Origin of the sequence: Citrobacter sp. Cpo103 (assembly GCF_030332605.1) — a bacterium.
Classification (GTDB): Bacteria; Pseudomonadota; Gammaproteobacteria; order Enterobacterales; family Enterobacteriaceae; genus Citrobacter; species Citrobacter portucalensis.
Genome location: NZ_JAOWHO010000020.1, coordinates 288,139 through 345,809 on the forward strand (window position 1 = coordinate 288,139; position 57,671 = coordinate 345,809).

A 57,671-nucleotide genomic window follows, 5' to 3' on the forward strand; every position below is an offset into this window, starting at 1 on the left:
GGAAGGCAATGCCGTCGATGACGCTGATAATGTCGGCGATTTTCTGCGAACTGGACGCGATGTCACGCATGGTTTGCACCACGTTATCCACCACTTTGCCGCCTTTCTGCGCGGTTTCAGAAGCACTCAGCGCCAGATGGCTGGCCTGACGCGCGTTTTCGGCGTTCTGCTTCACGGTCGCCGTCAGCTGTTCCATGCTGGCCGCAGTTTCTTCCAGGGAAGCCGCCTGCTGCTCGGTACGGGAGGAGAGATCGTTGTTGCCCATCGCAATCTCGCTGGCACCGCTGTAAATCGCGTTGGCACCGTTACGCACGTCACCCACGGTATTCATCAGCTCACCCTGCATGTGACGCAGGCTTTCCGCCAGTTGCCCAATCTCGTTGGACCCTTCCACTTCAATACGTTTCACCAGATCACCGCTGGCGATATGACGAATGCTGTCGATCAGACGGTTCATTGGGGAGATAAGGGTCAGCTTGATACCAAACCACACCGCAATAATCGCCGCCAGTACGGTAATCAGCACGCAGATCAGCACCCACATCGCCTGGCTGTAAGAGCTGTTGTTATCTTCCACCGCGATGTCATACAGGCGATCATTCTGCTGCATGTAACTCATGTACTGCTTCTCAAAGCCATCCTGATAGCTCTGCGTCGGTTGATCAAAGAATGCGTTGATCTTCCCGTCACCCAGTAACTGGATCAGCTCCGCCAGCGCACCATGATAGATGTCATAGGTGCGGTTGATCTCCTGGAAAGCGGCTTCGCTTTGGCGCGGATCGCGCGGGAGCGACTCGTAGATCGCCCAGTTTTTTTCCGTCAGCTTCAGCGCCGTACTCGCCACCTGCATCAGCTCGGCAACGGTCGCGCCGCTACCGATATTGCTCTGATCCATCATGTAGCGAATGCCTGCCCGGTTCAGGGTGTTACGCGTTTGCAGCAGCTCAACCCAGGTGGCGTTCAGCGCAGACTGTTGCTGGCGAATGGTTTGCAGAACGGTAAAGTTCTCTTTGTCATTCTTAAGTGAGTTAAAAAACAAGCCGCCCGAGGCGAGCTGTAAAAGGCCAAATAGCGCCAATACCAGCAGTAAGCTGGTAACAATCTTCATTCGTTTTAACATGTTTTCTCTTTCCGCTAGACAGATACTCTGGTTTTCGGCCTGGAAAGAGAAAACTTTATGGTGCCAGCAATTGCCACAAAATTATCGTTTTCACATTAAATACCGTTCCCTATGACAAATTACGCAAAAAATTAGTCGTTCCATTACGTCTTAGGTGTAGGATTCCGTTTTTTGAAGGAAAGGATGCTTCTATGTTAAATCGCGATTTTGATCACCTATCCACCCTCGCACACCACTTTTTTGAACGTGAAGATATTCGCCAAAAGCTCAATATCATCGATCAGTACAACATCTCCGGTTGGGAAGTCTGGATGCAGATAGAATTTGCCAATCTGCTGGCTTCGACGGGTCATGAATGGTGGCGTGAGCAAACTCTTGCTTGCGATCTCCGGAAAAATCCACAGCGTTTGTCTGTACGTGCAGATTTCTTGTTGCGGAAAAAAGGCTGGACGCAGGATAGCTACATTGCGCTTGAACTCAAACAGAACCAGGATCCGACAAGCTGCGTCAGAAATATGATTGCTGATTTGGTTAAAAGCGCAAAAATCAAACGTTCGGAATTAGAGCTGCGTAGCTTCTGGACGCTGGGGGTAACGCCCCGCATAGATAAAGAGCGTCTCGATGAACTCATTGACTACTATCTGGATGAAAAATATTACCTGACTAAATCACGTAAGAAACATGTGTTGCTCAGAGACATCGAACATACGCCTTACTGTTATATCGTAATCTGAGTCTCCCAGTGAGGTGCTTTGTCAGTGGGAAAACACGGCATGTAGGCAGGCAAACGCTATAATGCCGTGATCTCAATCACATAAATTTCCCCGTTCTCCCCGCAGTTTACCGCTCACTGACACTTGGGACCGCTTAAGCTGACATACAACCGCTCACTTATTTACCTTACTTTACGCGCGTAATTCTCTGGCAAGATCCCCCCAACATAGCAGTCAAATAACCTCCTCAAACACAAGATCAAACCCACGCGGCTTCGGCCAATTATTAATAGGTACCCTAGATAATTCGAGTTGTAAGAAGGCGGCAAATGAGGGAATCCTCAGGAGCTTACAAAAGTAAGTGACTGGGGTGAGCGAATGAAGCCAACGCACATACAACTTGAAGTATAACGGGTAAAAAACCAGGTTTTACTATGGATACGAAAAAGATATTCAAGCACATACCCTGGGTGATTCTCGGAATCATCGGTGCATTCTGCCTCTCGGTAGTGGCATTACGTCGGGGTGAACACATTAGTGCCCTGTGGATCGTGGTCGCCTCAGTTTCTGTTTATCTGGTGGCCTATCGTTACTACAGCCTGTACATCGCCCAAAAGGTGATGAAACTTGACCCAACGCGTGCCACGCCGGCGGTCATCAACAATGACGGTCTGAACTACGTTCCAACCAACCGTAACGTCTTGTTTGGTCACCACTTTGCCGCTATCGCAGGTGCAGGTCCGCTGGTTGGGCCGGTACTGGCCGCGCAGATGGGCTACCTGCCCGGTACGCTGTGGCTGCTGGCAGGCGTCGTGCTGGCCGGTGCGGTACAGGACTTCATGGTGCTGTTTATCTCTTCCCGCCGTAACGGCGCATCTCTGGGTGAGATGATCAAAGAAGAGATGGGCCCGATCCCGGGAACCATTGCGCTGTTCGGCTGCTTCTTAATAATGATCATCATCCTCGCAGTACTGGCGTTGATCGTAGTGAAAGCGCTGGCAGAAAGCCCGTGGGGTGTGTTCACCGTCTGCTCAACCGTACCTATCGCGTTGTTCATGGGGATCTACATGCGATTCCTGCGACCGGGACGCGTGGGCGAAGTGTCGGTGATTGGTATTGTGCTGCTGGTAGCTTCTATCTACTTCGGCGGCGTGATTGCGCACGACCCGTATTGGGGCCCGGCGCTGACCTTTAAAGACACCACCATTACCTTTACCCTGATCGGCTACGCATTTATCTCTGCGCTGCTGCCGGTATGGCTGATCCTCGCCCCGCGCGACTATCTGGCTACCTTCCTGAAAATCGGCGTTATCGTCGGTCTGGCGGTGGGGATTGTTATCCTCAACCCGGAACTGAAAATGCCAGCGATGACCCAGTACGTTGATGGTACCGGTCCGCTGTGGAAAGGCGCTCTGTTCCCGTTCCTGTTCATCACCATCGCGTGTGGTGCGGTATCTGGCTTCCACGCGCTGATTGCTTCCGGTACCACACCGAAGCTGCTGGCCTGTGAAACCGATGCGCGCTTTATCGGTTACGGCGCGATGCTGATGGAATCCTTCGTCGCAATTATGGCGCTGGTTGCCGCGTCTATCATCGAACCAGGTCTGTACTTCGCGATGAACACCCCGCCTGCGGGCCTTGGCATCACCATGCCGAACCTGCATGAAATGAGCGGCGAAAACGCACCGCTGATTATGGCGCAGTTGAAAGACGTCACCGCACATGCGGCAGCGACCGTCAGCTCCTGGGGCTTCGTCATTTCGCCTGAGCAGATCCTGCAAACCGCGAAAGACATCGGTGAACCGTCCGTTCTGAACCGAGCAGGTGGCGCACCGACGCTGGCCGTTGGTATCGCTCACGTATTCCACAAAGTGCTGCCGATGGCTGATATGGGCTTCTGGTACCACTTCGGTATTCTGTTTGAAGCGCTGTTCATCCTGACCGCACTGGATGCCGGTACCCGTTCTGGCCGCTTTATGCTGCAGGATTTACTGGGTAACTTCGTGCCGTTCCTGAAGAAAACCGATTCTCTGGTTGCGGGTATCATCGGTACTGCGGGCTGCGTAGGCCTGTGGGGTTACCTGCTGTATCAAGGCGTTGTTGACCCGCTGGGCGGCGTTAAGAGCCTGTGGCCGCTGTTCGGTATCTCTAACCAGATGCTGGCTGCCGTGGCACTGGTTCTCGGCACCGTGGTACTGGTTAAAATGCAGCGCACCAAATACATCTGGGTTACCGTTGTTCCGGCAGTATGGCTGCTTATCTGCACCACATGGGCGCTGGGTCTGAAACTGTTCAGCACCAACCCGCAGATGGAAGGCTTCTTCTTCATGGCGAATCAGTACAAAGAGAAGATTGCTAACGGCGGCGAACTGACCGCTCAGCAGATTGCCAACATGAACCACATCGTCGTCAACAACTACACCAACGCAGGTCTGAGTATTCTGTTCCTGGTGGTGGTGTACAGCATCATTTTCTACGGGTTCCGTACCTGGCAGAAAGCCCGCGCCATCAACGGTCGCTCTGATAAAGAGACGCCGTATGTACCGGTGCCGGAAGGCGGCGTGAAGACCTCTTCACACCACTAACCTGAAGCCGGGTGGCGCACTGCGCTCCCGGCCTACAAAGTAAAGTTAACGTAGGCCGGATCAGGCGCAAGCCGCCATCCGGCTTTATTCATTAACAGGGCGTTCCATGTTTGGTACTTTAGGTCAGGCAAAAAAATATCTCGGTCAGGCGGCGAAAATGCTGATTGGTATTCCGGACTACGACAACTACGTCGAGCACATGAAGACCAACCATCCCGATAAGCCGTACATGACCTACGAAGAATTCTTCCGCGAGCGCCAGGAAGCCCGCTACGGTAGCGGCGGAAGCAGTTGCTGTTAGAAGGAGAAGTGAATGACCCCGATTGCAGTTACCCTACTCACCGGTTTTCTTGGCGCGGGTAAAACCACCCTGCTGCGCCATATTCTCAACGAGCAGCACGGTTACAAGATTGCCGTTATCGAAAACGAATTCGGCGAAGTCTCGGTGGACGATCAGCTGATTGGCGATCGCGCCACGCAGATCAAAACCCTGACCAACGGCTGCATTTGCTGTACCCGCTCCAGTGAGCTGGAAGACGCACTGTTAGACCTGCTCGATAACCTCGACAAAGGCGCCATCAATTTCGACCGTCTGGTGATCGAATGCACCGGCATGGCCGATCCCGGCCCGATCATCCAGACCTTTTTCTCCCATGAAGTGATTTGCGAACGCTACCTGCTGGACGGCGTAATTGCGCTGGTTGACGCGGTACATGCCGACGAGCAGATGAACCAGTTCACCATCGCCCAGTCGCAGGTCGGCTACGCCGACCGGATCCTGCTGACCAAAACCGACGTCGCGGGTGAAAGCGAAAAACTGCGTGAGCGCCTGTCGCGCATCAACGCCCGTGCGCCGATTTACACCGTGACGCATGGCGATATCGACCTCGCGCAATTGTTCGACACCAACGGTTTTATGCTGGAAGAGAACGTGGTCAGCGCCAAACCGCGCTTCCACTTTATCGCCGACAAGCAAAACGATATCTCCTCGATCGTCGTCGCGCTGGATTACCCGGTAAACATCAGCGACGTGTCGCGAGTGATGGAAAACCTGCTGCTGGAATCCGCCGAGAAGCTGCTGCGCTACAAAGGTATGCTGTGGATTGAAGGCGAGCCAAACCGCCTGCTGTTCCAGGGCGTCCAGCGCCTGTACAGCGCCGACTGGGACCGCCCGTGGGGCGACGAACAACCACACAGCCTGCTGGTGTTTATCGGCATTAATTTGCCGGAAGACGAGATCAGAGCGGCATTTGCGGGATTGAAGAAGTAATCTCCTGCTGAATTGCCCGGTGGCGCTACGCTTACCGGGCCTACTAATGGCACTTTCCCGTAGGCCGGATCAGGCGCGGCCGCCATCCGGCACTTGCCCCCACTCATTCGGTAATCACAAACCGCGTCGCGACAAAGCAGTTCAACACCCGGTGTACCAGGAATACCATGGTCAGCGTTGCCACCAGCGCGACGGTGACGGAGGTGATGCGGTACAGATCGCTGAACACCAGGTCCTGATCCGGGTGCAGGTTCTGACCAAACATAATGCCGATAGTAGTGATACTGGCAAAACCCACGCCCGCCCCGACTTTTTCCATTACGTGCAGGCGGGCGCTGAACGCCAGCCCGAGGCCAATCAGCGGCATCATCAGCAGCATATGGTTGCTGAAATCATAGATAAGCAGCTGCACCAGCAGAATATACAGGCAGGCCAGCACCACGCCGACCACGCGCCAAATCGAGCTGATCACCGCGCCGCGGTAGTGCATCGGAAACAGGATCAAAATGCCGGCCATCAGCGCCGACAGCGAATCACTCAAATCGCAGATCTGGAAGACCACAAAAATCATCGTTGCCACCGTACCGGAAAGCAGCGACTCGTGGCGAACCCGGGCGGCATCTTTCTCAATGCGCGGCGGTGGCTGGCGGGGTTCCACGTCCGGGATCAGATAATGCAGCAGCGCGCTCAGCGCCACCGCCATGACGCAGGCTTCCATATTGGAGAACATCAGCGTATGCCAGTTGGTGGTGGGATAGCTCATAAAGTTGAGCATCGTACTCTGGCACACCACGCCCATCGAACCGAGCAGAAACAGCGGTCCTTTGCTCATAAAACGAAAACGCATCACATACAGGCCGAACACCACCAGCGTCATAATCAGCGGCCACTGTGAGAAATAGCCGACGATCAGCACCATTTCGACACAGTTCACCGCCGCGCTGAACACGAACTGTGTTGCCACATGGCGGTTGAACACCGGCACCAGCGACAGCAGCATCAGCGGATAAACCACAAAAAATACGCCGTACTGCACGTTGTAGAATGTCGAGATACTCAGCGCGATTGTCCCGGCAACGGAGATACGCAGGGTCTGGCGAAAATCATTGGCGGTGTAGACAATGTTCCCGTGCGGCGTAAAGACGTGGGCCAGCGTGTTAATAGACATAATGCAGCCAGCTAACGAGATGGATCTGCGCTCCGGCAAAGGTGCGGGCGAACATCCCCTCGCTGTTATACAGCTGTACCGTGGCGCGCGCCCCGGTCGGTAACGGCGTGTCGAGCGGTTCGTTTAGCGCGACGTGAATACGCATACGCTGGGCATCGCGCACCCAGCGGGTAGACTGTTCCGGTTGCGACAACTGGCCGTTAACCTGCTCCTGACCTGCCAGAATACCGGCATCGCTGCTGGTGACGCGGGCAGAGAAGACCTTGCCCGGCATGGCATCGAACACCACGGCGGCATCGGTATTTACCCGAGTGTGGCGCAGGCTTTTCTCGCGAAAGTCGGCCACGATATCGGTCTGATGGCTGACCAGCGCCAGTAGCGGCGTGGCGGCGGTGGCGTAAAGTCCGGGGCTAAGCTGGAGGTTACTCACCGTACCGTCGGTCTGGGCATATACTTTGCTCCAGCCGAGGTTCAGTTGCGCCTCTTCCAGCGCGTTACAGTATTTTTGCAGCGTCACGTTACGCTTGTCATCGCGCTCGCCGCGCTGGATCAGCAGGTTCTGAATACTGGCATTCAGCGCCGCCACCGACTGCTCGCTGGTCTGCCAGGCGGTACGCACCTTGTCGAGATCGGATTGCGACACGTTCTGCATGGCGCTCAGGCGCTGATAGCGATCAAGGGTGGTCTTATCGTTATGGGCGTTGAATTGCGCGGTGCGCAGGTTGGCGCGCGCGGAAGCTATCTGCGCATCCAGCTGTTGATTGCTCAGCTTCGCCTGCTCAAGGGCGATTTGCGCAGCCTCGACCTTATTGATAAACGGCGTCGGATCCAGTTCGTACAGCAAATCGCCCTTCTTCACCTGGCTATTATTGTGTACATGCACCTGCGAGACGTAGCCGGAAACGCGTGAGGAAACGGGCGTTACCACACGCATCACCGTGGAGTCCGGCGTCAGCGGGATCCAGATATCGGCAACGATAAACCAGGCGAATATTACCAGGAAAGCGGCAATACTCACCCTTACCCAACGGGCAAATTTTTGTTCTGGGGTCATCATATTTTTTAGTGTTGATTGTCTTCTTCGCGGATTGTCCGCAAATTGCAGGCGAGTTGATTTAAGGTCGCGCTGAAGGAGGCAAGTTCCGCTTCAGGAATGGTGCAGGTGACGCGATGTTGGTATGTCTCTATCACCCGGTTGAGTTCATCCAGCCTTAAGCGGCCTTGCGCGGTCAGCGTTAACAGGCGGATGCGTTTGTCATAAGGCGATGTGGAACGCAGCAGATAGCCCTGCTTTTCCAGCTGCGAGAGGGTGCGCATCAGCGGCGGCAGTTCGATGCCCTGCATTTGTGCCAGTTCACTGACTGAGACGTTGTCTCCCAGTTGATACAGTTGCATCAGTACCGTCCAGCTTGACTGCGTCAGGCCTGTATCGGTGATGGCAGCATCAATAATGGCCCGCCACTGGCGCACCACCATTGCCATGCGCATCCCCATTGGTCGGCGGGCAAACAGTTCATCTTCAGTCATCTTATTTTCCCCTCATCGCTGAAAAGAAAATAATACTTATCATGGTAAGTATCAAGGAACAGACTATCCAGAAGCATGAATTGATAAATATAGTGAATATAAAAGAGGCCGGGACGATAACCCCCCAGCCTCTGTCGATGAAAGAAAATCACTCCACCTGATCGCGTCGCAGCCCGACGTCCCGCAGCCGCTCATCGCTCATCTGTTGCAATACGCGCCGCGTTTGCGCTCGCAGCCGCCACGCCTTGTATGCCCGCCAGATCAGTACAAACCCAATAAACGGCTGTTTTGCTTTATTCTCGTGAAATTCCATACCTTGCCTCCCCGCCTTGCCAGAGGCTTTATCTTCACGGATCTGGCCTAAAACAATACAGACTCACAAAGTACTTTTATTTAACATACAGATTGGTTAAAAAGAGTTCTGCATCGCTTTTTTCACGCCAATCTGTACTGATTTTTTAATCTGTATGGTACCCATGAGGGATACAGCATGACGCGTTACCAACATCTGGCCAATCTGCTGGCCGAACGCATTGAGCAGGGGCTGTATCGCCATGGCGAAAAACTGCCCTCGGTTCGCAGCCTGAGCCAGGAGCACGGGGTCAGCATCAGCACCGTCCAGCAGGCGTATCAGACGCTGGAACAGCGCCAGCTGATCACGCCCCAGCCACGTTCCGGTTATTTTGTCGCGCCACAAAAAGCGCAGCCACCCGTGCCACCGATGTCGCGTCCGGTACAGCGTCCGGTCGAAATCACCCAGTGGGATCAGGTGCTGGATATGCTAAAGGGCAACGCGGACAAATCGATAATTCCGTTTAGCAGCGGCGTGCCCGACATTGATCAACCGAGCCTGAAGCCGTTGTGGCGCGAGCTCAGTCGCGTGGCGCAGCATAATCTGCGCGCGATACTGGGCTACGATGAAATATCCGGATGCCGTGAACTGCGTCAGCAGATTGCACGGCTGATGCTGGACGGCGGTTCAGTGGTCAATGCAGACGATATTGTGATCACCAGCGGCAGTCAGAGCGGAATGTCGCTGGCGCTGCTGACGGTCTGCCAGCCCGGAGATATTGTCGCCGTTGAATCACCGGCCTACTACGGCACGATGCAGCTACTGCGCGGCTTAGGGATCAAGGTGATTGAGATCCCAACCGATCCGGATACCGGGATCAGCATTGAAGCGCTGGAGCTGGCGCTGGATCAGTGGCCGATCAAAGGTGTGCTGCTGGTTCCCAACTGCAACAACCCTCTCGGATTCATTATGCCGGATGCGCGTAAGCGGGCAGTGCTCGCCCTCGCCCAGCGTCACGACATCGTGATTTTTGAAGACGATGTGTATGGCGAACTGGCCACAGAGTATCCGCGCCCGCGCACGATCCACTCCTGGGACAGCGACGGCCGCGTAATACTCTGCAGTTCATTTACCAAATCCGTCGCCCCCGGGCTGCGCGTGGGTTGGGTGGTGCCAGGTCGCTATTACAACAAGCTGCTGCACATGAAGTATGCCGTCATCGGCACTAACGTTCCCGCTACACAGCTGGCAGCGGCTTCCTTTGTTCGCGAAGGGCATTATCATCGGCATATCCGGCGTATGCGCCAGATTTATCAGCGCAATATGGAGATCTACACCTGCTGGGTACGGGAATACTTCCCCTGCGGGATCTGTGTCACCCGACCGAAAGGCGGCTTTATGCTGTGGGTCGAGCTACCGCTCCAGGTCGATATGGTCTGTGTCGCTAAGCAGCTTTGTCGCCTGAAAATCCAGGTTGCGCCGGGTTCGCTGTTCTCCGCATCGGGGAAGTATCGCAACTGTGTGCGCATCAACTGCGCGTTGCCGCCAAACGAGAAGCATCGGGAAGTAATGCAGAAGCTCGGCGAGGCGGTAAAAACGGCAATAGAGTAAACCGGACCACCCGGTGCTCCCGTGCAGGCGATTGCACGGTTTAAGTCATTTCTAATGGCTTACGCCCTGAATATCTTCAACGGAAAGTCGGGTGATTTTTTGTACCGTGCTGATATCGATGCCATCTGCCAGCATGGTGCGGGCAATACGTAGCGCCTCATCACGTCGTCCCTTTATTAGCCCTTCCTGTTTGCCTTCTTTTTTGCCTTCTTGTTTACCTTCCTGCTTACCTTCAAGCCATCCTTTTTGAAATCCTGCCTCATGCAATCTGTCCGCAATCGTCATCAAATGCTCCTTGTGCTGCGGTGAACGTTCGGCAACCCCGCGAATAAACTCACTGAATCGAGGTGCATCGCCAGTTCGTAAAATATAATTAAACAGTGTCTTTATCTGGCTGTCATTAGTCAGTCCGGTAAGTAGCAGGGAAACAATTTGCTCAACCAATCCCATAAGATCGCGTTGACGGATATGTTTTTGGATTAACTCCAGCAGCGCCATACGTCGATGCTGCACAATTTCGTCATCCGGAATAACCGTAATATCCACCAGCGGAAACGCCGCAGCATACAGCTGACGAGCCAGCTTCGGGTTGGCAAACTCATCCAGCCAGCACAGCGAATAAGGGTACGGGCTTTTAGCGCCGTGATAAAACAGCATCGGCACCACCAGCGGCAACTGCTGATGCCCGGCATCTAAATGTTTCTGCATGGCCGCTACCGCATAGCGCATCAGTCTGAATGCCATATGCGCATCCGGTGTGCTTTGGTGTTCAATCACTACATAAATATATCCATCCCCATCCGTCGTTTTCACCGACCACAGCACATCGGAATAGTACGCACGTAAATTCTCTTCGATAAAACTGTCTGACTCGAGTTTAAGCGTCCGAAGATCGCAAAGCTCGCGCAGCGAAGCGGGAAGATGTATTTGTAGGAAATCCCGTGCAGTCTCAGGGTGACGTAAAAATGTTTTAAAAACCGCATCATGCGGTGTTGAAGCGGAAGCTTTGTTCATGGCGATCCTTCACCTGAAAATAAGATGCCATGACTGTAGCGCCGGAAAACCACATCCTCACCTGCAACTTTCTCTCTTTGCGAGGCGATTTCCGGGATAACAACGCCCTTATGTAACGTCTACATTTGTCTGGAACACGTCACGCAGAATCGCCATCTCAATGCGCATTCCCACTTTTTCACCTCCCGGCCTGTGCTATAACAAACCATCACTTTCAGGGAGGACACGATGTGACGCATACCCGAGATATTCCACAATCGTTCTGGCGTGATGAGCAGTTGCCGTGGCTGGAGCTGCGCAGCACCTGGCAGAGCCAGCAGGCCTATAAGCGGCATCACCACTCTCAGCTCTCGATTGGGGCAATTCTCGAGGGGGAAACGTGCTGTCTGTGCGATGGCGAGGAATACCATCTGCAGGTGGGCGATCTGATTGTGATACCGCCGCTGGCACCTCACAGCTGTAATCCTGTGAACGGACAGTTTCGCAGCTATCATATGCTTTATCTTGATGCCCAGTGGTGTCTTGCTAATCTCCCTGCACAGAACACCAATCAGCGGCTTTGCACGCCTGCTCCCGTTATCCGCGATGCGCAATTATTCCAGCGTTATATGCACCTTGTGACGCTCATGCCGCAACGCCAAACCGCGCAAATAACGGATGCCGCACAAGCATTGCTGCACACGCTGCCGTTGCAGTCGGTCACACAAGACAACCTAAGCGCAACCAGCCAGTATCTGCGCGAACGGTTGCAGTCCAGCCTGCTCGCGCCGCCCTCGCTCGATGAGCTGGCACATGAGTGTCATATGCGTAAAGAGACGCTGATCCGTACCTTTAAGCAAGATACCGGGCTGACGCCAGGAAGTTATCTGAACATCATACGGATTGACTATGCTCGCCAGCGGCTACGGGCCGGGGACGAAATTGCCGATGTCGGATACCAGAGCGGGTTTGCCGACCAGAGCCATTTCCATCGCACCTTTGTTCGCTACACCGCCGCCACACCGCGCCAGTACGCGTTGGGACGATCAATATAAGACAATAATTAGCGCTGCGTCAGGCGTACGGTGCTCTCAGATTCATTCTCTGAGGTCGCTATGTCGCTGCTTTCTGTACTTTTTCCTTCTGCTTTTCCCGCGCTGGCGCTGGCGCATTTCGTCGCATTGCTTAGCCCCGGGCCGGACTTCTTTTTACTGGTCGGTTACGCCGCACGATACCGGATGCGCGGCAGCGCCGGGTTGTGCGTGGGGATCGCTTTCGGCAACGGGCTGTATGTTCTGCTGGCAATTATCGGTTGGGGGATCCTGCGCCAGCTTCCCCTGTTGTTTACGGTTATTGAGCTGCTGGGCGCGCTTTATTTATTGTGGATTGGCAGCCTGCTGGTACGCAGCCGCCCGCAAACGCTGACCGGAACAGACACCCAGTCTACCTGTCCAGGATTTGGCAAACAGCTACTGCTGGGATTGGGTTCGTCACTGCTCAACCCAAAAAATGCGCTGTTCTATCTGGCGCTAATGACCGCCCTGCTCGGCCCGTCGGTGACGCTGCTGCAGCAAACCATGAGCGGGATCTGGATGACCAGCGTAGTGCTGTGCTGGGATCTGCTGATCGTGATGTTCATCGGTTTACCGCAGATCCAGCGACGGTTATCCAGAGGGATATTATGGGTGGAACGTATCGCTGGGGGTGTATTGATTATCTTCGGTTGTGCCATCGCGCTGCGATTTTTGCCGAGCATCGTAGTCTGATTTCCAGGGCGATTTTCTGCACATAAACCGGATAAACTCGTTTAATTAATATCCAATCCGCATTACACTGCGGATGGTTATTACCCGTTCAACTTACTCTTCCTGAGGTGCGATGTGCTGATTGTTACCTGTAATCGTTACGTTTTCTGACCCCGCGTCAGTGAGCGTATCTTCTGTTTGCGCTTCGCGCAGACAGCGTTTTTGATTACATGAAATTCAGTACATTTGCAGTCTGCTTTTTTCTGTCATCGGTCTGACGTCTCAAAGACGGTATTGAATTTCGCTATTCCCGTTGAGGGTTTTCTCCCGACAAGGAGCTGTTTTATGCAACGGATTCTCGCGTTTTTCTCCCAACGCGCCACAACGCTATTTTTTCCTGTCGCGTTGATTTTATATGACTTCGCCGCCTATCTGTCGACGGACCTGATCCAGCCTGGCATCATCAATGTGGTACGTGATTTCAACGCCGATGTTAGCCTGGCACCCGCTGCGGTGAGCCTCTATCTGGCGGGCGGCATGGCGCTGCAATGGCTGCTGGGGCCGCTTTCCGACCGAATTGGCCGTCGACCCGTGCTGATTGCGGGGGCGTTAATCTTTACCCTCGCCTGCGCTGCCACGCTGTTCACCACCTCAATGACGCAATTTCTGGTAGCCCGATTTGTGCAGGGCACCAGCATCTGCTTTATCGCGACCGTTGGCTATGTCACGGTGCAGGAGGCGTTTGGGCAAACGAAGGCCATTAAGTTAATGGCGATAATCACTTCCATTGTGTTGGTTGCACCGGTTATCGGCCCGCTCTCCGGGGCCGCGCTGATGCACTTTGTACACTGGAAGATCCTGTTTGCCATCATTGCCGTCATGGGGCTTATCGCCCTGATTGGGTTAATGTTAGCCATGCCGGAAACCGTCCAGCGCGGCACGGTGCCGTTCAGTGCCCGCGGCGTAGTGCGTGATTTCCGCGACGTTTTCCGCAACCGGGTGTTCCTGTTTGGCGCAGCCACGCTGTCGTTAAGCTATATCCCGATGATGAGCTGGGTGGCGGTCTCACCGGTTATTCTGATCGATGCTGGCGGCATGACCACATCGGAGTTTGCCTGGGCACAGGCCCCGGTGTTCGGCGCAGTTATCATCGCCAATATGGTGGTGGTTCGTTTCGTGAAAGATCCGACCCAACCACGCTTCATCTGGCGGGCCGCACCTATACAGCTGAGCGGGCTGGCAGTGCTGATTGTCGGCAATTTACTGTGGCCGCACGTCTGGCTGTGGTCGGTGCTGGGGACCAGCCTGTATGCGTTTGGTATTGGGATGATCTTCCCAACGCTGTTCCGCTTTACACTGTTTTCCAACAACTTACCGAAGGGTACGGTTTCCGCATCGTTGAATATGGTGATCCTGGCGGTGATGGCGGTTTCTGTCGAAACTGGGCGCTGGCTATGGTTTAACGGCGGCAGGATTTCGTTTCATCTGCTGGCGGTTGCGGCAGGGCTCGCTGTCGTGTTCACGCTGGCAGGTTTACTCAAACGGGTACGCCAGCATGAGGCAACGACGTTAGCCACTGAAAACTAACCTGCCCGCTTATCCGGCCTACGACAACTATGTAGGCCGGATAAGCGCTTGCGCCGCATCCGGCTACGCTCACCTCACCTTACGCAATGCGTGCAAATCCCGCTTCCAGATCGGCAATCAGGTCGTCGATATCCTCAAGGCCGATATGCACCCTGACCAGCGTACCGCTGAAATCCACCTCTCCAGCCGGGCGAATGCTGTTCAGCTCTTCCGGCTGGTTCGCCAGAATGAGCGATTCAAATCCGCCCCACGAATAGGCCATATGGAACAGCGAGAAGTTATCGAGGAAATTCGCCATCTGTTCGTCGGTCAATCTCTTTTTCAGCACAAACGAGAACAGGCCTGAGCTTCCGGTAAAGTCGCGCTGAAAATACTCATGGCCCGGACATTCCGGTAATGCCGGATGATTCACCCGCGCCACTTCCGGCCTTGCCGACAGCCAGCGGGCAATATGGATGCTGCTCTCCTGATGCTGCTTAAGACGTACCGCCAGGGTGCGCAATCCGCGGCTGCCGTTGTAGGCCGTATCGGCGTCCAGCGTTTGCCCCATCAGATAGGAGTTCTCGCGCAGACGATCCCAACAACGGGCGTTCGACACCGCCGTGCCCAGCATGCCGTCCGAATGACCGATGGTGTACTTCGTTCCCGCCTGAATGGAAATATCCACGCCATAATCCAGCGCTTTGAACAGCACGCCCGCCGCCCAGGTGTTGTCGATCATAATAACAATCTCCGGATTCACCGCGCGGATAGCCTTCACCATCCCCGGCACGTCCTGGACTTCCATGGTGATAGAACTTGGTGACTCAAGGAATACCACCTTCGTTTCCGGACGCAGAAGATCGACGATACCTGCACCAATCAGCGGATCGTAATACGTTGTTTCCACGTTGAATTTACTCAGGATCTTATTGCAAAAATCCTGGGTTGGTTCATAGGCCGCACCCGTCATCAGAATATGATCACCACCCTGAACAAACGCCAGAATCGCGTTTGTCACCGCCGCAGCGCCGCAAGGGTACAGCGCGCAGCCAACGCCGCCTTCCAGCTCGCTCATTGCCTTCTGAAAGGCAAAGTGGGTGTAGGTTCCGCGACGACCGTAAAACAGCTCGCCGTTAGCGCGATTGGCGGTGGCAAATTTCTTGTCCTTCACGGTATCAAATACCAGTGAAGAGGCGCGTTGGATAACCGGATTCACCGCTCCCTGGGTGTAGCGTTTGTCACGACCAGCAACAACCAGGTGCGTTTCAAGCTTCATTGCGTCTTTCATAACATCTCCTGTTCTTAATCCGTGTGAAACCTATACCACCGCAGCAGTAGAGTTTATTTCAGTGTTGGTCTGCTTTTTTCCAGCGAACCGTTCAACAATCTGCGCCGCATTCAAATCATGGATAACGTTAATCAGTGTGGCCGGCGCATCGGTAATGGTGCCCAGCACCACCAGCATCGGGATTGCTTCCATCGGCAGGCCGAGCGTTGTGACGATAAAGATTTCACCGAGGAACGCCCCGCCCGGTACGCCACCAACGATAATGGCGGAGAGCACCGCAATCAGCATCGTCAGGAAGAAGGTTTCGGTGGTGAATTCCATGCCCAGCACGGAATAGATAAAGACAATTTTTAGCGCGGCAATCATCGCCACGCCGCCCTTGTTGAGGTTAACCAGCAGCGGAATGGAGACATCAACGATTTCCGGGTTAATCCCCATCGCCTTACCGGCACGCAGCGTCACCGGCAGCGTCCCCAGTGAAGAGCAGGTCCCCAGCGCGGTCGCAGACGGTTCAATCGCGTTACGCCAGAAGGCTTTGACCGCCGGAATACCGCCGCCAATATACGAATAGAGAATTGAGCCAAAAACAAAGTAGACCAGCGTGGCAACCATAAACAGGCCGATGGCGCGGGCAAAGGTTAACAGTAGTGCAGAGTCCTGACTGGCCATGGTGGCGGCGAAGTAGCAGCCCAGACCAATCGGCGCGACCTTCATAATGATCGACACGATCTTCATGATCACGGTATTGGCGTCTTCCAACAGCGACGCAATGCGTTTACCGGCCTGATCCGACTGGCCAATTGCGACACCGGCGATGATCGCCATTACGATCAGCGCCAGAATATTGGACTTAGAAAACAGTCCGATAAAGTCGCTGGTGGTGATCATACTGACAAAATCCATCTTACCGCTGCCCGCCTGTACCGACTGCGAGAGATCGATAGTGACGCCCTGCGCCGGGTTATACCAGAGCGCCAGCGCGACGATCCCGGCGGCTGGAATAAAGGCCATGGCGATCGAAACAATAAAGATAATCGCCATAATGCGTCCCAGCCTTTTCAGGTCGGTCATACTGGCGATCGAAGACATAACGCTGATACCCACCAGCGGCACAATAATCATAAATAGCAGGTTTAAGAATATCTGACCTATTGGCTGGAGTTTACTTGCAAACGATGGGGCATAAATACCTAATAAGCCGCCAATCACCAGAGCAACTAATAAAATAATCGACGATTTGTAGGGTTCGAGTCGTGACCACATAATCGGTACCTTTAGAATAATAATTAATGAGATTAAATTCACAATGTAATGAGTTTCCGTTTCGCCTCCTTTTATTTTGTGACGTAACTCACCTAAGTTGTTATTTTTTCATTTTGCCAGCAAGTTGTTTCCTGTGATTCAATAGTTGCATGTTTAAAACGCGAATGTAACGGCCTATTCGTACCGTTTTTGCAAATCACTTGTGAATTAAAGGAAACTATGAGTACGCCGATTTCACTCAAGCATCTGGAGTTTTTTACTAAAATCGTCGACTGCGGAGGATTGTCAGAAGCCGCGGCGCAGCTCAACGTATCGCCGTCTGCGGTCAGCAAAAGTCTGGCTGCGATGGAAGACACGCTGGGCACGACATTAATTAAACGCACCACCCGCAGTATTACCCTGACCGACGCAGGGCAATATCTCTTCAACCGCGCTAATAAGCTTTTGAAAGAATTCGATGAAACGCTGAATACCACTTCCGGTTATTACCACAGCCCGCAGGGTGAATTACGCATAACCTGCTCAATTGCGTTTGGTTATTCCCGGCTGGTGAACCTGGTGGATAAATATCGCTCCCAGTTCCCGGATGTGAATCTGTATATCGATCTCAACGATAACTTTGTGAATCTGAACGAAACAGATTTCGACATCGCCCTGCGCATCTCCACCGCACCGCCGCAAAACTATGCGATGCGCAAGCTGGTGCCTGTTCGCTGGGCGTACTGTGCCTCACCCGGCTACCTCGCCAAAAAAGGCATGCCCCAGCGTCGAAGCGATCTGGTGGATCATGATTGTCTGGTTTATCCAGGCCTCACACCGGTGCTGAAGGTGGCGGATGAACAGGATCGTCTGCATCAGTTGAAACTGCATATGCCGATCCAGGCCAACAGCAGTCTGGTATTGCTGAAGTCAGTGTTAGAAGATCAGGGAGTGGCGTATTTGCCCACCTATCTGATTGGCGATCATATTCAAAAAGAAGAGATAACGCCGCTGATGCTCGACGGCACTATCACCTGTGAAACTCACGCCCTGTATGCGCTGTACTTTCCCAGCAAGTACAGCAATCCTAAGGTGCGATCGTTTATCGATTTTCTGGTGGCGGAACTCGGCCCCTTACCCGCCTGGGACAACTGGATCCCGGAGTAAGCCCAGCCCACCTGAAAATGGGAGGCGCTCCACATTTTTTGCGCGATCCCCCCGTCTGGCTCTATCCTTAGCCTATGAATAAAATTGCTGAACTCAAACGCGCCAAGCGACTGGCGCTCTCATTGCTGCTGATTGCCGCTGCCACCTTCGTCATCACGCTGTTTCTGCCGCCTAACTTTTGGGTACTGGGGATCAAAGCGATCGCCGAAGCGGCGATGGTGGGCGCGCTGGCGGACTGGTTTGCCGTGGTGGCGCTTTTTCGCCGGGTGCCGATCCCGTTTATCTCGCAGCACACGGCGATTATCCCGCGCAATAAGGATCGGATCGGCGAAAATCTCGGGCAATTTGTCCAGGAAAAATTTCTCGATACCCAGTCGCTGGTCGCGCTGATCCGCCGCCATGAACCGGCGCTGTTGATCGGCAACTGGTTCAGCCAGCCGGAAAACGCCCAGCGTATTGGCCAGCATCTACTGCAAATTATGAGCGGTTTTCTCGAACTGACCGACGACTCGCGCATTCAGCGGCTGATCAAGCGGGCGGTGCACAAGGCCATCGACAAGGTCGATCTCTCAGGTACCAGTGCGCTGATGCTGGAAAGCATGACCAAAAACAATCGCCATCAGGTGCTGCTCGACACGCTGATCGCCCAACTGATCGCCCTGCTCCAGCGCGACAGCTCGCGAGCGTTTATCGCCAGACAGGTCGTGCACTGGCTGGAAACCGAACATCCGCTGAAAGCGAAGATCCTGCCGACCGAATGGCTGGGCGAGCACAGTGCCGAGCTGGTGTCTGATGCCGTTAACTCCTTGCTGGATGACATCAGCCACGATCGCGCACATCAGATCCGCCATGCCTTCGATCGCGCCACGTTTAAACTCATCGATAAGCTCAAACACGATCCGGAGATGGCCGTGCGGGCCGAAAGCCTGAAAAGCTATCTGAAGGAAGATGAAGCCTTCAACCGTTATCTTGGCGAGCTGTGGGCAGATCTACGTCAGTGGGTGAAAACCGACATTAACGCCGATGATTCCCGCGTGAAGCAGCGCATCGCCAGCGCCGGGCAGTGGTTCGGCGAAACACTGGTAGCCGACAGCGCCCTGCGCGCCTCACTGAATGGGCATCTGGAACAGGCCGCGCATAAAGTAGCGCCAGAGTTCGCCACCTTCCTGACGCGCCATATCAGCGACACGGTGAAAAGCTGGGATGCACGCGATATGTCGCAGCAAATTGAGCTGAACATCGGTAAAGATTTGCAGTTTATCCGCGTCAACGGCACGCTGGTTGGCGGTTCTATTGGGCTGGTGTTATATCTGTTGTCGCAAATTCCTTCCCTGCTGACGCTGGCGAATTTTTAAGGAGAAAAATTCAATGACGATGAACATCCGCATTTTTTCCCTGCGCGAAACACCGGAAAAACTGCACGAGGTCACCGCTTACTTTCAGCAACAATGGGCCTCAGAAGACTCCGTGAAGGTATACGAAGATGCGCTGCATCGTTGCATTGGCGCAAAGAACCCGCTACCGCAGTGGTACTGGCTGCAGGACGGCGACAGCATTGTTGGCTGCGCCGGATTGATCACTAATGATTTTATCAGTCGCGGCGAACTGTGGCCGTGGCTATGCGCGCTCTATGTCGATCCTCGCTATCGTGGTCACGGTCTGGCATTTCGCCTGATTGAACATATTGTGCAGCAGGCTAAACAGCTAGGCTTTATGCAGCTCCATTTGTGTACTGACCTGGAAGGCTTATACGAGAAAGCGGGATTTTACTTTGACGGGCCGGGCTATCATCCGTGGAGGGAAGTCTCACGGGTCTACAGTCGTAATCTGTAAGCGCACAATTGTTGTACATCAATAAAGCCAGATAAATTGCATGGTTATAATGCGACGTCTTTTTACTGTCTCCCGTGTTACGGGGAAGGAAAATCATGTCGCTAATCACCGATTTACCCGCCATTTTTAATCAATTCTCCGACGCCCGTCAGAAAGGTTTTCTCACCGTAATGGATCTTAAAGAGCAGGGTATCCCGCTCGTTGGGACCTATTGCACCTTTATGCCGCAGGAGATAGCGATGGCGGCAGGCGCGGTCGTCGTTTCGCTATGCTCAACCTCTGATGAAACGATTGAAGAGGCCGAAAAAGATCTGCCACGAAACCTGTGTCCACTGATCAAAAGCAGCTACGGGTTTGGTAAAACGGATAAATGTCCGTACTTCTACTTCTCTGACCTGGTGGTGGGCGAAACGACCTGCGATGGTAAAAAGAAGATGTACGAGTACATGGCTGAATTTAAAGCGGTACATGTGATGCAACTGCCCAACAGCGCCAGTGATGCGGCTTCGCGGGCGCTGTGGAAAGCCGAGATCCTGCGTTTGCAGCAGGTAATCGAAGCCCGTTTTGGCACCCCGATAACCGAAGCCGCGCTACGTGAAGCCGTCATTCTAAAAAACCAGGAACGTCGTGCACTGGCAAACTTCTACCGCGTTGGTCAGCTCAACCCACCCGCACTCAGCGGCAGTGACATTCTGAAAGTCGTCTACGGTGCAACCTTCCGCTTTGATAAAGCAGCACTGATCGACGAGCTTAATAGCATGGCCGAGCGGGTACATCAGGAATGGCAGGCCGGGAAACGTCTGGCGTCACGTCCACGCATACTGATAACCGGCTGCCCCATCGGCGGCGCGGCAGAAAAAGTGGTTCGTGCCATTGAAGAAAACGGCGGTTGGGTGGTGGGTTATGAAAACTGTACCGGTGCGAAAGCCACTGAACAGTGCGTGGAGGAAACTGGCGACGTCTACGACGCGCTGACCGATAAATACCTCGCCATCGGCTGCTCATGTATTTCCCCTAACGATCAACGTCTGAAAATGCTCAGCCAAATGGTTGAAGAGTACCAGGCTGACGGCGTCGTCGATGTCATTTTACAGGCTTGCCACACTTACGCCGTTGAATCACTGGCCATTAAACGCCACGTCCGCCAGCAGCACAACATTCCCTATATCGCTATTGAAACCGACTACTCCAGCGCGGATATCGGCCAACTTAGCACTCGTGTCGCCGCGTTCATTGAAATGTTGTGAGGAACAGGGATGACATACTCAATAGGGATCGATTCCGGCTCCACGGCGACTAAAGGTATTTTGTTGGAAAGGAACGTCATCAGACGTCGCTTCCTCTGCCCAACACCTTTTCGCCCTGCCGAAGCGATCGCTCAGGCATGGGAAACGCTGCAAGCGGGGCTGAACGATAGACCATTTTTAACCCTCACTGGCTACGGACGGCAGCTCGTGGATTATGCCGACAAACAGGTCACTGAAATTTCCTGCCACGGTCTGGGGGCGCGCTTGCTGGCTCCCGGCACCCGCACAGTGATTGATATCGGCGGTCAGGACAGTAAAGTCATCCAGTTAGATGATGATGGCAACCTCAGCGATTTCTTGATGAACGACAAATGTGCGGCAGGGACCGGACGATTTCTGGAAGTCATCTCACGCACGCTCGGCGCCAGCGTAGAGCAGCTAGATGCGATTACCGCTGGCGTCGAACCACATGCCATCACCAGCATGTGCACGGTTTTTGCCGAGTCAGAGGTTATAAGCCTGCGCTCTGCGGGTGTCGCGCCGGAGGCCATTTTAGCAGGTGTGATCAACGCGATGGCCCGACGCAGCGCGAATTTCATCGGACGGCTTTCAGGGCAGGCTCCACTGTTATTTACCGGGGGAGTAAGTCACTGTCACGCCTTTGCTCGTATGCTTGAAGGCCACATTGGCATTCCCGTACACACGCATCCCGACGCGCAGTTTGCTGGGGCGATTGGGGCCGCGTTAATTGGTCAGCGTCAGGGGAAACGTGAGTGAAGGAAACACTGTTCTTGTTTCATACTACCCTCGGCGTCATCAAAACGCGTAAAGCGCTACAGGCTGCGGGTATGTGCTTTCGGGTGGCAGATATTCCCCGCGAGCTACGCGGTGGCTGCGGGCTGTGCATTTACATCGACTGTGTTGCTGGCAAGGAGGATGAGTGGATAATTCCGGGTCATACCGAATCTATCTACCGTCTTGAAAACGGAGACTGGCGCTGCCTTGCCACTTTTCCTCCTTCCTGAACGAGTCAGGGGACTTGGTTTTATTTTACTTTTCATTATCATTTACGCATGTAATATAACAATTATCAGCTAACAGCGCGAAATGAGAGTCCGTATGTCCCAGGGAAGCCCAGATTCAAATCGTCATGCCATCAGCGTCGCGCTTTTTGGCATGCTGGTCTTAACACTGGGTATGGGAATTGGGCGCTTTCTGTATACACCAATGCTGCCAGTGCTGCTGTCGGAAGGTCTATTTACGTTTGACCAACTCTCCTGGATTGCTAGCGCCAACTACGCCGGGTATCTGGCAGGAAGCCTGCTCTTCTCCTTCGGGCTCTTCCATCTTCCCTCACGCTTACGCCCGATGCTGCTAACGTCCGCGCTCGCTACCGCAGGGCTGATTCTGGCGATGGCCAGCTTTACGCAGCCCGCGCTGGTGATGCTGATCCGCTTTCTGGCAGGCGTCGCCAGTGCCGGTATGATGATCTTTGGCTCAATGATCGTTCTGCATCATACCCGGCATCCCTTCGTGATCGCGGCGTTGTTCTCCGGCGTTGGTGCAGGCATTTTGCTGGGCAATGAATATGTCATTATCGGTCTGCATTTTGCGCTTTCATCGCACACGCTCTGGCTGGGCGCAGCGGCAGCCTCGGCTCTGTTCTTCGTGCTACTGGTTATACTCCTGCCATCTCGCGACCACATGCTCCCCGCTGCGGCCCCGGTAAAAACAGAGTATCAGCCTATGTCCTGGTGGCTGCTGGCGCTACTGTACGGGCTGGCCGGATTTGGCTACATCATTGTCGCCACCTACCTGCCGCTGATGGCGAAAAGTGCCGGTTCGCCGCTGTTGACTGCCCATCTCTGGTCGCTGGTCGGCATATCGATAATTCCGGGGTGTTTCGCCTGGCTGTGGGCCGCCCGACGCTGGGGTGTATTGCAATGCCTGACGGTGAATTTGCTGATTCAAAGCGCCTGCGTGGTCATGACGCTCGCCAGCGGCTCCTTGCTGCTGCTGGTGATAAGCAGCATGGGGTTTGGCGCAACGTTTATGGGAACCACTTCACTGGTGATGCCGCTTGCCCGACAACTTAGCGTACCGCGCAATATTAATCTGCTGGGCCTGGTCACTCTGACTTACGGCATTGGGCAAATACTTGGTCCGCTATTAACCAGCCTGCTGGGAAGCGGCGCACAGGCGATCGTTAACGCCACGGTGTGCGGCGCGGTCGCGTTGTTTATTGCGGCACTTATCAGCCTCACGCAATTATACAAACAGCGTTTCGCCTCGCCCAAAAGGGTATAACCGGCTAACGTCTAAAGAAGATATATTCGGATTAGTCCGCAATTAAATGTCAGCATTTAATAAACCGCAAATAATCGGCAATTATCCGTCAGACAATTTATAATCCCCGGCTGTTCATTTATAAACTCAATTTAAAATGCGTAAAAATGGACATATTAATTCAACATCAACACCATCTTCGGGAAAGGCACATGTCGTGGTTTAAAAAAATACTACTGGGGTTAATTATTTTAGCGGGTTTAATTGGCACGCTAAAGGATTATAAAGACTTTGGCTTATTTGGCGCACTGGGATTGTTTATTATCTTCCTGTTATCAACAACATTCTTATGGCAATGGGCCTCTGGCAAGTTACCGGAGATAACAAAGTTACATGCCATACTTATTTTACTGGCCAGCGCGGTAGCCTCTATTTTTGTTATCAATATGGCAATTGCCGGAAATTTGCATGTGGATTTAATGGAAGTCATGCGCGTTACCATTACCCATAATCCGCTTTTTTATCTGATCCTCTGCGTGGTCGCATGGGTAAAAGTGGGCATCTGGCAATGGCTGTTTAGCGGTGTACAGATGAAAGAGAGTCAGCCGGTTTAAACTCCAGCAGATGTAAAAAAGGCGTCTTAACCAAGACGCCTTTTTCGTACTAGTATAACTACTTAGAACTGATAGGTCAGACCCGCAACAACCTTGTTGTCGCCGTCTTTGCCATCAAGCAGGTTAATTTTGTAACCCACATCAGCAACCATGTTTTTGTTGAAGTAGTAGTCTGTGCCCAGCGCAACGTATTCGGTCAGATCGTTATTGTTGTTGTCACGCGTATGGACGTAGCCCACGTTCGGACGCAGACCAAAATCAAACACATAGGCCGCCATCGCTTCAAAGTGCTGCGCTTTGTCCGCATTCTGAATCAGGTTGTGAGACTCACCGTACATGGTTGCAACGTAGATAGCGTTTGCATCATACTTAAGGCCTGCGCCCCAGAACTCTGCGTTTTCGCCATCCCAACCATTTTGTTTCTGCTGAGCAGTCACAGAACTGTTGGTATAGGCCGCAATGGCAGAAACACCAGAATCCGCGATATTGTCATAGCCCAGGGAGAAGCCGTAGCCGTTGCCGTGCTGTTTGGTCGGATCCGTATTGGTATCGTCCTGCCCCTGATATTGCGCACCAACGCTCAAACCATCAACGGCACCAAACAGATTTTTGGTACGGAGTGTTGCAACGCCAGAAGTGCGTGAAGTAAGGAAGCGGTCAGCATCTTCAAAGGAGTCACCGCCGAACTCTGAGAGAGTGTCAGTGTAAGCTCCCACGTCGTAAGCGATACCGTAGTTACGACCGTAGTCAAAGCTAACGTCATGGCCGTAATCCAGGCCAGCAAACGCCAGACGTGTCTTAACGCCATTCTGAGAACCTTCTGCTTTAGAGGCATCAAACTGACTCTCAAATTGGCCATAACCGGTCAGTTGATCGTTGATTTGTGTCTCACCGCGAAAACCCAGACGCGCGTAGGTCTCATCGGCGTTATTGCCGTCAGTCCAGGAATGGACCGCTTTTACTTTGCCGTACAGATCCAGTTTGTTGCCATCTTTATTATAAATTTCCGCTGCATGAACGGAGGTTACCCCTAATGCCATTACAGCTAATGCCACTACTGACTTTTTCATGTTATTACTCACTTTTAATTGTGAATTTTGCTATCAACTTTGTTATGAAGGCGGGATGCCCACATAAAAAAGTCCCCTCCAGATAAGGGGAAACACCAATAACACACCGAAAAAATATACCAATAAAGGCAATAATGAAGTGGCAAGACCTGTTTCAATTTTGGGTTTTAAAGAAAACCCGAACAGAGAGTAATTACTTAGATTCTTCGCTTGTGCTCTCATTAATAGAGCGATGCAACATTAATGCCTCGGCAATAATGTCTTGTTTACTTTTACGAGTTTCAAATGCCAGCGTCCGAACATATTCCCATAGAGAAGTATCGACACGGGCACTTAATAGAACCATATCTTTTGATCGGGTTCCCCTGGCTTTTCGGATATCAGGGTAATCTCGAGAGGGCATAATCATCTCCTGAACGCAAACACGCTTATGGCGATGAAATATGCAGTCAGTGTAAAAACATGTCAACGGCAAAATACAGTCACAATAGTAATGAAACTGTTAATAAAGAACAAAAAACTGGAACGTTATTTCAAATGAAAGATAACTTGATTATAGAATAATGTGTAATGTTAGCTTTACATATATCCGTTTTTATTCATATGATTAAAAAGCCACGAATCATTCACATTAATAATAATGCTCAATCAAAACATCACTACAGACAATGAGTTACATGCCATTATTAATGTCTACTTTTACGCAAACCACCAGTTTTTATGCGCTGTTATGCCAGGCGGCCCTGCACTATCTGCAGCGGAAATCACTTTGATTCTCACTTAATACAGACCTGTATTGTCTAAAAATAAGCACAAAAAGGTAAAAATAAGGTAAATAGCGCATTTTTTCGCAAGCAAAAATAAGTTGTTTTTAATTGATGAAAATCAATTTACATCACACAGGGGCGGCGAAAAAAATGATCATTGAAGACTATGGAAACCATTTTTTACATGAGGTTTAAGACGTGAAAAGAAAGGTTGTTATGCAATGCCGAGCGGGCCGCAACAGCCCGCGTGAGAGGTGGTAAAATCAAGCGTTAACTTTATCCAGCGGCCAGGAGTCAAACAGATAGCCATCGAAGTCGATGTCATCAACATTTGAAAACTCCAGCAGGCGCTGTTTGACGTTTTCCAGATGCTGCCACATCGCCAGCTTGGCCGCGCGAGCATCCTTTTTGATTAACGCCGCCAGGATCTGCTTGTGGTCACCCATCCACTCTTTACGATAGTGGGTATCATCGAGATGGCTATGAAGCTGGATCCACATCGGGTTGTTCTCGCGCCACTGCCATGACTGGCGGAACAGCTCCACCAGCATGCTGTTATGCGTGGCCTCGGCGATAGCGAGATGGAACTGCATGTCACCGCTTTCAGAACCGTTGGGTTCGCTGGAGGCCAGCTCCCGCTCTTCCAGCTGCAACGCCTGGCGCATTTTGACGATATCTTCGCGGGTGGCCTGCAGCGCGGCAAATTCGGCGATGTTGCTTTCCAGCAGCTGTCGCGCCTGTAGCAGCTCAAACGGGCCTGCATCATTGCAATGATTCACATCCGAACTGTCGATAGTCTGTGCTTCTGCATTGTCGAGTACGTAGATCCCGGCACCACGACGCACGTCCACCAGACCTTTAATTTCCAGCATGATTAACGCTTCGCGCACCACCGTGCGAGTGACATTGAGCCTCTCGGCGATTTCACGCTCCGGAGGTAAGCGCTCACCAGGCAGGTACGGCGTCTGGACAATCAGATCGCGGATCATTGCACCCACTTCCTGGTAGGGTCTTTGCTGAGAAGTGTTTGATTTCATCGTGTTATGTCCGTCAGATGCGTCAATTCAGAATCCGGAGGCTGGATGACTGCGCACACCTTATCCGGCCTACCAATAACGTTTTTTTCGCCTGAACTATAGCATTTGCGGGAAGCCAAAAACAGAAAACGGGTCAACCAAATTAGTATTTTGATTGACCCGTCATACCTGGGAGGTTATGCGTCAGCGCTTAACGCTGCAACGCACTCGCGTGCGCCGTGTTCACACAACTGTTGATACTCCGCGATAATCGTTTCCACAAAATCGGCGTTTTCCGCCAGATCGTGACCAAAAATGCCGCTTAACCCCAGCAGCGCCGTCACCCGTTCGGCTCCCTGGAACTGTTGGTTAATGCGCTGGAATTCGGCCTGCATTGGGTCGACAACATCAATGACTTGCCCCTGTTCATCCACACCGTGGGTGTAGCGCATCCAGCCCGCGATGCCCAGTGCCAGATGACGCCAGCCGCTGCCGTTTTGCAGATGCAGACGCACCGGATCCAGCAGGCGCTGCGGCAGTTTCTGGCTGCCATCCATCGCAATCTGCCAGGTACGGTGGCGCAGAGACGGGTTGCTGAAACGCTCGATCAGCAGCGTCGCGTAGGCACTGAGATCGGTACCTTCCGGCATCGACAGCGTTGGCGCTTGCTCCTGCATCATCAGTGCAAACGCCGCTTTGCGGTACGCTGGATTGGTCATAGTGTCAGCGATGGTTTCATAACCGCCAAGATAGCCCAGATAAGCGAGGAAAGAGTGGCTACCGTTGAGCATGCGCAGTTTCATCATTTCAAACGGTACTACGTCGGCAACAAACTGTGCGCCGACTTTGTCCCAGTCAGGACGACCGTTAACAAAGTTGTCTTCAATCACCCACTGGCGGAACGGTTCGCAGGCGATAGCGCACGGATCGTAAACGCCCAACTGGTCGGCAATCTCTTGCAACGTTTCTGGCGTCGCCGCCGGAACAATGCGGTCGACCATGGTGCATGGGAAAGTGGCGTTCGCTTCAATCCACTGCGCCAGCTGCGGATCGCGCGCCTGCGCCAGGCCCAGCACCGCAACTTTCGCCACATGGCCATTTTCGCGCACGTTATCGCAGGACATCACGGTAAAGGCCGCCAGCCCCTGCTCACGACGCAGATGCAGCGCCTGTACGATGTAACCAATCGCCGATTTCGGCGCGGCCGGATTCGCCAGATCGTGTTTAATCAGCGGGTTATTGAGATCTAACTGGCCGCTGGCGGCATCGGTGCAGTAGCCTTTTTCCGTGACCGTCAGCGAGACAATTGCCGTCTGCGGGCGCGCCATAGCCTGTAAAATACCGTCACAACCGTCAAGCTCCGGGTGCAGGGCTTCTTTCATTGAGCCAATCACTTTCAGCACGGTATTGTCCGCGCCTTTTTCCGCCACGGTATACAGCAATTGTTGCTTGCGCAGGTTTTCAATCAGTATGCAGTCATTACCCGGCATCAGGTTAACTTCACAGATACCCCAGTCGCTGTCGGTGGTTTCCAGCAGATGGTGGGTGTACAGCGCCTGATGCGCGCGGTGGAAAGCGCCGCATCCCAGGTGAACAATGCGGGATTGCAGACGAGAGCTGTCCCATGCGGGGCGTGCAACCGGCAGGTTGCTATTGGCAATTGTCGTTGTCATCGTGAACTCCAGATCCCGTCGGAAAGACCAACGGAGAGAAAAGAAAAAAGCCGGCCAGACAGGCGACCGGCAACACTGCTTTAGCGGCTAAAGAAAGCGCGCTGGATAGCCATCTCAACGCCACGTACTTCCGCCAGGCCTTTCAGGCGACCAATCGCGGAGTAACCTGGGTTGGTTTTCTTTTTCAGGTCGTCAAGCATCTGGTGACCGTGGTCCGGGCGCATAGGAATCAGATCCTCTTTGCCCTCGGCTTTACGGCGCTGTTCTTCCTCAACGATCGCTTTCACTACTTCGTACATGTCGACGTCGCCGTTAAGATGCGCCGCTTCATGGAAAGTTTTCGGGTTATCTTCACGCAGCGTGGAGCGCAAATGGGTGAAGTAAATGCGCGGGCCAAACTGTTTGATCATGTCGACCAGGTCGTTATCCGCACGAACGCCGTAGGAGCCGGTACACATGGTGAAACCGTTCGCCATGCTGTTGACCGTATCGACCATCCACTGCATGTCTTCCACGGTGGAAACAATGCGTGGCAGGCCAAGGATTGGGCGCGGCGGATCGTCCGGGTGTACCGCCATGCGCACACCGACCTCTTCTGCTACAGGAATAATCGCCTTCAGGAAGACGGCAAAATTCTCACGCAGCGCAGCTTTATCGATATCCTTATAGCGTTCAAGATGCTGGCGGAACTGGTCGAGCGTGTAGCCCTCTTCCGCGCCCGGCAAACCGGCGATGATATTGCGGGTCAGACGTGCTTTGTCTTCTTCGCTCATGGTGGTGAAGCGTTCATGCGCCTGCGCAATCTCTTCGGCGGTGTAGTCCGCTTCCGCGCCCGGGCGTTTGAGGATATGCAGCTCAAAGGCGGCAAATTCAATTTGATCGAAACGCAGCGCTTTGGAGCCGTCCGGCAGGACGTATTCCAGGTCGGTACGGGTCCAGTCGAGAACCGGCATAAAGTTGTAGCACACGGTACGAATGCCGCACTCGGCCATGTTACGCAGGCTTTGCTGGTAGTTGGCAATCCACTGCTGATAGTTGCCGGAACGGGTTTTAATGTCTTCGTGGATCGGTACGCTTTCGACGACCGACCATACCAGGCCCGCCTGCTCAATAATGGCTTTGCGTTTTAGGATCTCATCAACCGTCCACACTTCCCCGTTCGGGATATGGTGCAAGGCGGTAACAACGCCCGTAGCACCCGCCTGACGTACATCCGCTAAGGTGACCGGATCGTTAGGACCATACCAGCGCCATGTCTGTTCCATGTTTTATTCCTCATTTACGTTATGGACTCGACGATATGGCACATAAATTCCTCCTTTTGGTATTACATGTCAACCTGAAGCGCTAAATTGGTTAACCAAATCACGATACCTGCTGATTAGATCGCCTTTTTACGTCCAGACAACCCAGTATTAATGTAAACATGTAACGCAATGTGACATCCATCGCATCATAGGTTGACCAATATATGTAACATCTCAACCAAAATCATAATAGTTCAACCAAAGTAAGGTAGACGTTATATGCACGTTCTCAATATTCTGTGGGTTGTATTCGGCATCGGCCTGATGCTGGTGCTCAATTTAAGATTCAAAATAAACTCGATGGTCGCCCTGCTGCTGGCGGCACTCTCGGTCGGTATGCTGGCGGGAATGGATTTAATGGAACTGCTGCATACCATGAAATCCGGCTTTGGCAGCACGCTGGGTGAGCTGGCGATTATCGTGGTATTCGGGGCAGTCATCGGTAAGCTGATGGTTGACTCCGGGGCGGCGCATCAGATTGCCCATACGCTGCTGGCGCGACTCGGTCTACGTTACGTGCAGCTGTCGGTGATCATTATTGGTCTGATCTTCGGCCTGGCGATGTTCTATGAAGTGGCGTTTATTATGCTGGCACCGCTGGTGATCGTCATTGCCGCGGAAGCGAAGATCCCGTTCCTCAAGCTGGCGATTCCTGCGGTTGCCGCCGCCACCACCGCTCACTCACTGTTCCCACCGCAGCCGGGTCCGGTCGCGCTGGTTAACGCCTACGGCGCTGACATGGGCATGGTCTACATCTACGGTATCCTGGTGACCATTCCGAGCGTGATCTGCGCCGGGCTTATTCTGCCGAAATTCCTCGGCAACCTCGATCGTCCAACGCCGTCATTCATGAAGGCCGACGTACCGGTTGACCAGAACAACCTGCCGTCCTTCGGAGTTTCTATCCTGGTGCCGCTGATCCCGGCGATCATCATGATCTCCACCACCATCGCCAACATCTGGCTGGTGAAAGGGACGCAGGCGTGGGAAGTGGTCAACTTCTTAGGCTCCTCGCCGATTGCAATGTTTATCGCCATGGTTGTCGCCTTCGTGCTGTTTGGTACCGCGCGCGGTCATGACATGCAGTGGGTAATGAACGCCTTTGAAAACGCGGTGAAAAGCATCGCCATGGTGATCCTGATCATCGGCGCGGGCGGCGTACTGAAGCAAACCATTATCGATACCGGCATCGGCGATACCATCGGCATGCTGATGTCGCACGGTAATATTTCTCCGTACATTATGGCGTGGTTGATAACCGTACTGATTCGTCTGGCAACGGGTCAGGGCGTGGTCTCAGCCATGACGGCCGCGGGGATTATTAGCGCAGCAATCCTCGACCCGGCAACCGGTCAACTGGTCGGCGTCGACCCGGCGTTGCTGGTACTGGCAACAGCGGCGGGTTCCAACACACTGACCCATATCAACGATGCTTCGTTCTGGCTGTTCAAAGGCTACTTTGACCTGTCGGTGAAGGATACGCTGAAAACCTGGGGTCTGCTGGAGCTGGTAAACTCCGTGGTTGGCCTGATTATCGTGTTGATCATCAGCATGATTGCATAACGTCGATACCGCTCTGGCCTATAGCGCCAGAGCGGTTTTCCATCCTGCCTCAACAATCCTCAATAATCAGATACACCGCCTTCACCGGGCCATGTACCCCAACCACCTTGATAAGCTCAATATCCGCCGTCGAGCTGGGTCCACTGATGATATTAATGCACGATGGCATACGCTCACCGGCCTGTGCTTTCTGATGCAGTTTTTCTGCCAGCTGCGCCACGCGCGGCAGGATGGTGCTTTTACGCAGCACGAAAATCGAGGACTCCGGCAACAGGCTCAGGGAACGCCCGCGCTCCGGTGCGGAAAACAGCACCACGCCGCCGGACTCGGTCAGGCCATATTCGGCATACACTACGCCGACTTTCGCCTGCTCGGCCTGGGTAATATTTTCGCTACCACGCGCCGGATCCCAGACCACGGCGTTGCATTCCTGCTGCAAGCGTTCGGTGATACCCAGCTCCACCAGCCGGCTGTCGCCGCTCAGCACCACCGGCTGCTGACCCAATTCTTCGCACAGGCGTAACGCCGCGTCTGCGGCCAGGTCCTCGCGAGTCAGCTCGCAGCGAGCCAGCATCACTTCGCTGGCGAACTGGATGAACGCATCGCAGCGCTGCTGCGGGCTAAGCTCGGTCAGGCGCTCGTTGGCATAGTTGTTAACCGGCGCGGCATCCGCTTGCGGTTCGAAACGCAGCGGGCGACCCAGCGCCTGGGCGATGGTGTTTAAAAACGCGGTACGGTTATCCATTCTTTTTCTCCTGCGCCTGATGTTTTTTAAACCAGCTACGGAAGCTCTCGCCGTCAGCATCAGGCAGGTCGCGCGCCTCCATCCAGTCACCAATCGCGCCAACCTTGAGCGGGGTTTTGCCGCCATTGATAAACCAGCTCGCCGCATGCGCGCCCGCCATCATCCCGACTTTCCACAGCCCCGGATGGCTATTGGCATAGGCGAACATCTTGATCGCCCGTCGCTCGGCTTTCGGGGTAATGCCCTCCTCGGCCATCACCCGGCGATGACGCAGGATCAGTTTTGACAGAGGAATGCGCACCGGGCAAACGCTGTCACAGGCCGTGCATAAAGAACAGGCGTACGGCAGGTCTTTAAAATCTTTATAGCCGCCGAGCAGCGGAGAAATCACCGCGCCGATAGGTCCTGGATAGATAGAGCCATAGCCGTGTCCGCCGATGTGGCGGTATGCCGGACAGGTGTTCATACAGGCTCCGCAGCGGATGCAGCGCAGCACATCGCGAAACTCTGAGCCCAGCACCTGCGAGCGACCGTTATCGACAATCACCAGATGGAACTCTTCCGGTCCGTCAACGTTATCCGCCTCGCGCGGGCCGGTCAGCCAGGTGTTGTAGCCCGTCAGACGTGCACCCACGGCGCTGCGCGCCAGCATGGTGATCAGCACATCCACCTCGGCAAAGGTCGGCGCGATACGCTCCATGCCCATCACCGCAATGTGCGTTTTCGGCAGCGTGGTGCACATGCGCGCGTTGCCTTCGTTGGTCACCAGACACACCGAGCCGGTTTCCGCCACGGCAAAGTTACAGCCGGTAATACCGATTTCGGCACTGAGGAAATCCTCACGGATCTTCTGACGAATGAACAAGGTCATGGCTTCCGGGGTTTCCGGGCCGTCATACCCCAGACGTTCGTTCAGCACGCGGCGGATCTGATAGCGATCTTTATGAATCGCCGGGACCACGACGTGCGAAGGAGGATCCTGATCCAGTTGCAGGATATATTCCCCGAGATCGGTTTCGATCACCTGGATTCCGGCATCCTGCAGCACATGGTTGACGCCGATCTCTTCGGTCACCATCGACTTGGACTTCACCACCTTCTGCGCATTTTTACTTTGCGCAACCTGCAAAATGTAGCGAGTGGCATCTTCTTTGGTTTTGGCGAAATAGACGTGCCCGCCGTTTTCCGTCACTTTCTCGGAGAGTTGATACAGGTAAGCGTCGAGGTTGCTCAGAACGTGATCGCGGATCTGGCTGGCACGATCGCGCCAGTCTTCCCAGTGGCCTAACTCATCGACCATTTTTTGCCGATTTGCGCCGATACGCTCCTGCGCATTAGCCACGGCTTTGCGCATGATCGGATCTTCTATCTGCTGACGAATGCGCAGTTTAAATTCTACATCGCTGGTTTTTATCGACATCTCTTTCCCCTCAGCGGCTCATCAGCACTTCAGCAATATGCATCACTTTGACCGGCTGGCCTTCCCGTTGCAGTCGGCCGCCAATGTTCAGCAGGCAGCTAACGTCTGCGCCAATCAAATATTCAGGCTTTGCGTCCATCAGATGTAAGACTTTCTCTTTCACCATTTCACCGGATATCTCGGCCATCTTGACCGAGAACGTCCCGCCAAAGCCGCAACAGGTATCCTGATCGGCAAACGTCAACAGCTCCAGTCCGCGCACGTTTTTCAGCAGCGTAAGCGGCTCTTCCTTCACCCCCAGTTTGCGGGTCAGGCTACAGGAAGGATGATACACAGCGCGCCCCTGCAGGCTGGCGCCAACGTCCACCACGCCCAGTTTGTTGACGATAAAGGAGGTGAGATCCTGCATACGCGCGGAAACTTTCTCAGCACGTAGTGCCCATTCCGGTTCATCGGCCAGATACGTCGGGTAGCTTTTTACCGCGTAGGTGCAGGAGCCCGCAGGGGAGATAATCGGATCGTCGTTGTCTTCCAGCGCGGCGATCAGGTTTTTCATCCCAGGGATCGCCTCTTTGATGTAACCGCTGTTGATGGCTGGCTGACCGCAACACCCTTGCTTCTCGGGGAAATTCACGCGACAACCCAGTTTTTCCAGCAGCAATACGGAGTCTCGTGCCATCCGTGATTTCAGTGCGTCACCAATGCAGGTAACAAAGAAATTTACATTCACAATAACTACTCCATTGCTTCATTTCTGTTTATTGCGCTTGATATCGCGATATCAAACAAATGTTCATTCGTATTTCATGCCCAGTTTTTATGTTTGCTGGTTTTACCAATACCTGGGTTCATAGTGTTGGTCGGATCATTTTCCTGATAAAAACGTGCCAAATTTTCCGGCGCTTTATACAGATGACCGACATTGTGTTCCGCCGGATATTGCGCTCCGCGTTGGCGCAGTAATTCCAGCATCTGTTCTTTTAACGCGTGGGCATCTACGCCTTTTTTAACGATATAATCCTGATGGAAGACATAGCACATAAAATGACCGTAATAGAGTTTATGCACCAACTGACTGTCAATTTCTGCCGGTAAATGCTCATACCATTCGGTATCATTACGGCGTAATGCAATATCCAGCGCGAGAATATCCTCAACCTCATCGGAATGAACGGCCTGATAACGAATGGCAGCGCCCGCAGCGGCAAAACGATGCAGAAACGCCTTACTGCCCTCTTCCGCGGTACAGGTAAAGAACGCGCCCTCGGCCGATTTAAAATAGTCCGTTAACCATGCCTGGGCTTCGGCCACACCCTCACCGGACATTTTCAGCATTAGATGGTGTTCATAGTTATCGCGCCAGGTTTTCATCCGCGCCGGGAGATGGCTCGGGAACAGATGGCTAAAAGCCTGCATAGCGCGGTCGGTAAAGTGCGGACGAAAAATCTTCACTTTCTCAAGTATGGCCTCGGTACGCCCCTTCAGGTTGAAGAAGAACGGCATTTTGTCCGTACCAAGTTTGTCGATCATCAGGAAGGTATCTTTGCTGTATTTCTCTGCAATATCATAGATATCGCGGTGCATATACTCCCCAGCTACCGGCAGGTTTGTAAAATTCGCCAGGATGTGGCGGCGAATCTCGGTCAGGACATCAGTCTGATTGGTACCGATATAAAAGACCTGCTGGTTCTTCTCGGCTTCAAAGGTATCCAGACGTACGGCAAACACCGCTAACTTGCCCGCGCAGCCAGAGGATTCAAACAGGCGATCCGGGTCAGCGTTGTAACGTGCTGGCGTGTCGGCATTGATGTCCCGCACGCGGCTAACATAGTCGTGATCGTGCGCGTGACGCCCGTCATGGTTGACGAGCGCGGCTTCAATCGCATTGTTATCCAGCCGGGCAAGGATTTGCTCTGGCGTCTGACCTAGCTCAATGCCAAGGTGATTGACCAGCTGCAAGCGTCCCTGTTCATCAATGCGGGCAAACAGCGACATCTCGGTGTAAGCCGGGCCTCGCTGGACCAGAGAACCGCCCGAGTTATTACAGATACCGCCGATAACCGACGCGCCGATGCACGAAGAGCCGATCACCGAATGCGGCTCACGGCCAAACGGCTTCAGCGCCTTTTCCAGCGAGTACAGCGTGGTGCCCGGATAAGCCAGCACCTGCTTGCCCTCATCCAGCACATGCAGACTGTCCAGCCGCAGCGTGCTGATAATGACGATCTCGCGGTCGTAGTCATTACCATTTGGCGTCGAACCCTCGGTCAGGCCAGTGTTCGACGCCTGCATCAGGATTATTTTATCGGCCTCAACGCAGGCGCTAAGGACTTTCCAGAGTTCAAGCAAAGAGCCGGGGATAACCACCGCCAGAGCATCACCCTGACCCGAGCGGAATCCCTTACGGTAACGCGCAGTTTTTGACGGTTCGGTGAGGATATGAGCAGGGCCAACCAATTGGGTAAGAGTCGTCAAAAAGGTCTTATTATCAGTATGTTTCATGGAGGGCGGCTCTCCGCTCCTTATATCAGGGCCAGTGAAAATGGCTATAAGTTCATTTGTATGACAAAACAGAATATTCCCTCAATCAATATCCACATGCAATACCCCATTTTATTTCTTTCGGTACCGCTCACATTTTTTTAATGAAATTACCACCGCCATATAATTCATACCTCGCCCTTTGAGGGGATGCCAAAACACTTATTTCATTTATTGCAAAGATCATCCCATACCTATTAATGATTAACTCTAATGGGTGTTGTAATATTTAGTGGTTATTCATATTTAATAAAAAAATAACATTATTTATACAATTATTAACCTTTATAACTTTATTTCACTGAAGCGATTCAGTTTGCATTTTTTATTTTATTATTCAGGTAGCTTCCTTCCCCCTAAATATAGTTCAGTCTAAAAAAGTAAATCGGGAATTGTAATGCACGAATATTTAATGTTTGCTCTGGCACTCTCTCCTTTGCTGCTGATGGTATTTTTAATACTGAAATTAAAAATGCCCATCCATTATTCCGTACTGATCTCTTTGGTATTCACCGCTGCACTATCGGCAATATTCTGGGAAATGCCCGTACAAAATCTGAAAGCCGCGATAGGGTATGGCGCACTGAAGGGACTATGGCCGATCGTGATTGTGATCCTCGGCGCTATTTTCAGTTATAACGTCATGCAGGCGACCAAAGCGCTGGATATTTTGCGCGATATTCTCGCCAGCATTAGCGAAGATAAGCGTATTCAGGTGCTGCTGATTTCATGGTGTTTTGGTGGATTTCTTGAAGCCGCAGCGGGCTATGGCACGGCGGTCGCTATTCCGATCGGCATTCTCATTGCGCTGGGATTCAACCCGTTGAAGGCGGCGATTGCCTCTCTCGTGGCAAATACCGTTCCCACCGCATTCGGCGCGGTCGGGATCCCGGTTTCTATTCTGGCTGAACAGGTTAATCTGTCGGTTTATACCTTAGGCGGAACCATTATTTTGCAGCTCGCGTTGTTTAATATCCTGCTGCCGTTTGTGATTGTCTGCATTATTGGCGGTGGCCTGAAAGCCATTCGCGGCGTATTTCTGATCACGTTGATTTGCGGCATTTCCACGCTGGTTCCACAATATTTTGTCGCCATCCATCTTGGCGCGGAATTACCCGCCTTTGCCGGTAGCCTGGTCAGCCTGTTTGCCGTGGCGATGGTCAGTCGCCTGCGCAAAGGGAAAACCGATCCCGAGTGGCGCATTGAGGTCAGCCATACCCGCGAAACCACGCCGCGCTCGGCAAAAGTGTTGTTCCGCGTGGGCTCTATCTATCTGTTTATTTTTGTGTTTATCCTGCTGTGTTCGCCGCTGTTCCCGACAATAAAAGGTACGGCGTCCCAACTGGCTTCTGTGCTGCATTTCACGTTGGCTGACGGCAAAACGATGGCACTGAAAGTTGAATGGGTGACCACACCAGGGATGCTGATTATCTTTGCGACCATTATCGGCGGTTTTATTCAGGGAGCGTCCGCACGCGGGATGCTGGAAGTATTTATCAAAACGATTTTCCAGCTTAAAAACTCTATCGTGGCAATTATGGCGATCGTCGCGCTGGCCACGGTGATGGATCTCAGCGGGATTATCTCCACGCTGGCGCAGTCGATTGTCGATCTGACCGGCAGCTCGTACGTCTTCCTCGCCCCGGTGATTGGCGCGCTGGGCACGTTCGTTACCGGCAGCGATACCAACTCGAACATTCTGTTCGGCAAGCTGCAAACCATAGCTGCCAGCAAGTTACATATCGATCCCAACTGGCTGGCGGCGGCCAATACCTCTGGCGCTACGGGGGGCAAAATGATTTCGCCGCAAAGCATCGCCATCGCGGTTTCTGCCACCAAAATGGACGGTCAGGCCAATCAGATCATGTCTGGCACCATGAAATACTGCTGTGCCTACATTGTGATCCTTGGCCTGAAAGTCGGTCTCTTTTATTACTGGTTTATGGCGTAAGCCATTGTCAACCCCGTCAAATTCGCGGCAATCGTATTTGACGACACAGTGACCAAAAAGGTTTACACCACCCCAGAAACGGAACAAGGCGACAGGCTTTACGATTTGTCGGCGCTGACTAAAATAGCGCCGATGTTTCAAATCGAGGATTGTTGTTATGTTGTTCTGGAAAAAGATGGTGAAGAAGTTCGACGCCTTTTCCGCGTTGATTCCACCACGCTACTTCCGCGTGTAATACCTGGCACTTATGCCTGATGGCGCTTCGCTTATCAGGCCTACATTTCACACTCATTTGTAGGCCTGCGTTTCACGCTCATTTATAGGCCGGATAAGGCGCGAGCCGCATCCGGCAGCAACAGCAGCGTAAAATGCTCACCCCTTTCTCTTACGCAGACCGCATGCTCTTAACACCGCCACCCACAGACGAAGCCACGCAAAACGGTAGACCAGCGGATGCTGAAATCGCAGCAATGTCAGAAACATAAAGCCTCCCTGCGGCGCTACAGTACCGCTGCCCGATAGAGAATTTGCGGATCCATTATCTGGTGACGCGCATCTATCAGCCGCAGTTCATACGAATCATGCTCTTTTGTCAGTCGCATCACCGCATCGACGACACTGGTGGTCCGCTCCAGCGCCTGCTTATCCTCATAACCATTGAGCAGTGAGGCCAGCATCACGCTGCAAATCAGATCCCCAACGCCCACCGGCATTTTGGCAAAGGTATACAGCGGCCGGGCAATGTGTAACGTCTGTTCCGGCGTCACCAGCAGCATTTCAAACGACTGTTTGTCCCGTGAGCAGTCGCCGAGATGCTTCACCAGCACCTTTTTCACCCCCCATGCCACCAGCTGTTGCGCAGCTTCCACCACCTCGTCAAAACCACGCAGTTGTCTGCCCGTCAGCACGCCCAGCTCATAGAGATTCGGTCCCATTATGTCGGCCAGTTGAATGGCATCATCGACAAAAAAGGACTCTACGCCCTGCGCGACAATGCAGCCTTTTTGCGGATCGCCCATCACCGGATCGCAAAAATAGAGCGCCTGCGGATTACGCTGACGAATGGTGGTGACCGCGTGCTTCACCTCTTCACAATGACGTTTATCTCCAAGATACCCGGACAGCACGGCATCGCATTGCGCCAGCTTTTGCAGGTCATCCAGCCCGCTGATGATGGCACTCAGCTCGCCGTGCGGCATCGCCATGCCCTGCCACATCCCGTACTGGGTGTGGTTGGAAAACTGTACGGTGTAAAACGGCCAGACATCGATCCCCGAAAGCTGCATCGGCAGCACAGCGGCTTTATTTCCGGCATAGCCATAAACGACTGACGACTGAACAGACAACACGTTTTTCATTTTGACTCCGTCTAACGAAACGTTGGCAGCAGACCAAATACGTCCAGAACAACCGTCAGATAGACAACCGCCCCACAGACAATCACCAGGTTAAGCACGGTGTTATTACAAGGCGCGGTATATCTGGCGGTCGGGAAACGTTTCCGCGCGGCTTTCACCAGGAACGGCGGCAGGATCACGCTCCAGATGGTAAAGGCCAGACCGGCGTAGCCAATCGCGTGCACAAAACCGTTCGGGAAGAAGAAGCACACGGCGGCTGGCGGAAAGTAGGTCACCAGCGCGGTTTTCAGGCGGCCCATGCCGTCATCCGGGAAGTGAAACAGGTCGGCGATATAATCGAACAAGCCAAGCGTCGCCGCCAGCAGAGAACTGGCTACTGCGAAGTTGCCGAAGAAGGTCAGGATCAGATCCATATACCGGCTGGTGAACAGCTCGCTGATGGCCTCGACAAACACATCGATATTGCCGCCCTTGGCGATAATTGGCGGGAACGCGGAACGGCTGATGTTACCCATCGTGACGCCCAGCCAGAAGATGTACAGCAGCAGGGCAAACAGCGTACCGATGATAATCGAACGCGTGATATTCGGGACCCCACTCTTGCCATACAGCTTGACCAGGCTCGGCACGTTACCGTGAAAACCAAACGAGATAATACAGAACGGCAGCGTCATCAGAATGTAAGGCAGGTACTGTGAGTTGGGCAGCGCCACCGCCACGCTGTCGACAAGTTTCGCCACTTCAATATGACCAACCAGCCCGGAGAAAGTAGCAAAGAACGCGATAAACTTACCGATAATCAACACGGTAGTGATGCGTCCAACCAGCAAGGAGCTGTACCAGGCAATCGCGCCGACTAGCATACTGACGATCACCACCGAGATATTCGCCGGAAAGCGCACGCCGCTGTATTTGAACACGGTTTGCGCCATCACCGCTGACGATCCGGAAATATAGGCATAGGTCAGAATATACAGCACAAAGCCGAAAGCGATACCGACTACGATATTCCACTTACGGCCTAATAAATCCTGAGTAAAGGTATTAAAACTGGCACCGGCACCATAATGCAGATTAACTTCAACCAGCATCAGACCGGTTAATAACATCATGATGGCGATAAACAGAAGAATAACAGACGCACCGGGGAACCATACGCCGGCCATCGCAATCGGCAGGGAGAACATCCCGCCACCCACTACGGTTGCGATAACCAACATGGTTCCGCTAATCAGTCCGGGGGTACTACTCTGTCGCTCAATGGCATTAATATCCATGATAAATGTTCCTGTAGACTATTCGTTATAATTACAGCTGTCATTTGTACATCATGCGGATAATAAAAATGTCGGAGTCAGGGTTTACTTTTTTTTAGTTATGTCACGGTAACGAGCACCGCAAAGGCTTCCTGTTCATGGAAAAGGAATACAAAAAAGCCCCATCATGTGATGGGGCCATAACTATTTTTTAGATGTAATCAAAGCGTGCAGTAAAGAAACGTAACTGCTTCGGCTCGTAAATAAACTTCAGCCCGCGAATATCTTCTTTGTGCTGGTAAAGTTTAATAATGCCGTCAGCCACGACATCCATATGTGCGTAGGTATATACACGACGTGGAATAGTCAGACGCACAGTTTCCAGTTTCGGTCTGTGGTGTTCACCGGTCACGTTATTACGGCCCGCAGAGATAATTCCGCGTTCCATACTACGTACGCCCGTTTCCACATAGATGCTGGCGGCCAGACTTTGTGCCGGGAACTCATCTTGCGTGAGGTGCTCGCAGAAGCGACGCGCATCGAGGAATACCGCGTGACCACCCACCGGTTCAACAATCGGTACGCCAGCGGCTTTCAGCTTATCGCCCAGGTAGCGAACCTGCTTCACGCGGTGCTCGATGTACTCGTACTGCATGGCTTCACGCAGGCCAATCGCCATGGCTTCCATGTCGCGTCCGGCCAGACCGCCGTAAGATGGCATCCCTTCGTACACCACGACTAACTCTTTGGCAGAAGAGAACATTTCGTCATCGTTCATGCACAGGAAGCCGCCGATGTTCACCAGACAGTCTTTTTTACCACTCATGGTGCAACCGTCGGCGTAGCTGAACATCTCATGCACGATCTCGGCGATGCTCTTGTTCTCAAAGCCCTGCTCTTGCTCTTTGATAAAGTAGGCGTTTTCCACGCAGCGGGTAGCGTCGTAGAACACTTTAATGCCGTGTGCTGCCGTCAGTTCACGCACCGCACGCATGTTCGCCATCGAGACCGGCTGGCCGCCCGCGAGGTTAACCGTCACCGCCAGGCAAATATACGCAATATTCTCTGCGCCTTTTTCATCAATCAGCGTTTGTAATTTTTTAAGATCGATATCACCTTTAAACGCAATATTCAGACCGGCATCGTGCGCTTCGTCACGAACGATATCGACAAACACCGCACCATTTTTTTCCTGGTGATAACGGGTGGTAGTGAAATACATATTACCAGCAACATATTGCCCTGGTTTAATAGCCAGTTGTGATAATAAGTTTTCTGCGCCGCGGCCCTGGTGAGTCGGAACAATATGTTTAAAGCCGAACAATTCCTGCACGGTTCTTTCCAGATGATAGAAGTTTTCGCTGCCCGCGTACGCTTCATCACCCATCATCATTCCGGCCCACTGCTTGTCGCTCATTGCGTTGGTGCCACTGTCGGTCAGCAGGTCAATATAAATATCTTTCGAATTTAACAGGAAAGTATTGTAACCCGCTTCTTGCATTTTCTTAAGGCGCTCATCACGCGGGATCATAGATACAGTTTCAACGCTTTTAATACGGAAGGGTTCTGCCGGATAATTCATTTTGTTTCTCCAGTAACAGTGGTCATGTACGTATTAATGTGAAGTAAATCATACCTGGTTCATCAATAAAGTCTGATGAAATATAACTATTCGCCTCCTGAGCCAGGGGGAGAAATAATGTGGAGGCACTATGCAAGATTTGATTGATTATGGAAATAGCCCGGTCAACATTAATCACTGGCAATAATTTAAAAAGCTGTAAATGTGAGTGATGCAAATCACACGCCTTTTTTTTACCCGTTAATATTCAACAAGTTTTTTTTTGCGTTTCGATTTGCCATTCATCGTAGTGTGTCTGCGGAGAGTGGAAATACTGAAAACTTAACTTTCCAGGCTGTGCTCGTAATGTATTGCTGAATGAGTACACCTCATTTTGTGAGAGTCGGATCACTTCATGGAGTGACATTTGTGATTTACATCACTAAAAGTGTAAAGCAAAGTGTACAAAACGGTGTTGTTTCAGAGTTTGCTATTTGCTTCAGTGAGTTAGATCGCATTTTTGGCCTGATGCAGAGGAGCGCTATTTTCTGGAAATGGCCGTATTTGGCGGACTGGAGGGGAATGGATTTATACGGTGAATAATACCGGATTTATTGGGGTGAAGGCGTTTTCTATTTATTCCGAAAGCGTGCTATTCGCGCTTATTTCATCTTATTTACATCTGGACTTCCCCCAGTTTACTGGCGTAATTTACAGGGGTTTTATTAGCGCGATGCGAAGGTGCGCCAACACCTGCGCATCGCTAATCACAGTAACTATTTCACGAGAATAGCCATCATGACTGATACGCATTGTATTGCAGTTTCATTTGATCAAGAAGTGCACGCCGCAGATAACCGTCGCCTGAAGGTGGGATATGCGAGCCGTTATCCTGATTACAGCCGTCTGCCGGTGAAGTACGTTCAGTTTCCGTCCATCGTGATGAAGGGCCAGTGGCTTAAAGCCGCCGGATTCGACACCGGCACCCGCGTTGATGTGCGCGTAATGCAAGGTTGCATCGTGCTCACCGCCCAAACGCCCCAGCCCGAAGAGTCAGCGCTGATGAAATCGCTGCGCAAAGTAGAAAAGCTGTCAGCACGCAAACAAAAACAGGTGCTGGAGTTTATCGCGGTGATTGCGGGGAAAACGTTGAAGGGGTAAGAGTGTCCTTGAGGCGCCTGTGGCGCCTTTATTAGGGGTTATTGCGCCATCTTTGTTATGCCGTAGTACGTTCGTTCCAGGCGTCGGTATATTGAATATTGCCATCTACAATACACCAGGTGATTTTTTCATAGCGCAGTTGTACGCTTTCCAAATGCCCGGTTCCCGTTACCGTACGTGTGTCATGCACGATTGGTGTCACTGATACAACTTTTACACCTTCAAGTAGGGTATTAAAATATTCCACTTCCTGGCCTGCGTCGTTTATGTGATAGAACTTAAGTTCCGCACTTTGAAGTGTCTGACCTGTCGCAACTGCTTTGTAAAGGTATGGGCTGGAGGAGTCGATCTCTTTGTCAAATAGAAATGGGCCATGTTGGCGTGTGCCGGTTAGCTTCCCGGTGGCACCATCTGTTGGAATGCTAAGGTTATGTGTCAGACCACGGAGCTCAATACTGCCTTCACGTCCCCGGACATCTGAACCTCCACGAATCATCGCGCCACCATCATCTTTTAAAAATAAATGAACGGGTACAGCCATTTTTAAAACTCCTTGTAATCAATCATATAACCAGTGACCTGCTCTGGCTGATTCTGCGAACATACGCACAGTAAGCGGTTTTGACACTTGTTTGATGGGTTCTTTGGTAAACCACTTTCGATAGACCGACTCTCTTTCCCACGGGTAATAGGCCTCGAAATCAATGACTGAAACATCAACGTTATATTTCTCTCCAAAATCTTCAATGGCATACGGTAATTCATCCCATTCAGCGTAACCTTGCAGCGGCGTATCAAGTTCAATCGGGATAGGCTTGAAAGTAAACGTTACCGCGAGAGATAACTCTCCCCGAAAAAATTCTAATACCTCGTTATCAGTCACCATACGCGATCTTCCTCTCTGGCAATGGTGTTGTAGGTATTCACCGTTTTATAGACAATTTGGGCGACATCACTTGCGAGTAATGCCCAACCAATCACAGGAATTGTTCGTCCAACGAATGCCCCAAGATTGTTAGTCATCATTGGTTTTAAATATTTGATACTGGCATTGGTGATGGTAGGAAGCCTGACGGACAATGTTACGTTAAGAAACTCACGAGAATATTTGGAGGCAATTGATGTGCCTTGTGTTGCCCCATATGGTTTACCCCGTGTTTTCAGCAATGGTAACCCAAGAATGATACATGACATTGTTACCACATCTTTAATTCCCCCAAATTGTTCATCAATTTTATCGAGGAAGATCCAGAAAAATAGCTCACCTGCAGAAATGTTACAGACCCCTTTATAAAAGTATGTTCCGTTGAGTTCCTCTACTGTATCCATCAGTCCCCCTTCTTCCCTCAATGATTTGCTTGCTTATCGTACTCCAGGGGAATCACGAAGAATAAAGATGACTACCGTATAAAGTCTATTTTCAGATAAAATAAATATCATGCCGTTAGTAGTAATGTACCAGGAAGACATAATGTAGTGATTGAGTGCTATATCTGGTAAAGAAAACATTCATAACAATAATGTAAATAAAACTACCGAGGCATAATGATATGAGTAAGTTTACTATTCCGATAATAAATATAATTCTTAGCGGTTATGTAGCTACCTTATGTTTAATTTGCTTGTTCTAATTCGATTCATGGCAAGATAAAACCCTTGCCGTTATTATCATCGTAGGGATTATTTATATTATCGTTTCTATCGTAAGCAGGTTTTTACCCACGAAAATGCGTCTATTGGATGGAGTACTTGACCTATTATCCGGACCATTGCTGAGCGCAGGAATCCTCGCCTGTTTCGCCTTGTTTGAACCCTGGTCCATAAAAATTATTGGCATTTTTATATGGGTTATCGTTATGATTTACTTACCTTTACGTATAAATAATGGTAAGGATTAATCATGTTAATTCTGGCTTACCGAATTCTACCTGAACAGTTATGTTTAATACTCTGTGAATTCTCCGTCACCATACCCGATTTCCCTCTCTGCATAGATCCTGGCAGGGCGACTTCGCTCAAAATACAGTGTGAAAAAGGAATATGTAACGATACACGTATAACAGGAGGGACATCGTCCCTCCTGTTCTCGCGATAATTATTTCACTAACGCGGATATATCCTTGAACAGCGAATGGGCTATTTCCACACCGTCACGAGTTGTACGCGTACGGGAATGATAGCGACGCTCGCCCGGCAAACGCGCCCCTTGCCGCTGCATATCGGCAAAGAGTCTCTCGGCACGTGCCAGATGCTGCGGAGCCTCCAGTCCCAGAAAGCGGGCCGGGTCCAGGGCCAGAATCAGCTCGCCACCATAGGGCAACCCGCCAGCCCCCTTATCCCACGCCAGCGATTCCGCGCTGGTCATATCGCCGATGAGCGGTCCGGCAAGCAGTTCCACCATTGCCGCCAGTGCCGACCCTTTATGCCCGCCAAACGTTAACATCGCGCCGTCGAGGATCGCCTGCGCGTCGGTGGTGGCCTGACCGTCACCGTCAATCCCCCACCCTTCCGGCACCGCTTTTCCCGCCCGTTGATGGAGTTGGATCTCTCCCCGTGCCGCCGCACTGGTGGCCATGTCGAAGATAAACGGGGGTTTTTCTTCACGCGGCCAGCCAAATGCTATCGGGTTAGTGCCAAAAAGCGGCTGCGTCCCGCCCGCGGGAGCAACCCACGCATGGCTGGGTGTCGTCGCCAGCGCCACCAGCCCCGCCTCGGTGAGCGGCTCAACGTCGGCAAACAGCGCCGAAAAGTGCACACAGCGGTTAATCGCCAGGGCAGCAATACCGCTGTGGCGCGCCTTTTCTATCAGCAGTGGAAGTGCGCGCTCGAATGCCAGCAGGGAAAATGCCCCACCGGCATCCACCTTCACAATGGCCGGCGCGGTATCGGTGATAACCGGCTCAGCGTCAGGTGACACCTTTCCTTTACGTCGCGTCTCCACAATCCCCAGCAACCGCCACAAACCATGCGAGGCACAGCCATCACGCTCACCGTGGGTCACGTTTGTCGCGACCACCACGGCATGCGCTTCACTGAATCCGTTCCCGCGCAGCACCTTATATGCCAGCGCATAAGCCTCTGTTAACGAGAGGTTTACCATCTCCATGACCGACTCCTTTACTCTTCTTCATCACCGGTAAAGTTAGCCTGCGGCAGACAGGTTCGCTCGCCCCAGTAGTAAATTCCCAGCGACATCACCGCTACCACCACCGTATCCCACGGATGACCAATCACCCCTGTGCCTCCAAAACTGCCCAGCCAGGAGAAGAGCATAATCAGTGCATAGAAGGCGATAAGCCACAGAGACGACTTCACCTGCTGTGCCAGACTCACGGTGTGCACCGGCACTTTTGATTTGCAAAGTACATAGACGACAAACATCACAATCTGCAGTCCCAGCAGCCATGACAGCGTGCCCCAGCCAGACCAGAATACAATCAGCGCCGAAATCACAAACGACACCGGACCGATAATCCCGAAGGCACGCACGCGGAATGGGCGCGGTAAATCCGGTGCATTACGCCGTAGCCCCGCCGCCGTGACCGGGGCAATAGCGTAGCTCAGTACCAGCGCCGCCGACACCACGCTTATCAGCTGTTCCCATGACGGGAACGGCAATGTCCAGAAGATAGACAATGCAAAGGTCAGCCACAGCGCCGGACGGGGAATGCCAGACTCTTTATCGATGTGGGTAAACGTCTTAAAGAAGGTGCCTGCTTTCGCCCAGCCATAAATCACGCGCGGCGTGGCGTTCATGTAGATATTGCCGGTACCACTTGGGGAGACAATCGCGTCGCACACTACCATAAACGCCAGCCAGCCCATACCGAGTGTAATGGCGATATCCCGGTACGGCAGCGAAAATTGCTTGCTGATCTCTGCCCAGCCGCCACCCAGCATATCGGTCGGAATACTGCCAAGAAATGCCAGTTGCAACAGCACGTAAATAATCGTCGACAGCACCACGGATAAAATCAGCGCCACCGGGATGGTACGCTGCGGATTCTTGACTTCACTCGCCACAGAAATAATTGGCGTCAACCCCAGGTAGGCGAAGATGATCCCACCGGCGCTAATCGCAGCCTCAACGCCCGACATACCAAAGGGTGCAATTCCCTGAACGTGCAGGTTCTCAGGTTTGAAAAAGGTAAATAGCGTTACAACGACCGCCAACGGCACCAAAAATTTCAGAATACTGATGATGTTATTGGAACGGGCAAACGTTTTTACGCTGTAGTAATTCAGCCCGAAGAACAAACACAGCAGCAAAAACTGCACTATCCATCCCAGCAGCGTTGGGTCGCTTGAGCCAGTTTGAGTCAGCATCGGGAACCATGCTGCCGCATACTGCCGCGCGGCAACAATCTCTATGGAGATGAGGCTTGAAAACGCAATCAGCGTAATAAATCCAAGCAGATACCCCATCAACTCACCGTGGGAAAAAACCGGATAACGGATAATCCCCCCGGCACGAGGCAGTGCCGCGCCCAGTTCACAATAGACAATCCCCAGCAGCAGAACGGCAATCCCGCCGATGACCCACGAGGCAATGCCCGCAGGTCCGGCAATCGATGCCACATGGCTTGCTGCAAACAGCCAGCCGGAACCGAAGATAGCCCCAAGCCCAATAAACGTCAGGTCGGTTAGCGTTAGCTGCTTTTTAAATTTACCCACCTCAGCAACGCGGGCCTGTGTTTGGTGCGTAGAGTGAATCGTCATGGTCATGCCCTTCAGTCAACAGAGGGGGAAATGGCTTCCCGGGTCCACTGCCCGTTAATCAGGCGCAGCAGGTTCAGAGGGTTGTCATCCTGGACAGCAGGCGGAAGCAGCGCGGCAGGCACATTTTGCAGGCATACCGGGCGTAAAAAACGGTCGATGGATTGCGTCCCTACCGAGGTACCGCGAGCATCGGTGGTGGCAGGCCACGGGCCGCCGTGCACCATGGCATCACAGACCTCGACACCGGTCGGATAACCGTTAAACAAAACGCGTCCCGCTTTTTCAGTGAGGGCTGGCAGCAGGCGCTGCGCCAGCGGCCCATCATCAGATTCGGCGTGCACGGTTGCCGTCAACTGGCCCGGAATCACGCGCAAAATGGACTGCAACTCCGCCTCATCGGCCACCTCGACCAACACCGCCAGCGGGCCAAACACCTCCTGCTGTAGCAGTGGATCCTGTGCCAGCAGCAGCGAAGCCGGAGCCTGATACAACCGGGCCTGCGCGCGGCCGATAACCGATTCATCAGACCCTGCCAGACGCTGAATATGCGGATGTGCCTCAAGCGCGCTGACACCCTCTTCATAATGGGCAAGCGTTGGGGCATTCAGCATGATCTGTGCCGGTGCCAGGTCAACCGCGACCTTCAGTGCCTGCGTGAAGCGGGACATACCCTCGCCGCGTAAGACAAGGATCAGCCCCGGCTTGGTACAAAACTGTCCACATCCCAGAGTGAAAGAGGACACCAGCTCATTGGCCAGCGTTTCTGCCCGCGTGGCGACGGCCTGCGGCAGAATAATCAGCGGGTTAATGGCCGACATTTCCGCAAAGACGGGGATCGGCTGCGGACGCTGCTGCGCCAGCTGCCAGAGCGCCTTACCGCCGCGCAGCGAACCGGTAAAACCCACCGCCTGAATCGCCGGATGGCGAACCAGATCCGCGCCAATATCGGTGCCGAAAATCATGTTAAAAACGCCCGCAGGCAGGCCAGATGCCGCGACCGCACGCACAATCGCCTGGGCAGTCAATTCCGCCGTCGCCATATGTCCGGGATGGGCTTTCACCACCACCGGACAACCCGCCGCCAGCGCGGATGCGGTATCGCCTCCTGCCGTAGAAAAGGCCAGCGGAAAATTGCTGGCCCCGAACACCGCCACCGGGCCAAGCGCGGTCAGAAACTGACGCAGATCCGGGCGCGGCAGCGGCTGGCGGTCAGGGAGTGCGGTATCAATACGTACGCCAAAGGCATCGCCCCGACGCAACACCCCGGCAAACATGCGCAGCTGATTACTGGTACGGGTGCGCTCTCCCTGTAACCGCGCCAGCGGCAGCGCCGTTTCCTGGTGGGCTATGGCGAAAAAATCCTCGCCGAGCAAATCCAGCTCGTCGGCAATAGTGTCGAGAAAGCAGGCACGCACGTCTGGCGCTGTCTGTGAATAGACCGGAAACGCCTGGTCAGCCGCCTCCGCCGCGGCGGCGGCCTCCTCACGAGAGGCCGGGTAAAAATGGTATCCGGTCAGCTTGCCGTCAGCGGCACGCAGGCTTGGCAGCGTCGCCTCACCGCTTGCCACGCGGCGTCCGGCGATAAACTGCTGACCCGAAACAGAGAGAGGTAGCGTCATCATCACTCCTTTACTTAAAGGCCGACATCCGGCAGCTGTGGACGGGTCGCCAGCGCCTTCTCAACAATCGCCACCACTTGCGCACGGGTATCCCCTTCCAGTGCCAGACGCGGTGGACGGGTAATGGCGCTGCCACGCCCCAGCAATTCTTCACAGAGCTTGATGCACTGCACCAGATCCGGACGTGCATCCAGATGCAGCAACGGCATAAACCAGCGGTAAAGCGCCATCGCTTCCTCATAACGCTGTTGTTTCGCCAGGCGGAACAATGTCTCCCCTTCACGCGGGAAGGCGTTCGACATTCCGGAGATCCAGCCTTCCGCCCCAACGGCAATGCTCTCGACCACCACATCATCCAGCCCAGCGAACAGCACAAAGCGGTCGCCAACAGAGTTACGCAGGTCGATAAAACGGCGGGTATCGCCGGAGGAGTCTTTGAAGCAGACGATGTTGTCGCAGTCGGCAAGCGTCGCCAGGATATCCGGCGTCACGTCGTTTTTGTAAATCGGCGGGTTGTTGTACACCATGATAGGCAGGTCGGTAGCCGTAGCCACACTGCGGAAGTGGGCCGCTGTTTCATGCGGTTTTGAGGAATACACCAGCGCAGGCATCACCATAATACCGTCGACGCCCACGCGCTCTGCCTCTTTCGCCATCTTCTGTGCAAACGCGGTGGTGAATTCGGCCACCCCCGCAATGACCGGGATCTGACCGCCCGCAGCATCTTTCGCTACCTCGATGATCTGCAGCTTTTCCTGCGTGGTCAGAGAGGTGTTCTCCCCCACGCTGCCGCACACCACCAGACCAGAAACACCATCCTTGACCAGGTTTTTCATCACCGTGTGGGTGGCATCCAGATCCAGGGAATAATCGCTACGAAACTGGGTGCTGACTGCCGGGAATACACCGCTCCAGTGAATGGCTTTCTTGCTCATGTTCGGTTCCTTGTCGTCAATTTGTTAATTGAAAGTGAATGAATGGTGAATATTCACTGACAGATTGACGTTTCAGGCGACCGACTGCTTGGTGGTTTTCTTCCTCTTTGATGACGAAATTAGCACAGTGAGTGTGTCTTACCCGGCAAGCGTAATGCGAAAATCACGCGGCGTAGAGCCCGTCATCGCCTTAAACTGGCGGCTAAACGCGCTGTGATCGGTATAACCGCACTGCAACGCAATATCGGTAATCGGCGTATCGCCCGCCAGCAATTCGGTGGCTTTTTCCAGCCGAACTTTGTGGATCATCTGGCGCGGAGTGAGATGAAAAATACGCTTACAGTAGCGCTCAATTTGCGCCACCGACATGCCGCTCAGGGCGGTTAGTTCTTCCATCGCAATGGGACGGTGATAATGGTTGCGGATATGATCGTCGACGATCGCCAGCCGCTGCCACGCCGGGTGACGCGCCTGCGCTTCCTGCAGATCGTGTGAAATCCCCGCCATACCGATGACCTGGCCCTGCGCATCCCGCAGCGCCAGCTTCTGAGTCAAACACCAGCCGCGTTCACGACCGTTGTAGAGATGCATTTCCAGCTGATCGCGTAGCGTTACCCCTTCGCGCAGCACCCGCATATCCTGCTCGGTATAGCCCAGCCCAAGCGCTGAAGGGAAAACATCAGCAGAAGTTTTACCCAGCAGAGAAACCACCGTCTTAAACCCGCAGCGTCGTGCCAGGGTCATATTGACCATCAAATAGCGGGCCTGCACATCTTTGATAAAAAAAACCACATTCGGAATGGCATTGAGCAGCGGCGCAATCAATGCCATCGCATGGAGCAACGTCTGGATATTGTCCGGACGCTGACGCGCCAACCCCTCACATATCTGGCTAAGTTCAGCCACTTCCGGCACCGGCGACGGGGCCCGCACATCATTAATCACACAGGACATCATGCTTCCTCCCGATTAGTGACCTGAATATTTATTAACTTTTTGTTAACCGAGCAAGCATCCTTACTGCGTTTTGCGATCCTGCCGTAGATTTATAACTTCCCCTTTTCCAGCCACTGGCGCGGTTGCCTTTTTTGGTTTACCACACCACTAACGAAATGATTAATAACAAATAAATATGATGCCGACTTAACGATGACAGCGGCCATTATGCTGATTTCGTCATTTGCGGTGACGAAAGCGATCAAGCCGGGACGCAAGGCTTGCGTCAGCATTTAGCAACAAAATATTAACTTTCCGGAGATCCTATGACAGCGCAGTACAGTGAACTGAGAGTGATTGATTCTCACACCGGCGGTGAACCCACTCGCCTTGTCATCGACGGCTTTCCGGATCTGGGAACGGGGAACATGAGCGAGCGTCGGGAGCGCTTTTCCCGCGACTACGACGACTGGCGTAAAGCCATTATTCTTGAGCCACGCGGTAACGACGTTCTGGTCGGTGCATTGCTCTGTGAACCGGTTTCGCCACAGGCCACGGCGGGAGTCATCTTCTTTAACAACTGCGGCTTTCTGAACATGTGCGGTCACGGCACCATCGGGCTGATTGCCTCGCTGGCATGGCTTGGGCGCATTCAACCCGGTAAACATCTGATTGAAACGCCGGTGGGCGATGTGACCGCCACGCTGCACGAAGACGGCAGCGTCTCGGTCGAAAACGTGCCGGCCTACCGCTGGCGTAAGCAGGTACAGGTTGAAACCGTCCACGGTACGGTAACGGGTGATATCGCCTGGGGCGGCAACTGGTTTTTCCTCGTCAACGATCATCCGTTCGCGGTCTCGCCGGAAAAGATCCCTGAATTGACGGAGTACGCATGGGCAATCCGTGAAGGGTTAGATCGTGCAGGCATCCGTGGTGAACATGACGGCATTATCGATCATATCGAACTGTTTGCAGAAGATGATCGCGCGGACAGCCGCAGCTTTGTTCTTTGCCCCGGTAAAGCCTGGGATCGATCGCCCTGCGGCACCGGCACCAGCGCCAAACTGGCCTGCCTGGCAGAGGACGGAAAACTCAAATCCGGAGAGTCATGGCGGCAGGCGAGCATTATCGGCAGCGAATTTACGGCGCATTTCGTGCCGCATGGCGACAAGATCGTCCCGACGATCCGCGGGGAGGCATGGGTCTGTGGCGATAACAAGCTGATCCTCAATCCTGAAGATCCGTTCTGCTGGGGGATCTCACTGTGATCGAAAGTGACGTCATCGTCATCGGTGCCGGGATTATCGGGGCCGCCTGCGCCTGGCAACTGGCCGCTCGCGGGCAGCGAGTCACGCTGATTGATGACGGCAATGCAGGCGCGACGGCGGCGGGTATGGGCCACCTGGTGTGCATGGATGACGATCCTGCGGAGCTCGCACTCTCCGCCTGGTCTCTGGAGAGCTGGCGCAAACTGACGCCCCGGATGCCGGAAAGCTGTGCCTGGCGCGGATGCGGCACGCTGTGGCTGGCGGAAACGCCGCAAGAGCTTGCGCTGGCAGAAGAAAAGCAACAACGGATGGCACAATACCAGGTTGTCAGCGAAATGCAGACCCGCGATCGGCTTGCCGCGCGCGAACCGCTGCTCACCACCGGGCTCGCTGGCGGGCTGTGGGTCCCCGGCGACGGGATAGTTTACGCCCCAAACGTCGCCCGCTGGTTTATTAACGATGCTGATTTAACGCATCTTCGGGATAGCGCCCTCTCTGTTGATGCCCCTTACGTCACCCTACACAGCGGTAAACGACTGCGCGCGCCCGCCATCGTCATCGCCAGCGGTCTGGGGGCCAATGCGCTGCTGGGTGAAAACTGGCTCAGGCTCAAAAAAGGTCAGTTGGCGATCACCGACCGCTACGGCCCCTTGCTCAGCCACCAGCTGGTAGAGCTGGGATACGGTGCCAGCGCCCATGCATGCGGTACCTCAGTGGCCTTTAACATTCAGCCACGCCCCACCGGACAGTTGCTGATTGGCTCCTCCCGCCAGTTTGATAACACCGACCGCGAGGTTGACCTCCCCCTGCTGGCACAGATGCTGGCGCGCGCGCGCCATTTTTTACCCTCTCTTGAGGCACTTAATATCATTCGTTGCTGGAGCGGTTTTCGCGCGGCATCGGCTGACGGTAACCCGCTGATTGGCCCACATCCTGCACGTCCGGGTATCTGGCTGGCGCTGGGACATGAAGGACTGGGCGTCACAACCGCGCCAGCAACCGCCGAGTTACTTTGCGCCCAGATCCTTGGCGAGCGCCCGGCGGTATCCCCGGACGCCTGGCTCCCCGCACGCCTGCACAAGCAGGAGGCCATCGCATGACAACCCTGAACGTAATTATCGACGGCCAGAGCTGTGAGGTTCCCGTCGGAATGAGTATTGCAGCAGCACTGGCCCTGGTGGGCAACGGCGTGACCCGTCGTTCGGTGAGTGGTCAACTGCGCGCGCCCTTCTGCGGAATGGGAGTGTGCCAGGAGTGCCGCGTCACGGTGAACGGACACCGGGTGCTCGCCTGCCAGACGGAATGCCAGCCCGAAATGGTGATTGAAAGGAGCCATCATGCAAAGCGTTGACTGTGAGATCCTGATCCTTGGCGCAGGGCCAGCCGGATTGTCGTCGGCGCTGGCTGCCGCACGCTGTGGAAAATCAGTGATAATCCTTGATGACAACCCGCGCCCCGGCGGGCAAATCTGGCGCGACGGGCCGCAGGTCTCACTCCCCCGGCACGCCAGACGGCTTCGTCAGGCGGTAGCTGAACATCCCAACATCACACTGCTGAGCGGTGCCCGGCTAATTGCCCGCCCCACCCCACATTCCGTAGTCTTCGAAACCGCAGACGACTGCGGCGAAATCCGCTGGCAGCGGCTGATTTTATGCTGCGGCGCCAGAGAACTCTCGCTGCCTTTTCCTGGCTGGACGCTACCCAATGTGACGGGGGCCGGAGGCCTGCAGGCGCAGATAAAACATGGCCTGCGACTCAAAGGGGAACGCGTGGTCATTGCAGGCAGCGGTCCTCTTCTGCTGGCGGTCGCCAGTACGGTGAAACGCGCTGGCGGGAATATTGTTGCCATCATCGAACAGGCACCGATGACCGCACTGGCCCGTTTCGCAACCGGGCTATGGCGCTGGCCTGAAAAATTGCGTCAGTTCGGCGAGCTCTTTCCAGCCCGCTATCATCCGGCAAGCCAGGTCATCCAAGCGCAGGGTGATACCTGTCTGCAGTCAGTGACCGTGCGCCACCAGGGACAAACCCGAGAGATAGCCTGCGACAGGCTGGCCATTGGCTATGGGCTGGTACCGAATATAGAACCTGGCGCCATCTTTGGCTGCAAAACAGAAAATCAGGCTATTTGGGTCGATACGGATCAACGCACCAGTGTGCAGGATATCTATGCGGCAGGAGAATGCACCGGCTTTGGCGGCAGCGAGCTGGCGTTAGCCGAGGGAGAAATTGCCGGCTACGCCGCCGCAAATTGTCCGCAAAAAGCCCAAAGCGCCATCTCCGCGCGCGCCCGCTGGCAGCGTTTTGCCCACGCGCTGCATACGACTTTTGCATTGCCGGAGTCGCTAAAAGCCGCGACCACCGCAGATACGCTGCTCTGTCGTTGTGAGGATATTCGTTGTGGCGACGTGCAAAACGCCGAAAGCTGGCAAGCGGCAAAGCTCGCCTCACGCTGTGGAATGGGGGCCTGCCAGGGAAAAGTCTGCGCCACCAGCGCCCGCTGGCTGTACGGCTGGCCGCTGCCGCAGCCGCGCGAACCGCTCTCCCCTGCGCGTATCGACACGCTTATCCATCTAGCAAAACCAGAGGGGTGATGGTCAGGTTTAAAGGCGCCCACTGGCGCCTTTTTTGATGTGGTGTATCCGTAGACCATTTCGTCAAAGGGAATAATTTTATCTTCACCCATATCTATTTCACTCTGTGTTTTGGGAACCGAGCGTCCTATTTCTGCCAAACATTCAAAAATATAAAGGGAATGTAATGCATGTTTAAAATATGATAAACCCAACAATTCAAATTACCGATATTGCTTTTATTAGTAAGCAGAAACTAGCATAACACCCCAGGAAATAACCTTTTCTTTCCGTATCGTTAGAAAAAATAACACTTACTAAAGCAATGTTTATTTTTATAAAATACCCCCTATGAATAAGCTTGAATAACTTAAAAATAATATGGCGAAAAAAGTTTTTTAATTAATCTGCGAATTCGATAATGAATATTATTTTTAGTGTTGGCCGTAATAGGCACAGCAACGCTTGATTAAGTGATATTTTGCGAGCATCATCGCAATTATTTACCCGAAAATGAAATCAATGACTTCTAGTAAATCCCTGCAACAGGCAATTGCTGACATCACCATCTGGCGTAAAGGCGAACAGCGCGCGCCGCACAAGCCCCTACTGCTGCTTCACGTGCTGGCGGGGTATCAGCAAGGCCATGACCGCCTGTTTGATTACGGTTCAGAAGTTCGCGCCCCCTTGCATAGCCTGCTGGAGCGATTTGGACCACAGCGCGCGCAGTACCGCCCGGATATGCCCTTCTGGCGCTTACAGGGCGATGGATTCTGGGAGCTCCAAAACGCCGAGCATTGCTCAACATCCGGCAGCAGCAAACAGCCCCCCGCCGGAGAACTGGTGACGCATAACGTTGTGGGAGGTTTTGATGAACAGCATTTTGCCCTACTGAAAAAGAGCAAAAACCTCATTAACACCCTGGCACAGCAAATTCTCGAGGCTCACTTCACCGAAAGCATCCAGGAAGAGATCGCGGATGAACTGGGGTTTGATATCCTGCAAATCCGCAAACAGCGGGACCCATTGTTCCGCCAGCAGGTTCTGCGTGCCTATAACTATAAATGCGCCATTTGTGGCTTCAATATGCGCCACGACAGCACTTCGGTTGCCCTAGAGGCCGCCCATATTAAATGGAAACAGCACGGCGGCCCGTGCGAGATTTCAAACGGCCTGGCGCTGTGTGCAATCCACCATAAAGCATTTGATAAAGGTTCGATTGGGCTGGATGAGAGTATGCGAGTTCAGGTGTCACCCGCAGTAAATGGCAGCGGCATGGTGGGCAGACTATTCTGGGATTTCGACGGGAAGGAGATTGCTCTACCGATGATGCGCGAGAATTATCCAAAAGAAGGTTTTGTGGAGTGGCACAGGAAGGAGGTGTTTAGAGGGTGAGTGCGAAGGCCGGACTCGAATAAATCATTCAACAAACTGATTTTAATGTAATTTATTTTATAAGCATGATGATTATACCCACACTTATACCCACAAATGAAAATCTGTATAAAATATGATCAATGCTTACGCTTTGATACGTTCACCGCGATAGCCACCTAATACAACTAACGGCATGCTCAGGAACTTGCATCCTTCCCATACAGCTCCTACCATTCTAGTTAATCAGGCTAACATGAAGCTTTCTAGTTGGAGCCAATAACCATAGCACTAATAGGCGAGCGGAACGTACCATCCAATTGTTTAATGCAACGTTGATATGGAGCTTCATAAACAGCTTCTGAACTAACTGTCATAGGAGTTAATTCGATAAGCCGATTATCTACCCATGTTGCCATGTAACTGTCTGGCGGCGATTCCAAAAAGCTAAAAGCAACCTTAGAGCCTTCGGATTTTATATGTCTTGTAACTTGCGGTTTGAGAAGTAAACTATTTTCACTTTCTCCCATAGTGAATCTAAAGCGGATCCGTGTAGCGTCACCTTCAGGTGATAATGTTAATGACTCT

53 protein-coding genes (2 of these 53 only partly in view) are annotated in these 57,671 nt (G+C 53.1%); 24 read left to right on the forward strand and 29 right to left on the reverse strand.

All coding sequences use genetic code 11. From position 1 onward, the window contains the following. Positions 1 to 1,120, reverse strand: the 5' portion of a protein-coding gene (tsr, locus tag OGX89_RS03960; protein ID WP_063941063.1) for a methyl-accepting chemotaxis protein. 542 nt of this gene lie to the left of the window's left edge; only the first 1,120 of its 1,662 coding nucleotides appear in the window; its start codon is at positions 1,118 to 1,120; its stop codon lies beyond the left edge, outside the window. A gap of 191 nt (positions 1,121 to 1,311) precedes the next feature. Here tsr and OGX89_RS03965 point away from each other — a divergent pair, with 191 nt between their 5' ends. The 4 genes from OGX89_RS03965 to yjiA all read left to right on the forward strand — a co-directional run bounded on the left by OGX89_RS03965 (position 1,312) and on the right by yjiA (position 5,688). Next, entirely contained in the window at positions 1,312 to 1,854 is a 543-nt protein-coding gene (locus OGX89_RS03965; protein ID WP_003830032.1) for a hypothetical protein, read from the forward strand. Positions 1,855 to 2,267: 413 nt separating this feature from the next. Continuing rightward, positions 2,268 to 4,418, forward strand: a complete 2,151-nt coding sequence (gene btsT, locus OGX89_RS03970) for a pyruvate/proton symporter BtsT (protein ID WP_003830033.1) — start codon at positions 2,268 to 2,270, stop codon at positions 4,416 to 4,418. Between the two features lie 106 nt (positions 4,419 to 4,524). Then, a complete protein-coding gene (locus OGX89_RS03975; protein ID WP_003830038.1) occupies positions 4,525 to 4,719 on the forward strand; it encodes a YbdD/YjiX family protein in 195 nt (64 codons plus the stop codon). Positions 4,720 to 4,731: 12 nt separating this feature from the next. Continuing rightward, positions 4,732 to 5,688 carry a GTPase gene (gene yjiA, locus OGX89_RS03980; RefSeq protein WP_126957772.1) on the forward strand — a complete coding sequence of 319 codons (957 nt, stop codon included), beginning with the start codon at positions 4,732 to 4,734 and terminating at the stop codon, positions 5,686 to 5,688. A 103-nt stretch (positions 5,689 to 5,791) separates the two neighbouring features. Here yjiA and OGX89_RS03985 read toward each other — a convergent pair whose 3' ends face one another. The 4 genes from OGX89_RS03985 to OGX89_RS04000 form a co-directional block, all read right to left on the reverse strand. Further along, the gene (locus OGX89_RS03985; protein WP_126957770.1) at positions 5,792 to 6,856 is read right to left on the reverse strand and encodes a DUF2955 domain-containing protein; all 1,065 of its coding nucleotides are present in this window, start codon (positions 6,854 to 6,856) and stop codon (positions 5,792 to 5,794) included. Then, positions 6,846 to 7,913 carry an HlyD family secretion protein gene (locus OGX89_RS03990; RefSeq protein WP_126957768.1) on the reverse strand — a complete coding sequence of 356 codons (1,068 nt, stop codon included), beginning with the start codon at positions 7,911 to 7,913 and terminating at the stop codon, positions 6,846 to 6,848. Before OGX89_RS03990 ends, OGX89_RS03985 begins: the two co-directional genes overlap by 11 nt. A 5-nt stretch (positions 7,914 to 7,918) precedes the next feature. Continuing rightward, positions 7,919 to 8,383 (reverse strand): MarR family winged helix-turn-helix transcriptional regulator, encoded by a 465-nt coding sequence (locus OGX89_RS03995; protein ID WP_126957766.1) that lies wholly within the window; start codon positions 8,381 to 8,383, stop codon positions 7,919 to 7,921. A 148-nt stretch (positions 8,384 to 8,531) separates the two neighbouring features. After that, on the reverse strand, positions 8,532 to 8,696 hold the full coding sequence (locus OGX89_RS04000) for a DUF1127 domain-containing protein (RefSeq protein WP_008786105.1): 165 nt from the start codon (positions 8,694 to 8,696) through the stop codon (positions 8,532 to 8,534). Positions 8,697 to 8,873: 177 nt separating this feature from the next. Here OGX89_RS04000 and OGX89_RS04005 point away from each other — a divergent pair, with 177 nt between their 5' ends. Next, positions 8,874 to 10,286 (forward strand): aminotransferase-like domain-containing protein, encoded by a 1,413-nt coding sequence (locus OGX89_RS04005; RefSeq protein WP_080625766.1) that lies wholly within the window; start codon positions 8,874 to 8,876, stop codon positions 10,284 to 10,286. A 51-nt stretch (positions 10,287 to 10,337) separates the two neighbouring features. On the opposite strand, the gene OGX89_RS04010 is transcribed toward OGX89_RS04005, so the two are convergent. Beyond that, positions 10,338 to 11,300 carry an Rpn family recombination-promoting nuclease/putative transposase gene (locus OGX89_RS04010; protein WP_126957765.1) on the reverse strand — a complete coding sequence of 321 codons (963 nt, stop codon included), beginning with the start codon at positions 11,298 to 11,300 and terminating at the stop codon, positions 10,338 to 10,340. 230 nt (positions 11,301 to 11,530) lie between these two features. On the opposite strand from OGX89_RS04010, the gene OGX89_RS04015 reads away from it, so the two are divergent. The 3 genes from OGX89_RS04015 to mdtM all read left to right on the forward strand — a co-directional run bounded on the left by OGX89_RS04015 (position 11,531) and on the right by mdtM (position 14,611). Next, positions 11,531 to 12,334, forward strand: a complete 804-nt coding sequence (locus tag OGX89_RS04015; RefSeq protein WP_286559967.1) for a helix-turn-helix transcriptional regulator — start codon at positions 11,531 to 11,533, stop codon at positions 12,332 to 12,334. A gap of 60 nt (positions 12,335 to 12,394) precedes the next feature. Continuing rightward, positions 12,395 to 13,045: a LysE family translocator gene (locus OGX89_RS04020; protein WP_063941056.1), complete on the forward strand. Its 651-nt coding sequence runs from the start codon at positions 12,395 to 12,397 to the stop codon at positions 13,043 to 13,045. Between the two features lie 324 nt (positions 13,046 to 13,369). Then, positions 13,370 to 14,611, forward strand: a complete 1,242-nt coding sequence (gene mdtM, locus OGX89_RS04025; protein WP_126957761.1) for a multidrug efflux MFS transporter MdtM — start codon at positions 13,370 to 13,372, stop codon at positions 14,609 to 14,611. A gap of 79 nt (positions 14,612 to 14,690) precedes the next feature. Here mdtM and metC read toward each other — a convergent pair whose 3' ends face one another. Together metC and OGX89_RS04035 are read right to left on the reverse strand one after the other, a co-directional pair. Further along, positions 14,691 to 15,881, reverse strand: coding sequence for a cystathionine beta-lyase (metC, locus tag OGX89_RS04030; RefSeq protein ID WP_126957759.1), 1,191 nt, complete (start codon positions 15,879 to 15,881; stop codon positions 14,691 to 14,693). A gap of 30 nt (positions 15,882 to 15,911) precedes the next feature. Next, a complete protein-coding gene (locus OGX89_RS04035; RefSeq protein ID WP_003830065.1) occupies positions 15,912 to 17,144 on the reverse strand; it encodes a dicarboxylate/amino acid:cation symporter in 1,233 nt (410 codons plus the stop codon). Positions 17,145 to 17,363: 219 nt separating this feature from the next. Between OGX89_RS04035 and OGX89_RS04040 the strand changes: the two genes are divergently transcribed. The 8 genes from OGX89_RS04040 to OGX89_RS04075 all read left to right on the forward strand — a co-directional run bounded on the left by OGX89_RS04040 (position 17,364) and on the right by OGX89_RS04075 (position 24,270). Next, positions 17,364 to 18,290, forward strand: coding sequence for a LysR family transcriptional regulator (locus OGX89_RS04040; protein ID WP_003845596.1), 927 nt, complete (start codon positions 17,364 to 17,366; stop codon positions 18,288 to 18,290). A 74-nt stretch (positions 18,291 to 18,364) separates the two neighbouring features. Beyond that, entirely contained in the window at positions 18,365 to 19,645 is a 1,281-nt protein-coding gene (locus OGX89_RS04045; protein WP_003830070.1) for a DUF445 domain-containing protein, read from the forward strand. Between the two features lie 13 nt (positions 19,646 to 19,658). Next, positions 19,659 to 20,123 carry a GNAT family N-acetyltransferase gene (locus OGX89_RS04050; protein ID WP_126957755.1) on the forward strand — a complete coding sequence of 155 codons (465 nt, stop codon included), beginning with the start codon at positions 19,659 to 19,661 and terminating at the stop codon, positions 20,121 to 20,123. A 95-nt stretch (positions 20,124 to 20,218) separates the two neighbouring features. Then, on the forward strand, positions 20,219 to 21,370 hold the full coding sequence (locus OGX89_RS04055; RefSeq protein WP_003830073.1) for a double-cubane-cluster-containing anaerobic reductase: 1,152 nt from the start codon (positions 20,219 to 20,221) through the stop codon (positions 21,368 to 21,370). A 9-nt stretch (positions 21,371 to 21,379) separates the two neighbouring features. Next, on the forward strand, positions 21,380 to 22,147 hold the full coding sequence (gene yjiL, locus OGX89_RS04060) for a putative 2-hydroxyacyl-CoA dehydratase activator YjiL (RefSeq protein WP_003830076.1): 768 nt from the start codon (positions 21,380 to 21,382) through the stop codon (positions 22,145 to 22,147). After that, positions 22,144 to 22,395, forward strand: a complete 252-nt coding sequence (locus OGX89_RS04065) for a putative Se/S carrier protein (RefSeq protein WP_003830079.1) — start codon at positions 22,144 to 22,146, stop codon at positions 22,393 to 22,395. The genes yjiL and OGX89_RS04065 overlap by 4 nt, the downstream gene beginning before the upstream one ends. Positions 22,396 to 22,489: 94 nt before the next feature. Beyond that, positions 22,490 to 23,677 carry an MFS transporter gene (locus OGX89_RS04070; RefSeq protein WP_286559970.1) on the forward strand — a complete coding sequence of 396 codons (1,188 nt, stop codon included), beginning with the start codon at positions 22,490 to 22,492 and terminating at the stop codon, positions 23,675 to 23,677. A 191-nt stretch (positions 23,678 to 23,868) separates the two neighbouring features. Further along, positions 23,869 to 24,270 (forward strand): hypothetical protein, encoded by a 402-nt coding sequence (locus OGX89_RS04075; protein ID WP_032942287.1) that lies wholly within the window; start codon positions 23,869 to 23,871, stop codon positions 24,268 to 24,270. 62 nt (positions 24,271 to 24,332) lie between these two features. Here the strand turns inward: OGX89_RS04075 and OGX89_RS04080 are convergent, their stop codons facing one another. The 5 genes from OGX89_RS04080 to uxuA form a co-directional block, all read right to left on the reverse strand. After that, the gene (locus tag OGX89_RS04080; protein WP_126957753.1) at positions 24,333 to 25,340 is read right to left on the reverse strand and encodes a porin; all 1,008 of its coding nucleotides are present in this window, start codon (positions 25,338 to 25,340) and stop codon (positions 24,333 to 24,335) included. Positions 25,341 to 25,533: 193 nt separating this feature from the next. Beyond that, a complete protein-coding gene (locus OGX89_RS04085) occupies positions 25,534 to 25,743 on the reverse strand; it encodes a hypothetical protein (protein ID WP_003830087.1) in 210 nt (69 codons plus the stop codon). A 627-nt stretch (positions 25,744 to 26,370) separates the two neighbouring features. Further along, the gene (gene uxuR, locus OGX89_RS04090) at positions 26,371 to 27,144 is read right to left on the reverse strand and encodes a Uxu operon transcriptional regulator (RefSeq protein ID WP_032934226.1); all 774 of its coding nucleotides are present in this window, start codon (positions 27,142 to 27,144) and stop codon (positions 26,371 to 26,373) included. A gap of 176 nt (positions 27,145 to 27,320) precedes the next feature. After that, the gene (locus OGX89_RS04095; protein ID WP_003830089.1) at positions 27,321 to 28,796 is read right to left on the reverse strand and encodes a fructuronate reductase; all 1,476 of its coding nucleotides are present in this window, start codon (positions 28,794 to 28,796) and stop codon (positions 27,321 to 27,323) included. A gap of 80 nt (positions 28,797 to 28,876) precedes the next feature. Then, positions 28,877 to 30,061, reverse strand: a complete 1,185-nt coding sequence (gene uxuA, locus OGX89_RS04100; protein WP_126957751.1) for a mannonate dehydratase — start codon at positions 30,059 to 30,061, stop codon at positions 28,877 to 28,879. A gap of 261 nt (positions 30,062 to 30,322) precedes the next feature. Between uxuA and gntP the strand changes: the two genes are divergently transcribed. Next, the gene (gntP, locus tag OGX89_RS04105; RefSeq protein ID WP_003033260.1) at positions 30,323 to 31,666 is read left to right on the forward strand and encodes a gluconate permease GntP; all 1,344 of its coding nucleotides are present in this window, start codon (positions 30,323 to 30,325) and stop codon (positions 31,664 to 31,666) included. A gap of 49 nt (positions 31,667 to 31,715) precedes the next feature. Here gntP and OGX89_RS04110 read toward each other — a convergent pair whose 3' ends face one another. From OGX89_RS04110 to dld, 4 genes are all read right to left on the reverse strand, one after another. Beyond that, positions 31,716 to 32,411 carry a LutC/YkgG family protein gene (locus OGX89_RS04110; protein WP_003830091.1) on the reverse strand — a complete coding sequence of 232 codons (696 nt, stop codon included), beginning with the start codon at positions 32,409 to 32,411 and terminating at the stop codon, positions 31,716 to 31,718. Then, a complete protein-coding gene (locus tag OGX89_RS04115) occupies positions 32,404 to 33,831 on the reverse strand; it encodes a LutB/LldF family L-lactate oxidation iron-sulfur protein (protein ID WP_003830092.1) in 1,428 nt (475 codons plus the stop codon). Before OGX89_RS04115 ends, OGX89_RS04110 begins: the two co-directional genes overlap by 8 nt. A gap of 10 nt (positions 33,832 to 33,841) precedes the next feature. Then, positions 33,842 to 34,561 carry a (Fe-S)-binding protein gene (locus tag OGX89_RS04120; RefSeq protein ID WP_001102107.1) on the reverse strand — a complete coding sequence of 240 codons (720 nt, stop codon included), beginning with the start codon at positions 34,559 to 34,561 and terminating at the stop codon, positions 33,842 to 33,844. Positions 34,562 to 34,635: 74 nt separating this feature from the next. Next, positions 34,636 to 36,333 carry a D-lactate dehydrogenase gene (dld, locus tag OGX89_RS04125; protein WP_126957747.1) on the reverse strand — a complete coding sequence of 566 codons (1,698 nt, stop codon included), beginning with the start codon at positions 36,331 to 36,333 and terminating at the stop codon, positions 34,636 to 34,638. A gap of 436 nt (positions 36,334 to 36,769) precedes the next feature. Here dld and OGX89_RS04130 point away from each other — a divergent pair, with 436 nt between their 5' ends. Continuing rightward, complete coding sequence (locus tag OGX89_RS04130; protein ID WP_003830094.1) at positions 36,770 to 38,323, forward strand: L-lactate permease; 1,554 nt, start codon at positions 36,770 to 36,772, stop codon at positions 38,321 to 38,323. A gap of 500 nt (positions 38,324 to 38,823) precedes the next feature. Here the strand turns inward: OGX89_RS04130 and pdxY are convergent, their stop codons facing one another. From pdxY to OGX89_RS04145, 3 genes are all read right to left on the reverse strand, one after another. Then, positions 38,824 to 39,681, reverse strand: coding sequence for a pyridoxal kinase PdxY (gene pdxY, locus OGX89_RS04135; protein ID WP_126957745.1), 858 nt, complete (start codon positions 39,679 to 39,681; stop codon positions 38,824 to 38,826). Between the two features lie 11 nt (positions 39,682 to 39,692). After that, a complete protein-coding gene (locus OGX89_RS04140) occupies positions 39,693 to 40,958 on the reverse strand; it encodes an aromatic amino acid transporter (protein WP_126957743.1) in 1,266 nt (421 codons plus the stop codon). 190 nt (positions 40,959 to 41,148) lie between these two features. After that, a complete protein-coding gene (locus tag OGX89_RS04145) occupies positions 41,149 to 42,519 on the reverse strand; it encodes a tyrosine phenol-lyase (protein ID WP_003830098.1) in 1,371 nt (456 codons plus the stop codon). Between the two features lie 777 nt (positions 42,520 to 43,296). On the opposite strand from OGX89_RS04145, the gene symE reads away from it, so the two are divergent. Then, positions 43,297 to 43,659: an endoribonuclease SymE gene (gene symE, locus OGX89_RS04150; protein ID WP_003830100.1), complete on the forward strand. Its 363-nt coding sequence runs from the start codon at positions 43,297 to 43,299 to the stop codon at positions 43,657 to 43,659. 55 nt (positions 43,660 to 43,714) lie between these two features. Here the strand turns inward: symE and OGX89_RS04155 are convergent, their stop codons facing one another. The 8 genes from OGX89_RS04155 to OGX89_RS04190 all read right to left on the reverse strand — a co-directional run bounded on the left by OGX89_RS04155 (position 43,715) and on the right by OGX89_RS04190 (position 51,886). Then, on the reverse strand, positions 43,715 to 44,200 hold the full coding sequence (locus tag OGX89_RS04155) for an Hcp family type VI secretion system effector (RefSeq protein ID WP_003830101.1): 486 nt from the start codon (positions 44,198 to 44,200) through the stop codon (positions 43,715 to 43,717). An 18-nt stretch (positions 44,201 to 44,218) separates the two neighbouring features. Then, positions 44,219 to 44,545 carry a DUF1493 family protein gene (locus OGX89_RS04160; protein WP_003830102.1) on the reverse strand — a complete coding sequence of 109 codons (327 nt, stop codon included), beginning with the start codon at positions 44,543 to 44,545 and terminating at the stop codon, positions 44,219 to 44,221. Further along, positions 44,539 to 44,988, reverse strand: coding sequence for an STM2901 family protein (locus OGX89_RS04165; RefSeq protein ID WP_003830103.1), 450 nt, complete (start codon positions 44,986 to 44,988; stop codon positions 44,539 to 44,541). The genes OGX89_RS04160 and OGX89_RS04165 overlap by 7 nt, the downstream gene beginning before the upstream one ends. A 766-nt stretch (positions 44,989 to 45,754) precedes the next feature. Continuing rightward, entirely contained in the window at positions 45,755 to 46,765 is a 1,011-nt protein-coding gene (locus OGX89_RS04170) for an Ldh family oxidoreductase (RefSeq protein ID WP_126957123.1), read from the reverse strand. Between the two features lie 11 nt (positions 46,766 to 46,776). Further along, positions 46,777 to 48,378, reverse strand: a complete 1,602-nt coding sequence (locus OGX89_RS04175; RefSeq protein ID WP_063941042.1) for an APC family permease — start codon at positions 48,376 to 48,378, stop codon at positions 46,777 to 46,779. A gap of 11 nt (positions 48,379 to 48,389) precedes the next feature. After that, positions 48,390 to 49,997, reverse strand: coding sequence for an aldehyde dehydrogenase (NADP(+)) (locus OGX89_RS04180; protein ID WP_126957127.1), 1,608 nt, complete (start codon positions 49,995 to 49,997; stop codon positions 48,390 to 48,392). Between the two features lie 14 nt (positions 49,998 to 50,011). Continuing rightward, on the reverse strand, positions 50,012 to 50,932 hold the full coding sequence (locus tag OGX89_RS04185; RefSeq protein ID WP_003830108.1) for a dihydrodipicolinate synthase family protein: 921 nt from the start codon (positions 50,930 to 50,932) through the stop codon (positions 50,012 to 50,014). Between the two features lie 138 nt (positions 50,933 to 51,070). Next, entirely contained in the window at positions 51,071 to 51,886 is an 816-nt protein-coding gene (locus tag OGX89_RS04190) for an AraC family transcriptional regulator (RefSeq protein WP_008786078.1), read from the reverse strand. 308 nt (positions 51,887 to 52,194) lie between these two features. On the opposite strand from OGX89_RS04190, the gene OGX89_RS04195 reads away from it, so the two are divergent. The 5 genes from OGX89_RS04195 (at position 52,195) to OGX89_RS04215 (ending at position 57,104) form a co-directional block, all read left to right on the forward strand. Next, on the forward strand, positions 52,195 to 53,136 hold the full coding sequence (locus tag OGX89_RS04195) for a 4-hydroxyproline epimerase (protein ID WP_003830113.1): 942 nt from the start codon (positions 52,195 to 52,197) through the stop codon (positions 53,134 to 53,136). Continuing rightward, positions 53,133 to 54,236, forward strand: coding sequence for an NAD(P)/FAD-dependent oxidoreductase (locus tag OGX89_RS04200; protein ID WP_126957121.1), 1,104 nt, complete (start codon positions 53,133 to 53,135; stop codon positions 54,234 to 54,236). Before OGX89_RS04195 ends, OGX89_RS04200 begins: the two co-directional genes overlap by 4 nt. Beyond that, complete coding sequence (locus OGX89_RS04205) at positions 54,233 to 54,487, forward strand: (2Fe-2S)-binding protein (RefSeq protein WP_008786074.1); 255 nt, start codon at positions 54,233 to 54,235, stop codon at positions 54,485 to 54,487. Before OGX89_RS04200 ends, OGX89_RS04205 begins: the two co-directional genes overlap by 4 nt. Continuing rightward, a complete protein-coding gene (locus tag OGX89_RS04210; RefSeq protein WP_126957119.1) occupies positions 54,474 to 55,730 on the forward strand; it encodes an NAD(P)/FAD-dependent oxidoreductase in 1,257 nt (418 codons plus the stop codon). Before OGX89_RS04205 ends, OGX89_RS04210 begins: the two co-directional genes overlap by 14 nt. Positions 55,731 to 56,231: 501 nt before the next feature. After that, the gene (locus OGX89_RS04215; RefSeq protein WP_126957117.1) at positions 56,232 to 57,104 is read left to right on the forward strand and encodes a phosphorothioated DNA-binding restriction endonuclease; all 873 of its coding nucleotides are present in this window, start codon (positions 56,232 to 56,234) and stop codon (positions 57,102 to 57,104) included. Between the two features lie 245 nt (positions 57,105 to 57,349). Here the strand turns inward: OGX89_RS04215 and OGX89_RS04220 are convergent, their stop codons facing one another. Then, positions 57,350 to 57,671, reverse strand: partial view of a T6SS phospholipase effector Tle1-like catalytic domain-containing protein gene (locus tag OGX89_RS04220; protein WP_118262882.1) — the 3' portion only. It continues 1,205 nt past the right edge of the window; 322 of the gene's 1,527 nt are visible here — the last part of the coding sequence; its start codon lies off the right edge, out of view; it ends in the stop codon at positions 57,350 to 57,352.

Bases quoted from the DNA above. Each gene is read 5' to 3' on its own strand.
- OGX89_RS03965 (WP_003830032.1), top strand. From the start codon at position 1,312: ATGTTAAATCGCGATTTTGATCACCTATCCACCCTCGCACACCACTTT.
- btsT (WP_003830033.1), top strand. From the start codon at position 2,268: ATGGATACGAAAAAGATATTCAAGCACATACCCTGGGTGATTCTCGGA.
- OGX89_RS03975 (WP_003830038.1), top strand. From the start codon at position 4,525: ATGTTTGGTACTTTAGGTCAGGCAAAAAAATATCTCGGTCAGGCGGCG.
- yjiA (WP_126957772.1), top strand. From the start codon at position 4,732: ATGACCCCGATTGCAGTTACCCTACTCACCGGTTTTCTTGGCGCGGGT.
- OGX89_RS03985 (WP_126957770.1), bottom strand. From the start codon at position 6,856: ATGTCTATTAACACGCTGGCCCACGTCTTTACGCCGCACGGGAACATT.
- OGX89_RS03990 (WP_126957768.1), bottom strand. From the start codon at position 7,913: ATGATGACCCCAGAACAAAAATTTGCCCGTTGGGTAAGGGTGAGTATT.
- OGX89_RS03995 (WP_126957766.1), bottom strand. From the start codon at position 8,383: ATGACTGAAGATGAACTGTTTGCCCGCCGACCAATGGGGATGCGCATG.
- OGX89_RS04000 (WP_008786105.1), bottom strand. From the start codon at position 8,696: ATGGAATTTCACGAGAATAAAGCAAAACAGCCGTTTATTGGGTTTGTA.
- OGX89_RS04005 (WP_080625766.1), top strand. From the start codon at position 8,874: ATGACGCGTTACCAACATCTGGCCAATCTGCTGGCCGAACGCATTGAG.
- OGX89_RS04010 (WP_126957765.1), bottom strand. From the start codon at position 11,300: ATGAACAAAGCTTCCGCTTCAACACCGCATGATGCGGTTTTTAAAACA.
- OGX89_RS04020 (WP_063941056.1), top strand. From the start codon at position 12,395: ATGTCGCTGCTTTCTGTACTTTTTCCTTCTGCTTTTCCCGCGCTGGCG.
- mdtM (WP_126957761.1), top strand. From the start codon at position 13,370: ATGCAACGGATTCTCGCGTTTTTCTCCCAACGCGCCACAACGCTATTT.
- metC (WP_126957759.1), bottom strand. From the start codon at position 15,881: ATGAAAGACGCAATGAAGCTTGAAACGCACCTGGTTGTTGCTGGTCGT.
- OGX89_RS04035 (WP_003830065.1), bottom strand. From the start codon at position 17,144: ATGTGGTCACGACTCGAACCCTACAAATCGTCGATTATTTTATTAGTT.
- OGX89_RS04040 (WP_003845596.1), top strand. From the start codon at position 17,364: ATGAGTACGCCGATTTCACTCAAGCATCTGGAGTTTTTTACTAAAATC.
- OGX89_RS04045 (WP_003830070.1), top strand. From the start codon at position 18,365: ATGAATAAAATTGCTGAACTCAAACGCGCCAAGCGACTGGCGCTCTCA.
- OGX89_RS04050 (WP_126957755.1), top strand. From the start codon at position 19,659: ATGACGATGAACATCCGCATTTTTTCCCTGCGCGAAACACCGGAAAAA.
- OGX89_RS04055 (WP_003830073.1), top strand. From the start codon at position 20,219: ATGTCGCTAATCACCGATTTACCCGCCATTTTTAATCAATTCTCCGAC.
- yjiL (WP_003830076.1), top strand. From the start codon at position 21,380: ATGACATACTCAATAGGGATCGATTCCGGCTCCACGGCGACTAAAGGT.
- OGX89_RS04070 (WP_286559970.1), top strand. From the start codon at position 22,490: ATGTCCCAGGGAAGCCCAGATTCAAATCGTCATGCCATCAGCGTCGCG.
- OGX89_RS04075 (WP_032942287.1), top strand. From the start codon at position 23,869: ATGTCGTGGTTTAAAAAAATACTACTGGGGTTAATTATTTTAGCGGGT.
- OGX89_RS04080 (WP_126957753.1), bottom strand. From the start codon at position 25,340: ATGAAAAAGTCAGTAGTGGCATTAGCTGTAATGGCATTAGGGGTAACC.
- OGX89_RS04085 (WP_003830087.1), bottom strand. From the start codon at position 25,743: ATGCCCTCTCGAGATTACCCTGATATCCGAAAAGCCAGGGGAACCCGA.
- uxuR (WP_032934226.1), bottom strand. From the start codon at position 27,144: ATGAAATCAAACACTTCTCAGCAAAGACCCTACCAGGAAGTGGGTGCA.
- OGX89_RS04095 (WP_003830089.1), bottom strand. From the start codon at position 28,796: ATGACAACGACAATTGCCAATAGCAACCTGCCGGTTGCACGCCCCGCA.
- uxuA (WP_126957751.1), bottom strand. From the start codon at position 30,061: ATGGAACAGACATGGCGCTGGTATGGTCCTAACGATCCGGTCACCTTA.
- gntP (WP_003033260.1), top strand. From the start codon at position 30,323: ATGCACGTTCTCAATATTCTGTGGGTTGTATTCGGCATCGGCCTGATG.
- OGX89_RS04110 (WP_003830091.1), bottom strand. From the start codon at position 32,411: ATGGATAACCGTACCGCGTTTTTAAACACCATCGCCCAGGCGCTGGGT.
- OGX89_RS04115 (WP_003830092.1), bottom strand. From the start codon at position 33,831: ATGTCGATAAAAACCAGCGATGTAGAATTTAAACTGCGCATTCGTCAG.
- dld (WP_126957747.1), bottom strand. From the start codon at position 36,333: ATGAAACATACTGATAATAAGACCTTTTTGACGACTCTTACCCAATTG.
- OGX89_RS04130 (WP_003830094.1), top strand. From the start codon at position 36,770: ATGCACGAATATTTAATGTTTGCTCTGGCACTCTCTCCTTTGCTGCTG.
- pdxY (WP_126957745.1), bottom strand. From the start codon at position 39,681: ATGAAAAACGTGTTGTCTGTTCAGTCGTCAGTCGTTTATGGCTATGCC.
- OGX89_RS04140 (WP_126957743.1), bottom strand. From the start codon at position 40,958: ATGGATATTAATGCCATTGAGCGACAGAGTAGTACCCCCGGACTGATT.
- OGX89_RS04145 (WP_003830098.1), bottom strand. From the start codon at position 42,519: ATGAATTATCCGGCAGAACCCTTCCGTATTAAAAGCGTTGAAACTGTA.
- symE (WP_003830100.1), top strand. From the start codon at position 43,297: ATGACTGATACGCATTGTATTGCAGTTTCATTTGATCAAGAAGTGCAC.
- OGX89_RS04155 (WP_003830101.1), bottom strand. From the start codon at position 44,200: ATGGCTGTACCCGTTCATTTATTTTTAAAAGATGATGGTGGCGCGATG.
- OGX89_RS04160 (WP_003830102.1), bottom strand. From the start codon at position 44,545: ATGGTGACTGATAACGAGGTATTAGAATTTTTTCGGGGAGAGTTATCT.
- OGX89_RS04165 (WP_003830103.1), bottom strand. From the start codon at position 44,988: ATGGATACAGTAGAGGAACTCAACGGAACATACTTTTATAAAGGGGTC.
- OGX89_RS04170 (WP_126957123.1), bottom strand. From the start codon at position 46,765: ATGGAGATGGTAAACCTCTCGTTAACAGAGGCTTATGCGCTGGCATAT.
- OGX89_RS04175 (WP_063941042.1), bottom strand. From the start codon at position 48,378: ATGACGATTCACTCTACGCACCAAACACAGGCCCGCGTTGCTGAGGTG.
- OGX89_RS04180 (WP_126957127.1), bottom strand. From the start codon at position 49,997: ATGACGCTACCTCTCTCTGTTTCGGGTCAGCAGTTTATCGCCGGACGC.
- OGX89_RS04185 (WP_003830108.1), bottom strand. From the start codon at position 50,932: ATGAGCAAGAAAGCCATTCACTGGAGCGGTGTATTCCCGGCAGTCAGC.
- OGX89_RS04190 (WP_008786078.1), bottom strand. From the start codon at position 51,886: ATGTCCTGTGTGATTAATGATGTGCGGGCCCCGTCGCCGGTGCCGGAA.
- OGX89_RS04195 (WP_003830113.1), top strand. From the start codon at position 52,195: ATGACAGCGCAGTACAGTGAACTGAGAGTGATTGATTCTCACACCGGC.
- OGX89_RS04205 (WP_008786074.1), top strand. From the start codon at position 54,233: ATGACAACCCTGAACGTAATTATCGACGGCCAGAGCTGTGAGGTTCCC.
- OGX89_RS04210 (WP_126957119.1), top strand. From the start codon at position 54,474: ATGCAAAGCGTTGACTGTGAGATCCTGATCCTTGGCGCAGGGCCAGCC.
- OGX89_RS04215 (WP_126957117.1), top strand. From the start codon at position 56,232: ATGACTTCTAGTAAATCCCTGCAACAGGCAATTGCTGACATCACCATC.